The 57,671-nt window shown below is 35.1% G+C and carries 41 protein-coding genes (1 of these 41 running past the window's edge); 33 read left to right on the top strand and 8 right to left on the bottom strand.

All coding sequences use genetic code 11. The annotated features are described in order from the left end of the window. From FS85_RS0107260 to FS85_RS0107250, 3 genes are all read left to right on the top strand, one after another. Positions 1 to 1,973, top strand: the 3' portion of a protein-coding gene (locus tag FS85_RS0107260) for a SusC/RagA family TonB-linked outer membrane protein (protein WP_010135477.1). 1,093 nt of this gene lie to the left of the window's left edge; the window shows 1,973 of its 3,066 coding nt (coding positions 1,094-3,066); its start codon lies beyond the left edge, outside the window; its stop codon occupies positions 1,971 to 1,973. Positions 1,974 to 1,996: 23 nt separating this feature from the next. After that, positions 1,997 to 3,586 carry a RagB/SusD family nutrient uptake outer membrane protein gene (locus FS85_RS0107255; RefSeq protein ID WP_010135476.1) on the top strand — a complete coding sequence of 530 codons (1,590 nt, stop codon included), beginning with the start codon at positions 1,997 to 1,999 and terminating at the stop codon, positions 3,584 to 3,586. 79 nt (positions 3,587 to 3,665) lie between these two features. Further along, complete coding sequence (locus tag FS85_RS0107250; RefSeq protein ID WP_010135475.1) at positions 3,666 to 5,465, top strand: alkaline phosphatase; 1,800 nt, start codon at positions 3,666 to 3,668, stop codon at positions 5,463 to 5,465. 153 nt (positions 5,466 to 5,618) lie between these two features. Here FS85_RS0107250 and FS85_RS0107245 read toward each other — a convergent pair whose 3' ends face one another. From FS85_RS0107245 to FS85_RS0107230, 4 genes are all read right to left on the bottom strand, one after another. Next, positions 5,619 to 6,302 carry a haloacid dehalogenase type II gene (locus FS85_RS0107245; RefSeq protein WP_010135474.1) on the bottom strand — a complete coding sequence of 228 codons (684 nt, stop codon included), beginning with the start codon at positions 6,300 to 6,302 and terminating at the stop codon, positions 5,619 to 5,621. 12 nt (positions 6,303 to 6,314) lie between these two features. Continuing rightward, complete coding sequence (locus FS85_RS0107240) at positions 6,315 to 7,478, bottom strand: MFS transporter (protein ID WP_010135473.1); 1,164 nt, start codon at positions 7,476 to 7,478, stop codon at positions 6,315 to 6,317. 126 nt (positions 7,479 to 7,604) lie between these two features. Beyond that, positions 7,605 to 8,159: a carboxymuconolactone decarboxylase family protein gene (locus FS85_RS0107235; protein ID WP_010135472.1), complete on the bottom strand. Its 555-nt coding sequence runs from the start codon at positions 8,157 to 8,159 to the stop codon at positions 7,605 to 7,607. A 75-nt stretch (positions 8,160 to 8,234) separates the two neighbouring features. After that, positions 8,235 to 8,795, bottom strand: coding sequence for a TetR/AcrR family transcriptional regulator (locus tag FS85_RS0107230; protein WP_010135471.1), 561 nt, complete (start codon positions 8,793 to 8,795; stop codon positions 8,235 to 8,237). 335 nt (positions 8,796 to 9,130) lie between these two features. Here FS85_RS0107230 and FS85_RS0107225 point away from each other — a divergent pair, with 335 nt between their 5' ends. The 14 genes from FS85_RS0107225 (at position 9,131) to FS85_RS0107160 (ending at position 30,712) form a co-directional block, all read left to right on the top strand. Beyond that, positions 9,131 to 11,395 carry an NADP-dependent malic enzyme gene (locus FS85_RS0107225; protein ID WP_010135470.1) on the top strand — a complete coding sequence of 755 codons (2,265 nt, stop codon included), beginning with the start codon at positions 9,131 to 9,133 and terminating at the stop codon, positions 11,393 to 11,395. Positions 11,396 to 11,401: 6 nt separating this feature from the next. Beyond that, a complete protein-coding gene (ruvA, locus tag FS85_RS0107220) occupies positions 11,402 to 11,983 on the top strand; it encodes a Holliday junction branch migration protein RuvA (protein ID WP_010135469.1) in 582 nt (193 codons plus the stop codon). Between the two features lie 42 nt (positions 11,984 to 12,025). Next, positions 12,026 to 19,039 (top strand): T9SS outer membrane translocon Sov/SprA, encoded by a 7,014-nt coding sequence (sov, locus tag FS85_RS0107215; RefSeq protein ID WP_050809627.1) that lies wholly within the window; start codon positions 12,026 to 12,028, stop codon positions 19,037 to 19,039. 18 nt (positions 19,040 to 19,057) lie between these two features. Beyond that, on the top strand, positions 19,058 to 19,438 hold the full coding sequence (gcvH, locus tag FS85_RS0107210) for a glycine cleavage system protein GcvH (RefSeq protein ID WP_010135467.1): 381 nt from the start codon (positions 19,058 to 19,060) through the stop codon (positions 19,436 to 19,438). After that, a complete protein-coding gene (locus FS85_RS16105; protein ID WP_050809626.1) occupies positions 19,404 to 19,793 on the top strand; it encodes a VanZ family protein in 390 nt (129 codons plus the stop codon). Before gcvH ends, FS85_RS16105 begins: the two co-directional genes overlap by 35 nt. Before the next feature lie 50 nt (positions 19,794 to 19,843). Next, positions 19,844 to 20,572 carry an energy transducer TonB gene (locus FS85_RS0107200; protein WP_010135464.1) on the top strand — a complete coding sequence of 243 codons (729 nt, stop codon included), beginning with the start codon at positions 19,844 to 19,846 and terminating at the stop codon, positions 20,570 to 20,572. 309 nt (positions 20,573 to 20,881) lie between these two features. Next, a complete protein-coding gene (gene trhO / locus FS85_RS0107195; protein ID WP_010135463.1) occupies positions 20,882 to 21,913 on the top strand; it encodes an oxygen-dependent tRNA uridine(34) hydroxylase TrhO in 1,032 nt (343 codons plus the stop codon). Between the two features lie 204 nt (positions 21,914 to 22,117). Then, positions 22,118 to 23,671, top strand: a complete 1,554-nt coding sequence (gene ricT, locus FS85_RS15270) for a regulatory iron-sulfur-containing complex subunit RicT (protein WP_010135462.1) — start codon at positions 22,118 to 22,120, stop codon at positions 23,669 to 23,671. Continuing rightward, positions 23,649 to 24,143, top strand: coding sequence for a gliding motility lipoprotein GldH (locus tag FS85_RS0107185; protein WP_010135461.1), 495 nt, complete (start codon positions 23,649 to 23,651; stop codon positions 24,141 to 24,143). Before ricT ends, FS85_RS0107185 begins: the two co-directional genes overlap by 23 nt. Before the next feature lie 11 nt (positions 24,144 to 24,154). Further along, the gene (locus FS85_RS0107180; RefSeq protein ID WP_010135460.1) at positions 24,155 to 26,446 is read left to right on the top strand and encodes a transglycosylase domain-containing protein; all 2,292 of its coding nucleotides are present in this window, start codon (positions 24,155 to 24,157) and stop codon (positions 26,444 to 26,446) included. Positions 26,447 to 26,458: 12 nt separating this feature from the next. Beyond that, on the top strand, positions 26,459 to 27,223 hold the full coding sequence (locus FS85_RS0107175; protein WP_010135459.1) for an exodeoxyribonuclease III: 765 nt from the start codon (positions 26,459 to 26,461) through the stop codon (positions 27,221 to 27,223). Between the two features lie 6 nt (positions 27,224 to 27,229). Beyond that, positions 27,230 to 28,180: an OmpA family protein gene (locus FS85_RS0107170; protein ID WP_010135458.1), complete on the top strand. Its 951-nt coding sequence runs from the start codon at positions 27,230 to 27,232 to the stop codon at positions 28,178 to 28,180. A 1-nt stretch (position 28,181) separates the two neighbouring features. Then, the gene (locus FS85_RS0107165; protein WP_237706951.1) at positions 28,182 to 29,708 is read left to right on the top strand and encodes a LysM peptidoglycan-binding domain-containing protein; all 1,527 of its coding nucleotides are present in this window, start codon (positions 28,182 to 28,184) and stop codon (positions 29,706 to 29,708) included. Beyond that, positions 29,705 to 30,712 carry a DUF4837 family protein gene (locus FS85_RS0107160; protein ID WP_010135456.1) on the top strand — a complete coding sequence of 336 codons (1,008 nt, stop codon included), beginning with the start codon at positions 29,705 to 29,707 and terminating at the stop codon, positions 30,710 to 30,712. The genes FS85_RS0107165 and FS85_RS0107160 overlap by 4 nt, the downstream gene beginning before the upstream one ends. Here FS85_RS0107160 and FS85_RS0107155 read toward each other — a convergent pair. Beyond that, positions 30,705 to 31,643, bottom strand: coding sequence for an ABC transporter ATP-binding protein (locus tag FS85_RS0107155; protein WP_010135454.1), 939 nt, complete (start codon positions 31,641 to 31,643; stop codon positions 30,705 to 30,707). The genes FS85_RS0107160 and FS85_RS0107155 overlap by 8 nt on opposite strands. 97 nt (positions 31,644 to 31,740) lie before the next feature. Here FS85_RS0107155 and FS85_RS0107150 point away from each other — a divergent pair, with 97 nt between their 5' ends. Then, a complete protein-coding gene (locus FS85_RS0107150; protein WP_010135452.1) occupies positions 31,741 to 33,093 on the top strand; it encodes a hypothetical protein in 1,353 nt (450 codons plus the stop codon). 59 nt (positions 33,094 to 33,152) lie between these two features. On the opposite strand, the gene FS85_RS0107145 is transcribed toward FS85_RS0107150, so the two are convergent. Beyond that, entirely contained in the window at positions 33,153 to 33,488 is a 336-nt protein-coding gene (locus FS85_RS0107145; RefSeq protein ID WP_010135451.1) for a single-stranded DNA-binding protein, read from the bottom strand. A gap of 164 nt (positions 33,489 to 33,652) precedes the next feature. Between FS85_RS0107145 and FS85_RS0107140 the strand changes: the two genes are divergently transcribed. Further along, on the top strand, positions 33,653 to 34,012 hold the full coding sequence (locus FS85_RS0107140; protein WP_010135448.1) for a hypothetical protein: 360 nt from the start codon (positions 33,653 to 33,655) through the stop codon (positions 34,010 to 34,012). Here the strand turns inward: FS85_RS0107140 and FS85_RS15265 are convergent. Next, positions 34,009 to 35,361 (bottom strand): serine hydrolase domain-containing protein, encoded by a 1,353-nt coding sequence (locus tag FS85_RS15265; protein WP_033194629.1) that lies wholly within the window; start codon positions 35,359 to 35,361, stop codon positions 34,009 to 34,011. The two genes, FS85_RS0107140 and FS85_RS15265, sit on opposite strands and share 4 nt — an antisense overlap. Positions 35,362 to 35,478: 117 nt before the next feature. Here FS85_RS15265 and FS85_RS0107130 point away from each other — a divergent pair, with 117 nt between their 5' ends. The 5 genes from FS85_RS0107130 (at position 35,479) to katG (ending at position 41,461) form a co-directional block, all read left to right on the top strand. Further along, positions 35,479 to 36,693, top strand: coding sequence for an aminotransferase class V-fold PLP-dependent enzyme (locus tag FS85_RS0107130; protein WP_010135446.1), 1,215 nt, complete (start codon positions 35,479 to 35,481; stop codon positions 36,691 to 36,693). 32 nt (positions 36,694 to 36,725) lie between these two features. After that, positions 36,726 to 37,184 carry a DUF1569 domain-containing protein gene (locus FS85_RS0107125; protein ID WP_010135445.1) on the top strand — a complete coding sequence of 153 codons (459 nt, stop codon included), beginning with the start codon at positions 36,726 to 36,728 and terminating at the stop codon, positions 37,182 to 37,184. Between the two features lie 38 nt (positions 37,185 to 37,222). Continuing rightward, positions 37,223 to 38,146, top strand: a complete 924-nt coding sequence (locus FS85_RS0107120) for a methylenetetrahydrofolate reductase (protein ID WP_010135444.1) — start codon at positions 37,223 to 37,225, stop codon at positions 38,144 to 38,146. A 10-nt stretch (positions 38,147 to 38,156) separates the two neighbouring features. Continuing rightward, positions 38,157 to 39,050, top strand: a complete 894-nt coding sequence (locus FS85_RS0107115; RefSeq protein WP_010135443.1) for a hypothetical protein — start codon at positions 38,157 to 38,159, stop codon at positions 39,048 to 39,050. Positions 39,051 to 39,295: 245 nt separating this feature from the next. Beyond that, positions 39,296 to 41,461 (top strand): catalase/peroxidase HPI, encoded by a 2,166-nt coding sequence (gene katG, locus FS85_RS0107110; protein ID WP_010135442.1) that lies wholly within the window; start codon positions 39,296 to 39,298, stop codon positions 41,459 to 41,461. Between the two features lie 73 nt (positions 41,462 to 41,534). On the opposite strand, the gene FS85_RS0107105 is transcribed toward katG, so the two are convergent. Then, positions 41,535 to 42,533 (bottom strand): aspartate-semialdehyde dehydrogenase, encoded by a 999-nt coding sequence (locus tag FS85_RS0107105; RefSeq protein WP_010135441.1) that lies wholly within the window; start codon positions 42,531 to 42,533, stop codon positions 41,535 to 41,537. A gap of 423 nt (positions 42,534 to 42,956) precedes the next feature. Between FS85_RS0107105 and FS85_RS0107100 the strand changes: the two genes are divergently transcribed. The 9 genes from FS85_RS0107100 to FS85_RS0107060 form a co-directional block, all read left to right on the top strand. Beyond that, positions 42,957 to 43,616, top strand: coding sequence for a succinate dehydrogenase cytochrome b subunit (locus FS85_RS0107100; RefSeq protein ID WP_010135440.1), 660 nt, complete (start codon positions 42,957 to 42,959; stop codon positions 43,614 to 43,616). Positions 43,617 to 43,628: 12 nt separating this feature from the next. Beyond that, positions 43,629 to 45,641 carry a fumarate reductase/succinate dehydrogenase flavoprotein subunit gene (locus FS85_RS0107095; RefSeq protein ID WP_010135438.1) on the top strand — a complete coding sequence of 671 codons (2,013 nt, stop codon included), beginning with the start codon at positions 43,629 to 43,631 and terminating at the stop codon, positions 45,639 to 45,641. Positions 45,642 to 45,655: 14 nt separating this feature from the next. Beyond that, on the top strand, positions 45,656 to 46,396 hold the full coding sequence (locus FS85_RS0107090; protein ID WP_010135437.1) for a succinate dehydrogenase/fumarate reductase iron-sulfur subunit: 741 nt from the start codon (positions 45,656 to 45,658) through the stop codon (positions 46,394 to 46,396). A 109-nt stretch (positions 46,397 to 46,505) separates the two neighbouring features. Next, a complete protein-coding gene (locus tag FS85_RS0107085) occupies positions 46,506 to 47,033 on the top strand; it encodes a GNAT family N-acetyltransferase (protein WP_010135436.1) in 528 nt (175 codons plus the stop codon). Between the two features lie 65 nt (positions 47,034 to 47,098). Next, complete coding sequence (locus FS85_RS0107080; RefSeq protein WP_010135435.1) at positions 47,099 to 50,998, top strand: hybrid sensor histidine kinase/response regulator transcription factor; 3,900 nt, start codon at positions 47,099 to 47,101, stop codon at positions 50,996 to 50,998. 153 nt (positions 50,999 to 51,151) lie between these two features. After that, the gene (locus FS85_RS0107075) at positions 51,152 to 52,210 is read left to right on the top strand and encodes a 6-bladed beta-propeller (RefSeq protein WP_010135434.1); all 1,059 of its coding nucleotides are present in this window, start codon (positions 51,152 to 51,154) and stop codon (positions 52,208 to 52,210) included. A 3-nt stretch (positions 52,211 to 52,213) separates the two neighbouring features. After that, entirely contained in the window at positions 52,214 to 54,526 is a 2,313-nt protein-coding gene (locus tag FS85_RS0107070; protein WP_010135433.1) for a PSD1 and planctomycete cytochrome C domain-containing protein, read from the top strand. 5 nt (positions 54,527 to 54,531) lie between these two features. Then, entirely contained in the window at positions 54,532 to 55,986 is a 1,455-nt protein-coding gene (locus FS85_RS0107065) for a DUF1501 domain-containing protein (RefSeq protein ID WP_010135432.1), read from the top strand. Positions 55,987 to 55,989: 3 nt separating this feature from the next. Next, positions 55,990 to 57,671: c-type cytochrome domain-containing protein (locus FS85_RS0107060; protein WP_010135431.1), on the top strand; the 1,682-nt coding region annotated here is incomplete at its 3' end.

Below are 57,671 nucleotides of genomic sequence, written 5' to 3'. Positions count from 1 at the left end.
CATACGGAACCAATACAGACAATCCGTATTCTGGTACCATTATCAATGCAATTTATATGCCTTCTGCATCGCCAACACGTTACCAAGATGGAAGTTTTGCAGGTGTTGTTCCGGAAGATTTGTCAGATTTTGCTGGTGCATATGGTGATACCTACAATCCGCTTGCATTGTTGCTAAGGCCTACTAAAACTTCACCGAGAACACATGTAAATGTAAATGCATTTTTAGCTTACGATATTTGGGACGGACTTTCTTTTAAGTCGAACTATTCTTTTGCTTACAAGCACAACCAAAGCAAGGAATTTACTCCTAAAGTTCCTGAATTGGGGAGATCTAGCAATCAAAATTCACTATCTCAAAGCACTTATACAGCAAACAAGTGGATTTGGGAAAACCAGTTAAGCTATAAAAAATCTTTTGGAGATCATGATGTAAATGCAACAGTTGTCTATTCTGCTCAAAAAGAAAAAGGAGATTCTTTCTCTATTATAGGATATGATTTTTCTTCGGAAGAAGCGTACAACCAATACATAAGAAATGCAAACGACGTAAGACAGCCTTCTAACAGTCCATTTGAAGAAGGTTTAACTTCTGCCATTGCCAGAGTAATGTACAGCTATGCAAACAAATATTACCTATCTGCAAGTGGTCGTGAAGACACAACTTCTAGATTAAAGGGAAGCAATCAATCAGATTTTTTTCCATCTGTTTCTGCTGGATGGAGAATTTCTAACGAAAACTTTTTTGATGTAAACGCTATTGATGACTTTAAAATTAGAGCATCTTGGGGAGAAATAGGAAATATTAGATCTATTTCAGGATACTACGCTTTTGATGTTCCTATTAGCGCAGGAAACGTTGTAATTGGTGAAGATGCTAAGCCAGACAATATTGGTAGGTATGTAGGAAGAAACGGAAATGCAGATTTAAAATGGGAAACGATTGAGTCTTTAGACCTTGGTTTTGATGTTTCGTTCTTAAACCACAGTTTAAATCTAACCTTTGATTATTTTGAGAAAACAACCAAAGGAATGATTATTCCTGGTTTGTCTGATTTAAACCAAGGAATTAGTCCTGCAAGTGTAAATGGAGGAGAGGTTAAAAATACTGGTTTTGAAATTGCAGCTACCTATCAAAATAAAATAGGAGCTTTGGGATATAAGGTAAACGCCAATGCAACTTCGTTAAAAAATAAATTAGAAAACCTAGACGGATACAATGCTATCAACCAAGTTACGTATAACCATGGAGATAATGTAAGAAGTGTGTTAAGACCTTACCAAACTAAAGTAGGAGGTGAGTTATACACGCCATTTTTAGTACCTTATGTAGGAATTTTCCAAAATCAAGCAGAAATTGATGCTTATACCAAAGATGGAAATTTAATTCAGCCCAACGCAAAACCAGGTGATTTTAAATTTGAAGATACCAACAATGACGGTAAAATTTCAGATGCAGATAGAAAATACTACAAAGCATATCAACCAAAACTTACATATAATTTTGGTTTAAATTTAGACTACAAAGGTTTCGACTTGGGCATGATTTTTCAAGGAGTAGCAGATGTAAAAGCGTTTAATGGTTACAAATACACTACTTACAATGCCTCTTTATCTGGATACAATTTAGACAACCGCGTATTAAACGCATGGACTCCTGAAAATACCAACACCAATATTCCTAGATTGTCAACCAAAGACGACAACCGAAACTTTGGAACAACTTCTAGCTGGTATTTAGAAGATGCATCTTACTTAAGAGTAAAAAACATCACTCTAGGATATTCGTTTAATAAAGCGGTGATGGACAAATTGGCTACAGGTTCGTCTTTAAGATTGTATGTATCAGCCGAAAACTTATTTACCCTAACAGATTATTCAGGATTGGATCCAGAAGTAGGAGGAAAAGGATTGGACATTGCAAAGTATCCTGTAGCTAGAACTCTATCATTAGGATTGTTAATGTCTTTATAATCGTTTAAAAAATTAAAAAAACAATGAAAAATATATATAGAAAATTAGGAGTCATCATGCTAAGTTGTTTAGCGTTAAACAACATTTCTTGTTCCGATGATTTTACAGACTTGCAACCATTAGGAAGTGTTTCTAATGCGAACTACTGGAAAAATGAAACCGATGCTATACAAGCGGCCAATGGTTTATATGGATTGATGCACGATCAAGAAATGTTTGGTAGAGGTTTCTTTTGGTACATAAATGCATCAGATGATATGATTACAGGACGTATTAAAGCAACGGCAGATGTAATTAAAGATTTTAATATAGATGGTAGCGAGGGTAGTTACACTTCTACTTGTTACGAAAAAAGTTACAGAATTATCAGAAGAGCTAATGATATAATTTTAAATGTCCCAGCTATGGACATCGATCAAGAGCTTAAAAATCGAGTTTTGGGAGAAGCCTATTTTATGCGTGGCTTTAGTTACTTTTGGGTAGCACATACGTATGGAGATGATGTAAATGGTGGTGTGCCTATTGTTACAGAAGAAAATATGTTCGACCCTTCGGGTAGTTATACAAGACCTGCAAGTGTTACAGAAAACTATGCAATGATTGTTGAAGATTTGCAAAAAGCTGCAGATTTATTACCACTATTTACAACCTATAGTGCAGAAGACAAAGGAAGAGCACACAAAGATGCTGCTTTGGCTTACATAGCAAAAACCAATTTGTACTGGGCAGCATACGATGCTTCTAGATATGCTGAGGTGGTAAAATATGCAGATTTGGTAACCAACTCCGGTTCAGGTAGAGGGTTGGTAAACACAGGAAATCCATCACAAGATTTTAGAGAATTACACAGTCATCTAAACAATTGGGGAAGTGAATACATTTGGTCTGTAAATTCTGGTGTAAACAATGGAAGTATTTTGTCAGGTGTAATGTTAGAAAACAAAGGCTGGGGTAAATACAACGGTTGGGGTTATTACACACCATCTGAAGGTTTGTACAACGAATTTGAAGTTGGTGATGCTCGTAAAGCAGTAACAATTTTAAGTTTTGGTGACGATTTTACTTTTTTTGGAGAGGACAGAAGGTATTACTCAGAAAACTCTTTGTCTGGTTTCCAGTTCAACAAATACATGTACGAATTCCAGTTTGAAAACCCTATAGGAACTTATTTAAACTCCAATGGAGACAATCCCTCTACCGTTTACAATGTGCCTCTAATGCGTTATGCAGAGGTGTTATTAATGAAAGCAGAAGCATTAATTATGCAAGGACAAAACGGTGATGCTCCTTTAAATTTAGTGAGACAAAGAGCTGGTTTGGAGTCTATTACCAACGCAACGATGGACGATTTAAAACACGAGCGTAGAGTAGAACTGGCGGGAGAATTTGCTAACAGACACTTTGATTTGGTTCGTTGGGGAGATGCAAAACAGACATATGCACAACCAATTTATGGTAGAATTTATACAGATAGATCTAACCCTGATTCTCCATATACTTCAGAAATTGTTTGGCCAGCTAGAAATTTTGATGATACCTATATGAATGTATGGCCTATACCAAGTAAGGTAATACAGTCTTCAGGAATTCCTCAGAACAAAGGTTGGAATTGATAGTTTGTTTTTTAGTAATTAAGTTTTTCACAAATCCAAAAAGGTGCTATTTCGGTAGCACCTTTTTAAAAAATAGTATATGTTTTTAGTTTTCAAAAATAAAGTTTACCTCTTTGTTTTAATGCTTTTTAGCACCTTATGTTTTTCTCAGCACAATCAAGATATAAGAATACAATCTCACAACGATTATTTGCAAAAAACTCCTTTTTGGACTGCTTTTACTAGCGGTTTAAATGTTATAGAGGCTGATGTTTTTTTACAACATGGACAACTTATGGTTGCACATACAGCTTCTGAAATTCACTCTGAGGCTACTTTTGATAAATTGTATTTACAACCTCTTGATCAAATCTCTAGCAAAGCTGAAGATTTGCACAAGGACTTTACTTTACTAATCGATGTAAAATCAGAAGCCATCCAGACTTTAAAAGCCATTCATAAAGAATTAGAAAAATACCCGCAAATAGTAGCTCATCCGCACATCAATTTTGTGATTTCGGGGAACAGACCAGCATCCAATACGTATCATACCTATCCCAAATATATTTCTTTTGATTATCAAGAATTGGATGCCGATTTAGCACCTAGAGATTTAAAAAAAGTAGCTATGGTTAGTACTAGTTTTAAAGACTATTCCGAGTGGAATGGTAAGGGGAGATTAACTCATCAAGATTATAACAAAGTAACCTCAGCAATTAGAAAAGGAAAAAGGTTTGGAAAGCCTTTTCGTTTTTGGGCAACACCAGATTCTAAAACAGCATGGCGAATTTTTATAGAGTTGGGCGTTGATGTTATCAATACCGATCAGCCTCACCGTTGTGCAACCTATGTACGTAGTTTGCAGCACAGAACCATTCATGCAAAAATTGCCTCAAAAGTGTATCAACCTACTTTTGCGTACGACAACGCACAAGAAAAGGTAAAAAACATTATTCTTTTAATTGGTGATGGAAATGGATTGTCTCAAATTTCATCAGCAGCCTTAGCTAATAAAGGAGAGCTAACGCTAACACAGTTAAAAAATATTGGCTTGATAAAAACCCAGTCAGCAGACGATTTTACCACCGATTCTGCAGCAGCAGGAACAGCTCTTGCTACTGGTCAAAAAACGAACAATCGTGCCATTGGTACCGATGTTCATGGAGCAGATTTACAAAACATTACAGAATTATTGCACAACAAAGGTTTTGCTACTGGGGTTATTACTACAGATGAAATTACAGGAGCAACACCGTCTTCTTTTTATGCACATCAGATAGATAGATCGCAAAAAAAGGAAATTGCTCAAGATTTATTAGCAAGCAAACTCGACTTTTTTGCTGCTGGTGGTGCCAAAACATTTTACGATTTACCTATTCACAATACATTTACCTTGTTAGCTAAGGTTGATGAATTGCCTAAAACCAAAGCAGACCGAGTTGGAGTTTTTTTAGCAGAAGGAGGTGTGCCATCTATATTGTCGGACAGAGGGAATGTTTTGGCAGAGGTGACCCAAGGAGCATTACAGTTTTTAAATAACAAACAACAGCCTTTTTTCTTGATGATAGAAGCTGCTCAAATTGACAGCTTTGGTCATGCCAACAACACAGAAGGTATTGTTTTAGAAGGAATTGATTTTGATAGAGCCATCAGCAAAGTCATTCAGTTTGCCGATAATAATCCAGGAACTCTTGTGATTATTACTGCAGACCACGAAACCTCTGGATTTAGCGTTTCTAGCGGAAATGTAGATGAACACAAAATAGAAGGAGGTTTTGTTACCCATGACCATACAGGGAGTATGGTTCCCATTTTTTCTTATGGCCCTCGTGCCAGTACCTTTAGTGGAGTTTATGAAAACAACCAAGTGTTTCATAAAATCTTAGAAGTTTTAGAGTAAATTTTGTTTTAAGTTTGAGTAAAACGGCCTGAGAATTTTCCTTAGGTCGTTTTTTGTCGCATCAGAAAATGTTATTTTTTTGACTGCTTTCTAATAGATGAATAGTACGGGTTTAAGATGTGAATCCGAGTACTAGTATATGCACTCACATCATTAACCCATAGCAATCAATTTTTTTGCAATATCCAATAAGTTTTTTTCATGTATTTCGGGCAAAGGAGCTAGTGGATACAGTTCTTGTTGAGGTCTGGCAATAAAAGCTGCTCTTGCACCTGCCCACAAAGCACCTGCTACATCCCATCCGTGAGCAGCAATAAGCATGCATTCATTAAGAGTTACCCCTTGTTTTTCTGCGGCCCATTGATAGACTTTTTTATGAGGCTTGTAGGTACCCAAAGTTTCTACGCTGAGTTGTGCATCAAAAAAAGAGGAAATTCCTGCGTTTCTAAGCTGAGCATTCATGGCTTTTTCAGAAGAATTGGTCAACGCAACTAATTGGTAGCCGGCACTTTTTAGCAATGCCAAGGCTTCCTCTACTTCAGGATGTGGAGAAAGTTTTTGAAAGTGTTGTATAACTTCTTTTGCTTTTTCTTTGTGTAGAACTATATTATTTTGCGTAGCAACCATTTGTAAAGTAGCTACAGCAATTTGACTAAAATCTGCAAATTGGTTACTAGCGGTGCTCACTAAAGAGTGATGTAATAACATACTAAACCATAAGGGAGCTAGACCTTCTCTTCCGTTAAGGGCTTTGCCAACCGTTATTTTTAGTTCCTTCAAATCTAACAACGATTCGTTCACATCAAAAAATAATACTTTGGGTTTAGAGGGCTTCATGCTACGAATAATTTAAATGATTTTATAATTTCTTTTTTGGTTTAATAGATACAAAAAATAGGTAAACAGCAAACCAATCAGGGCCAATATTACACCTAATAATGAAGGATAGGTGTATCCAAAACCAAATGTTAATATAGCACCACCTAAGAAAGCTCCTAGTGAATTTCCTACATTAAATGCAGCTTGGGAAACTCCTGCCCCCACCATCTCTGATTTTCCTGCAGTTTTAATCATTAAAGTCTGTATGGGAGCCCCCAAAGCCAAAAAACAAGCACCTCCAGTAAAACATAAAATCAAGGCAATGCTAGTGATGTGAGCAAACAAAAACACCAACATTAAGTTGATTGCTATGGCTCCAAACAAAATCATACAAGCTTTGATAGGTGCAACTTTATCTGCCAATCTTCCACCTAAAATATTCCCTACAAACATGCCCAAGCCAATCAAAGTCATAATGCCCATCAAGTAGGTTTTGGGTATGTGGGCTACTTTAGTCATTAACGGAGCAATATAACTCAACCAAGCAAATCCTCCTCCTGTACCTATGGCGGTCATTAAGGTAATAATCCAAGCTTCTTTGGTTTTAAAAAAGGACAATTCTCCTTTGATATCGGTTTGGTTTTTAATAGGTAAATTAGGCAACCAATAATACAAAGATAGCATTGTAATAAGCCCTATAACCGCTACGATACCTAATGTAATTCGCCAGGACAAAGTTTGTCCTAAGACTGTTCCTAAAGGTACCATAATCAAATTGGCTATAGTTAAACCCGCAAACATCATCGATATATTTTTAGCTTCTTCTCCTTTTTTTGCCAATCTACTTGCAATGATGGATCCGACTCCAAAAAAAGCTCCATGAGGCAATCCAGAAAAAAATCGAAGCAAATACATTACATTTTCATTAGGGCTTAATGCCGTTAGAATATGAAAAAAGGTAAAAAGAGACATCAAGCCTAAAACAATTTTTTTTGGTGTAAACCTTCCTGATAAAAATACAATGAGGGGTGCACCTATGACCACACCCAAAGCGTACAAAGAAATAAATCCTCCTGCTTGAGAGATGCTAATGTCAAAATATTCTGCTACGGTGGGCAACAAGCCCATCATCACAAATTCCGTAGTTCCTATAGAAAGTCCTCCTAAAGCTAAGGGAAGTAATTCTTTTTTCATTAAGTGAATGTTTATGTATCACAAAGGTACAGGCTATAAATTGCCTATTTGTTATCATTTTATAAGAAAGCAACAAACCCTACAAAAAATATTTTCTGTAGGGTTTTAATTGTTTGTATTGTTATTTTATGCTTGTTTTTCCCAAGCAAATTTTTGGAATGGAGCATCTATTGGAGTATTGGCAATATGGTTGGTATAATTGCTAATTACCTTTTGAGACAGTCCTAAAATAATTTCTAAGACCTGTTGCTCACCATAACCAACAGCGTAAAATGCTTCCAATTCTTGTTGACTTACATGTCCGCGATTTCTTACAATTTTTAGGGTTAATGTGCGCAAGGCTTCTAATTTTTCATCTGCCAAGGGTGTTTCGTTACGCAACGCTTCTATAATATCATCGTCAACGTTCATAGATTTTGCAATACCTGTATGTGCTGGTACACAGTAATGACATGCGTGTTCTACATTAATGGTTTGCCAAACAACAGTCAATTCGTCTTCGTTAAAAGAAGTCTTTGTAAACAGTTCGTGCAATTTTTGATATCCGTCTAAAATGCTTGGAGCTCCTGCCAACACACCGTGCAATCCAGGAATCATTCCATAAGCTTTTTGTGATTTTTCTATCAGGGGTTTGCTTGCTTCAGGTGCTGAGTCTAAATCGTGAACTTTTAAAGTTGTCATTTTTGTTTAATTTTAAGGGTTATACTATTTATAATTTATAACTAAGCAAATGCTTAGTTATGTTGTAAAAAAAAGTTACAGGTGTAAAAATGTAATTTCTATCATGTTGTTCAATTGTGTTTTGTCAAAAACTTTAGAAGCTAATGAAAGTCCTAATAAATTGTTCATTAAATAATCCGCTTGTTTTTGAACGATTGCTTCCTTTTTTAAGTCGTCTTGTTTTAGATTGCTTACAAACAAATTTCGAATTTCGTTAGCAAACCTTTTTAAGGCTTCTAAAATCTCGACATCTGTAGGTTTTATTTCGTTGATGGAATTGGTTACTAAGCAACCTTTGTAGCTGATTCCTTCTAGAGAAAAATCTAAAAAATCGTAAAAATATTGCTGTATGCCTGCAACTCCATTTTGCGAGTTTGCAAGCTTCGATTTGATTTTGTGCAATTGGCGATTGTAACATTCAATACTTTTTAAAAAAACCCCTTGCTTATTTTTAAAGCTGGCATACATAGAAAACTGGTTGATGCCCATCTCTTTTTCTAACATGCGCACCGAAGTAGCCTCGTAACCATTCTTCCAAAAAAGATGCATTGCTTTTTCGATGACTTCTTGTTCGTTGTATTGTTTTTTTCTTGCCATGGTATATCTACAAAACTAAGCATTAGCTTAGAAATAAGAAAATGAAAAGTAAAACAATTTGGTGTTAAGACATGTAAATATATATTTAGCAAAAACTTTAGTAACTAATTCTTACATCAATTCCATAAATTTTAATCCAGAAGACAGATTTATAAAAACAAAAAGGCTAAAACCTTTAAAATTCCCTAAAAAAATCGCAAGCATCTTTTAGTATTATTCTATATTTTGCATCTGTTTTTCTGATATGTATCTAAAAAATGAAGAATCTTTAAAAAGCAAGCATAAATTTTCAGTCTATATACAAATGCTATCTTTGTCATACCAAAAATCAAATTATGAGCTTAACTAAAAAAGAACTAGAAGCACTGCATTACCACCAGTTTCCGCAACCAGGAAAAATTAAGGTAGTGCCTACCAAAAGATACGCAACACAAAGAGATTTGGCTTTGGCTTATTCGCCTGGTGTAGCCACTCCATGTTTGCAGATAGAAAAAAATCCAGAAGATGCCTATAAATACACTTCTAAAGGAAACTTGGTTGCCGTGATTTCTAATGGAACAGCAGTTTTAGGATTGGGAGATATTGGACCTTTGGCAGGAAAACCTGTTATGGAAGGAAAAGGATTGTTGTTTAAAATTTTTGCAGATATCGATGTATTTGATATTGAAGTAGACACCAAAGACGTTGACAAGTTTATAGAAACGGTTAAGGCAATTGCTCCAACGTTTGGAGGAATCAATCTAGAAGATATTAAAGCTCCTGAAGCTTTTGAAATTGAAAGAAGATTAAAGGAAGAGTTAGATATTCCTGTAATGCACGATGATCAGCATGGTACAGCTATTATTTCTGCTGCTGCTTTAAAAAATGCAGTAGAATTAACAGGAAAAGAAATGGCCGCTATAAGAGTTGTGGTGAACGGAGCTGGAGCAGCTGCTATTTCTTGTACAAAATTGTACAAAGCATTAGGGGTGTTGCCACAAAATATTATCATGTGCGACAGTAAAGGAGTAATCTCTACAAAGCGAGAAGACCTGACAGAACAGAAGAAAGAGTTTGCCGTAACTACGGATTTTACCACTTTAGAAGAAGCTATTAACGAAGCGGATGTGTTTATTGGGTTGTCGGTTGCGGGTGCCTTAACTCCAGATATGTTAAAAACAATGGCTCCCAACCCCATTGTATTTGCCATGGCCAACCCAGTACCAGAAATAGACTACGATTTGGCTGTTGGAACAAGAGATGATGTGATTATGGCAACAGGTAGATCTGATTATCCTAATCAGGTAAACAACGTTTTAGGATTCCCATTTATTTTTAGAGGAGCTTTGGATGTAAGAGCTACAGCAATTAACGAAGAAATGAAAATGGCTGCTGTAAATGCCTTGGCAGATATGGCTAAAAAAAATGTGCCAGAGCAAGTAAACATTGTTTATGGAGAGAAAAACCTTCAATATGGTAGAGAATACATCATACCAAAACCTTTTGACCCAAGATTAATTTACGAATTGCCACCTGCAATTGCCAAAGCTGCAATGGATAGTGGAGTAGCCAAAGCACCTATAACCAATTGGGATGCCTATGTGCACGAATTGATGGAGCGTTCGGGAGCAGGAAGTAAATTTGAACGTATGTTGGTAAGCCGTTCTAGAAAAGATCCAAAACGTGTGGTTTTTCCAGAAGGAGAGCACATGAATGTACTAAAAGCAGCACAAATTGCTAGTGATGAGGGAATAGCTATTCCTATTTTGTTAGGAAATGTAGAGCTTATCAAAGCCCTAAAAGAAGAAATTGGTTTTGAAAAAGAAGTTGAAATTATCGATCCGCAAAGTGATGAGTACACTGACAAAGTAAATGAATATGCAGAAAAATATTGGAAAAAACGCCAACGCAAAGGAATTCGTCTGTTAGATGCTCAAAAACACATGGTAACGCGTAACTATTTTGCGGCCATGATGGTTGATGAAGGAGAAGCAGATGCAATGGTATCAGGGTATTCTAGAAATTATCCATCTACCGTAAAACCTATTTTTGAAACGATTGGTAAAAGAGATGAGGTAAAAAGAATTGCGGCTGCCAATATTATGATTACCGAAAAAGGACCATTAATTTTTACAGATACTACAGTAAATATTGATCCTGATTCTGAAACACTTGCAAACATTGCTGAGCTAACAAGCGGAATGGCTAAAATATTTGCAATAGAACCACATATAGCGTTTTTATCGTACACCAATTTTGGTGGTGTGCCTTCTGCTGGAGTTGCCAAAGTAGAAAAAGCTGTAGAGGTGATTAAAACCCAAAGACCAGATTTAAATGTAGATGGACCAATTCAGGCAGATTTTGCACTGAATCATGATTTGTTAGAAAAAGAATTTTCTTTCTCAGAATTGTGTGGAAAGGAGACAAATACATTTATTTTTCCTAGTTTAGATGCAGCAAACATTTCTTATAAAATGATTAAGGAATTGACTGATGCAACTTCTATTGGACCCTTGTTGATGGGATTAAAAAAACCAGCACATGTGGTACAGTTAGGAGCAAGTGTAGACGAAATTGTAAACATTATTGCGGTTGCAGTCATCGATGCTCAAAACCAATAACCATAAATGATTACACACTTAAGAGGAAAACTTATAGAAAAAAATCCAACCTATGCTATTGTAGAATGCAATGGCGTAGGTTATTTTTTACATATTTCATTAACATCTTTTTCCCAAATCCCAGATTCAGAACTTATTACAATTTATACGCATTTAATCGTTAGAGAAGATGCACATACTTTATATGGGTTTATGTCTATTTTGGAACGAGAAATTTTTAAATTGCTGATTTCAGTTTCGGGCATTGGACCGAGCATTGCAAGAACTGTATTGTCATCTCTTACCACAGACGAGATTCAACATGCATTAGTATCTGAAAATGTATCGGTGATACAGTCTGTTAAAGGGATTGGAGCCAAAACAGCTCAGAAAGTTATTCTTGAGTTAAAAGACAAAGTAGCAAAAACATACGGATTGTCTGCCGAAGTAATTGCAGAAAGTAATAGTGTTAAAGAAGAAGCATTATCAGCATTAGAGGTGTTAGGATATATAAAAAGACAAGCAGAAAAAGTAGTAAATGCTTTATTAAAAGAAACACCAAATGCATCCGTGGAAGAATTGATAAAATTAGCTTTGAAAAAATTATAGTCATAAAGTTTGAATAAGAGTTTTCAAATATTCATTTTGTTTTTGTTCGTTTTAGTTACAGGATACGGACAAGAAAACACCGAGCCTACAAAAAAGGAAACAGACTCTATTCGTAAGCCTCGTTTTTCTTTTGACAACAAGAAGGACGGTACACTTTATTTAAAGAATCCTACAGAGAAAACAACAGAATACGATCCTAGTATTGGTAGGTATATTGTTAGAGAACGTATTGGACAAACTAGTTTTACCTTACCCAAGTACTATACCGAAGAGGAATACAAAAAATATAGATTACAGCAAGATATTCACAATTACTTTAGGAATAAAACAGCGGCTATAGAAGGAAAGAAAAAAGGTTCGGAAGAGGCTCAAAAAGACTTACTACCAACAATGTATGTAAACAGTAAGTTTTTTGAAACTTTATTTGGCGGAACAGAAATTAAATTAGTTCCTAGAGGGTCTTTAACTTTAAATTTTGGGGTTTTGTATCAAAATGTAGAAAATCCTACGATTTCCGAAGAAAATCAAAGAAGCCTTACACCTAATTTCGATCAGCAAATTAGAGCAAGTATTTCTGCAAAAGTAGGAAAGGCATTAACGGCTGAAATTAACTACGATACCCAATCTACTTTTAGTTTTCAAAATCAATTAAAATTAGATTTTGAGTCTAATGAAGACGATTTGATTCAAAAATTAGAAGTAGGAAACATCAACATGGATATTAAAAACAATCTGATTAGCGGATCGCAAAGTTTGTTTGGGATAAAAGCCAAGTTGCAATTTGGAGCTACCACTGTTACTGGAGTTTTTTCTCAACAACAATCTCAGGCAAAAAATATTATGGCCGAAGGAGCATCTGCCTTAACAGAGTTTGAGTTAAGAACTACACAATACGATAATAACAGACACTTTTTTATAGCTCAATATTTTAGAAACACCTACAACGATGCTTTGGCTCAGTTGCCTTTAATTAATTCTAATGTACAAATTACTAAGTTAGAAGTTTGGGTAACCAATAGAAATACCAATACCGAAGAAGTTAGAAACATTGTAGGTTTGGTAGATTTAGGAGAGTCAGGAAAAGACAAATACGACACAAGCAAAAGTAACATTACTAGCAATCAGGTTACTGCAACCAACCCTACGGCAATTAATGTGTTGCCAGATAATAAAGTCAACTCCTTAAATCAATACATCGGAACAGACAAAACGCAACTAAGAAGGGTGCAAGATGTAGACAATACTTTAGCCAGTTTTAACAAAGGAAGCGAATATACCATTCTAGAAAACGCCAGAAAGTTAAGAGCCGATGAGTATACATTTCATACGCAACTAGGATATATATCTTTAAATTCTCGCCTAAACGACGGAGATGTATTAGCCGTTGCATTTGAATATATACAAAACGGACAAGTATACAGAGTAGGAGAATTGTCTACCGATGGTATTGCTAGTAATGAAAATATTGTAGTAAAATTAGTAAGGCCACAACTTATTAACACCCAAGAAAAAGTTTGGGATTTAATGATGAAAAACGTTTACAATATTGGTGCATATAATTTAGATAGAGACGGTTTTAGAATGAGTTTGTTGTATAGAGAAGATGCTACAGGACAAGCTACTAACAACTTACTAAAAGCCAAAGATGATGAAATAAAAAAAAGAACACTCTTAAACATTACTCGCTTAGACCGATTGGATGTAAATAGTAATCAAACCAGAACTTATACAACGGATGGAGGAACAACCTATCAAAAAGGAGATGGTTTTTTTGATTTTATTGAAGGACTCACAGTAAATTCTACCAACGGAACAATCATTTTCCCATCTATAGAGCCGTTTGGACGAGACCTGCAAGCACAATTAACAATTGCAGAAGATCGAAATAAATATCCTTTTAATGAAATGTATACCACTACTGCTTCTGTTGCAGAGAATGATTATCAAAATAAGGATAAATTTTTTGTAACAGGTTTGTACACCTCTAGTGGTGATGACGGAATTCCATTGGGTGCATTTAATGTACCAAGAGGATCTGTTACGGTAACAGCAGGAGGAATTCAGCTGGTAGAAGGAATAGATTATACGGTAGATTATGTGGCAGGACGTGTTAGAATTATCAATCCATCTATAGAGTCATCGGGGCAAGCAATTAATGTTTCTTTAGAAAACAACTCGTTTTTTAATCAACAGCAAAAAACCTTTTTAGGATTGGATGTAGAGCACAAGTTTAGCGATAAGTTTGTCTTAGGAGCAACCTACCTAAACATTAAAGAAAGACCCATTACCAACAAAGTTCAGTTAGGACAGGATCCCATTAACAACTCTATGTACGGAATGAATTTAAGCTACAGCGGAGAAGTTCCTTTTTTAACAGACATGGTAAATTATTTGCCCAATATAGATACAGATGCACCGTCTACCATATCGGTTAGGGGAGACATTGCTTATTTAAAACCAGGAACTCCATCAAGCATAGATATTGGAGGAGAAGCAACCACTTATATAGATGATTTTGAAGGTGCTCAAATTCCCATCAACATAGGAATATCGCAAGATTGGTCTTTGGCCAGTGTTCCCGTTTCTTTTGATGGAAATTCTTTTGGAGCAGAAAGCAGCAATAGTACAGACTCGGGAAAAAAAAGAGCCAAATTGGCGTGGTACAATATCGATCAATTGTTCTATAGCAACTCTTCATTAAAACCAGGAAACATCAATTCAGAAGAGCTGTCTAGAGCAGAAGTAAGACAAGTAGAAAACGGAGAACTATACCCAGAAAGAAATTTAGACGTTACCCAAAGAAATACCATCCGTACTTTTGATATGACGTATTATCCTAACGAACGCGGTCCTTACAACTACCAATCTATTTCGGATGCAACAAACCCTAAAAAAATACAAAATCCAGCCGAGAATTGGGCAGGAATTACACGAGGTTTAATTACCACAGATTTTCAAAGATCTAACATACAATATATAGAGTTTTGGTTGCAAGACCCGTACGAGCACTACAGCATTAACAATAACGAAGCCATTGTAGAAAATCCAAATCCAACGAACCAAAAAGGAAGTTTGTATTTTAATTTAGGAAGCATTTCGGAGGATGTGTTAAAAGATAGTAGAAAATCTTTTGAAAACGGTTTGCCAGAAGACGGAGACCAAAATGCCATAGAAACCACAAACCTGGCAGACATTCCTACAGAAAAATCTTTGTTATATGCCTTTGGTTCGGGTGATGCCGCAAGAAGAAATCAAGATGTAGGTTTGGATGGGATGAATGACGATAGAGAACGAGAAAGATTTCCTGAAGTCGCTGCCTTAGAAGATCCATCATCGGACAACTATCAGTTTTTTAGAGGAAGTAATTTAGATGCTCAAAACGCTTCTATTTTAACCCGATATAAAAACTACAACAATCCACAAGGAAACTCGCCAACTGCTGGACTAAATAACGAAGATTATCCTATTTCAGCAACCAACAATCCGGATGTTGAAGATGCCGATAGAGACCAAACCATGAATACGCTAGATGCATATTGGCAGTATAAAATTGATTTGTCTCAAGCAAATTTAAGCAAAACCACCAACAACTATATAATTGATGAACGCACCACTACCGTAACATTAGACAACGGAAGACAAGAAAGTTTTAAATGGTATTTGTTTAGAGTTCCTATTTCTGATGGAGAAGCTATTGGTAACATAAACAGCTTTCAATCTATTAGATTTATGCGTATGTTCTTAACCGATTTTGAAATTCCCATCAACTTACGTTTTGCAGATTTGCAAATGGTACGAGGAGATTGGAGAATTTACGATCAAATTATAGACAATAACGATTTAATTTATGATAGACCTAACGAAGCCAGTGAAAATATTGTAGAAACAGGAACGGTAAACTTTGAAGAGAATGAAAATCGTGTGCCAATTAACTATACGTTGCCTCCTACAATTACTAGAGAACGTTTGCAAGGAACATCTAACGTATTGCAACAAAACGAGCAATCGTTAACCGTTACAGTTGATAAACTACAAGAAAACCACACTGTTGGGGTTTATAAAAATGTAAATGTAGATATGCGTATGTTTAAACGTTTAAAGATGTTTATACACGCAGAGGAGTTGCAGCTAAACACCATTAGCGATAAAGACTTGGTGGCTATAATAAGGTTAGGATCAGATACAAACGATAACTTTTATCAGATAGAAATTCCGTTAAAAGTTACCAAAGTAAACAACTTAGGAACAAACAATACCTTAAGCCCAACAGCTGTCTGGCCAGAAGAAAATAATTTAGACATTGCGTTAAGCAAATTGGTAAGTGCTAAGTTACAAAGAGATCAAGCTAAATTCTCGGCTTCGGAAATATATACATCAAGTATTGTAACAGATAACACGAATATAATTAGAGTAAAAGGAAATCCAAATTTATCGAATGTAAGAACTGTATTTTTAGGAATTAAAAATGCAGACGTTATTCAAAAATCTGCCGAAGTTTGGTTCAACGAACTTAGAATGGCTGGTTTTGATAATCAAGGAGGATGGGCAACAACAGTGGCTGCCGATGCAACTATTGCAGATTTTGCAAAAGTATCTGCAACAGGAGGATACCAATCAGTAGGTTTTGGAAATATAGACCAAACGGTAAATGAAAGAAGTCAAGAAGAAATAAAAAGTTATAGCGTAAATACAAGCGTAAATGCAGGGCAGCTATTGCCAAAAAAATGGAATGTTAAAATTCCTGTAAACTACACGGTGTCTGAAGAAATAAGAACGCCAAAATTTGATCCTAGATATGAAGATGTAAAAGTAGAAGATGCCAAAAGTCAGGGAGTAGATACCCAAAATATTGAAATAAAAAACAAGCGTAGGGGAATTAGTTTTATCAATGTAAAAAAAGAAAGATCGACAAGCACATTACGAAAACCACAACCTTATGACATTGAAAATTTTAGTGTTTCCTATAGCTATAGCGATGCAATTAATGAAAGCTATGTGGTAGAAAAAGATCTTATGCAAAGTGTAAAAGCATCGGCAAATTATACTTATAAATTTAAACAAATAGAAGTAGAGCCTTTTAAGAAATCTAAGCTTTTTAAAAACAAAAAACTGGCTATTTTAAAAGATTTTAATTTTAATTTGCTACCATCGGACATTAGTATTAATAGCAATATTAACAGGACTTATAACGAGTTTAGAACGCGCGATTTGTTAGAGAATGAAGGAATTGAATTGCCAACGCTAAAGCAACGTAACTTTATGTTTAATTGGGATTATAGAATAGGTTATCAATTGTCTAATGCCATCAACCTAACTTTTAATGCCAACAATAGTTATGTGTATGATGCTTTTGAACGTAATATAAACACAGACGAGCAAGAAGCTGCATTGGATGAGATAGGATTGTATTCTAACTTTTTTGAAATAGGAAGACCCAGTCAATACAGTCAGAATTTAACGGCCACTTATAAATTGCCTATTCATAAGCTTCCGTTTTTAAGTTTTGTAAATGCAGATTATTCGTACACTGGTAATTTTAATTGGCAAGCAGCCTCACCAGATTTTGTAGAACGAGTAGGAAATGCCATTAGCAACGGAAATACACACAACCTTACAGGAAGTTTAAGTTTTTCTAAACTGTATAGTGAAATAGGCTTAAAGAAATTGTTTAGCTCTAAAAACGATCGATTAAAATCTTCTAAAAAGACTTCGGTAAAAGATGTAATTTACGATTTGCTAACCTCTGTAAAACAAGGACGAGTAAGTTATGTACGTAACACCAATAGTACCCTAAACGGATATACACCAGAAATAGGGTTTTTAGGAAGGGATAATTTTGGAGGAGGATATGCTCCAAGTTTGGGATTTGTATTTGGTCAGCAAAAAAATATAGTAAGAAATGCCATTTTAAATGGATGGTTTATTGGTACAGGGGATTCGGTAGATCCTGATGTAACTTACAACAGAATTTACAATCAAAATCAGATTACCACTTTAGATTATAGTCTAACACTAAAGCCAATAAAAGATCTAAACATTCAGTTAACTGCAGACAGAAGTTATAGTCGTAATAGGCAGATGCAAGTTGTAAATCAGCAAGTAGGAGGCGAAGAGGTGTTGTCGCCAACACAACGTAACGATTTTGGAAACTTTAGCATTTCATATTCGCTATTTAAAACTGCAGTAGGAAAACAACCCGAAGCTTTGTTTACTACCTTTTTAGAAAATAGACAAAAAGTGGTAGGAAGCATACACCCCAATTACCAAAGCCTAGTAGACAACGGAGAAGGAACGTTGTCGCAAGCGTTAAATAGTCAAGAAGTTTTAATTCAATCTTTCTTGGCAGCTTATAGCGGTAACGAAGTAGAAAACAAAAGTATTTTTAAAAACATTCCTGTTCCTAATTGGCAGCTAACATACAAAGGCTTAATGCGATTGAAGTTTTTTAAAGAGCGTTTTTCTAACTTTACAGTAACACATGGTTACAACTCGTCTTTTGCAATTAATAATTATTCTACCAATTTAAATTCTGATACAAGCAACCCTTTTCAATCTGATTTAATATACTCTGGAGTTACACTTATTGATGCTTTTTCTCCTTTAATTAAGCTAGATGTAAAACTAAAAAACTCTTTAACCTTTAGAGGAACTGTAAACACAAGCAGAACGCTTTCGCTAAATTTAAACAACATTACCCTGTCAGAAATGGTAGGAAGTGAGTACATTTTTGGACTTGGTTACAGAATTAAAGATGTTAAACTTAGAACACGATTTTTTAGAAAATTAAGAGTCTTGCAAGGAGACATAAATATAAAAGCAGACATTAGCTACAGAACCGATGAGACTTTTGTAAGAAGTGTTGATGCAAGTTCTAATCAGCCAGTAGGAGGACAAAATTTATTAGGAGTTAAAGTTGCAGCAGATTACAATTTAAGTCGTAATTTTACAGCATCATTGTATTACGATCAAAATGTAACCAACTATGCCATTTCTACCCTGTATCCAAATCAATCTATAAACGCAGGAATTAGTTTGGTCTACAATTTAGGAAATTAACAAAACAAACAAACCAATATGAATTTTCCAGAAGAATTAAAGTACACAAAAGATCACGAATGGGTAAAGGTAGAAGGAGACCACTTGGTTATTGGAATTACTGATTTTGCTCAGAGTGAGTTAGGAGACATTGTATATGTAGATGTAGATACCTTAGACGATACAGTAGAAGCCGATGAGGTTTTTGGTTCTGTAGAAGCTGTAAAAACAGTATCGGACTTATTTATGCCGGTAACAGGTGAAGTAATAGAATTTAATGACTTATTAGAAGACGAGCCAGAAGCTGTAAACGAAGACCCTTACGGTAAAGGTTGGATGATTAAAGTAAAACCAGAGAATCTTGAAGATATTCAAAATTTATTAAATGCTGAAGATTATAAAGACTTGGTTGGAGCGTAGTAGTATCTACTTAGCAATTGGTTTTGCTATTTTGATACTAATTTTAAGTTTGGCAAAACTAAACAGCTTTCCAGATATAGGAAATTTTCAAAATTCCGATAAGGTAAAACACATCCTTGCATATTCAGTTTTGTCATTTTTTTGGCTTATATCTTGTCAGTTAGGTAAAATAAACATTAAAATTTTGCATTTAATTTTGATAATTATTGCATATGGTGTGATTATTGAAGTATTACAGATGAGGTTAACTACCTACAGGACTGGCGATTTGCTAGATATTATTGCCAATTCTCTAGGAGTGTTTTTAGGATATTTATTTTTGAAATTAGTTAACCGTATATATTTGCAAGTCTAATTCTAATTTCGTTATTTTAGCGAACTAAAATTCAATTGAACTGAATAAAAATGGAAGTTAAAAAGAATCCCAAATCAAATCTTGAAAATTTTAGTAAGGTTTTCACTTTACTTGGATTGGTTTTGGCTCTTTATATAGTGTACATCGCTATAGAGCACAAAACTTATGACAGGGTTGTAGATGAACTACAAGCAGTGACCTTACAGTCTGAAGAAGTAGAAGATATGGTGATGATGCAAATCAAACCACCATCTACACCACCACCACCACCGCCGCCACCGCCACCACCATCTCCTGAGCAATTTGAAAAAGTAGAAGATGATGTAGAAGTAGAGGAGGTAGTTATCCAATCTACAGAGATTGAGTTAGACGATAAAATTGAAGTTGAAACTATTGAATATAGTGAGGAAGTAGAAGAAGTAGTATACGAAGACATACCGTTTGCTGCTATTCAAAACCCAGCAATTTTTCCTGGATGTGAAAAAGCAAAAGATAAAAAAGCTTGTTTCAGTGAAAAAGTAAACAAACATATTAGTAAAAACTTTGATACAGGTTTGGCAGATGAGTTAGGATTGTCAGGGATTATTAGAATGGCTGCCATCTTTAAAATTGATACCAATGGTAAAGTAACTGAGGTAAGAGTAAGATCTAAAAATCCTGAGTTGTCTAAAGAATTTGAAAGTGCAATTAATAAATTGCCACAAATGGTACCAGCAAGTCAAAACGGAAGAAAAGTAAACCTATTATTCTCTTTACCTTTAGTATTTAGAGTAGAATAGTTTTATACATACTTATAGAAACAAAAAAAGCTACATTTCTTAATGTAGCTTTTTTTGTTTAAAAGTTGATAGCAATCAACTTTTAAACACCTGTATTCAATTCTTTTGGCACGTGCTTTGTTAACTACTATAACAGTTAGTTTAGTTTTTTTAAAATAGTAGTTTTTCATAAGTTTTAGTTTAGATGTTCTCCCTTCAGAGCTTTTCTGTAGGGAGAACTTATTTTATAGAGGTGGATGTACTGCATATCAAAGACAAAAAGTTTACTACCTTTGTATTAAAATAAATGTTTAACTAAATTCATATAGCATGCAACTGTATAATAAGTTAAGCGCAGAAGAACGTGCCCAATTAATAGACCAGGCAGGAAAAGATCGCTTAACCATTTCATTTTACCAATACCATCAAATAGGAAACCCACAAGTATTTAGAGATCACCTTTTTTTAGTTTGGGATCAATTAGAGGTTTTAGGAAGAATCTATGTAGCCAATGAAGGAATTAACGCTCAGTTATCTTTACCAGCAGATAGATTTAATGAATTTAAAGAGCATCTAGATAGTATTTCTTTCTTAAAAGACATTCGACTAAACATTGCGGTAGAACAAGACAACAAATCCTTTTTAAAGTTAAAAGTAAAAGTAAGAGATAAAATAGTAGCCGATGGTTTAAACGACCAAACATTTGATGTAACCAACAAAGGAGTGCATTTAAGTGCTGCAGATTTTAACAAAATGTTAGAAGACCCAAACACCGTTTGTGTAGACATGCGTAATCATTACGAAAGTGAAATTGGTCATTTTGATGGAGCTATTACACCAGATGTAGATACTTTTAGAGATTCGTTAGACATTATTGAAGAAGATCTAAAAGAGCACAAAGAAGATAAAAACTTATTAATGTATTGTACAGGAGGAATCCGATGCGAAAAAGCCAGTGCATATTACAAACACAAGGGATTTAAGAATGTATTCCAGTTAGAAGGAGGAATTATAGAATACACTCGTCAGGTAAAAGAAGAGGGTATTGAAAACAAATTCAAAGGAAAAAACTTTGTTTTCGATCATCGAAAGTCGGAAAGAATTTCTGAAGATGTAATTTCTAATTGTCATCAATGTGGTGCACCATGCGATACTCATGTTAATTGTGCTAATGAAGCATGTCATTTGTTATTTATACAATGCGATGCTTGTAAAGAAAAAATGGATCAGTGTTGTTCTGATGCCTGTAAAGAAATAAATGCTTTGCCTTATGAAGAACAAAAAAAGTTAAGAAAAGGAAAAACCAATAGCAATAAAATCTTTAAAAAAGGACGCTCAGAAGTCTTAAAGTTTAAAAAGTAGACAACTTGTAAAAATTAAACAAACTTCTTTTGGTCAAAGATTTATGCTCGCAGACGAATGATAAGATTCTAGCATAAAAGAATATGTTTTATCCTTTTGTGAAATAATTATATCTTTAAAAAATAAAACAAAATTTAACCGTTTCTAAATGGGTTAAAATAAATTAAGAATCCTTCACGAAAGTGAATTAATACAATAAAATATATGAGCTGTAATAGTTGCTCAACTAAAGATGGAGCTCCAAAAGGTTGCAAGAGCAATGGGAGTTGTGGTACAGGAAGTTGTGATAAATTAACGGTATTTGATTGGTTGTCTAATATGGAGCTGCCAACAGGACAAAAACCTTTTGATATTGTTGAAGTACGTTTTAAAAACGGAAGAAAACATTTTTACAAAAACGAAAAAAATTTTCCTATTAGTATAGGAGATGTTGTAGCTGTAGAAGGAAATCCTGGGCATGATATTGGTACGGTTTCTTTAACAGGAGAATTGGTACGTATTCAGATGCGTAAGAAAAAGATTGATGTTGAAGGAGAACAAGTAAAAAAAATCTATAGAAAAGCCACTCAAAAAGATATCGATATTTGGCAAGAAGCCAGAGCAAAGGAAATAGAAACCCAAAGAAGAGGAAGAGAAATTATTATCCGTTTGGGCTTAAAAATGAAGTTGTCGGATGTAGAATATCAAGGAGATGGAAACAAAGCTACTTTTTATTATACAGCTGACGATCGTGTGGATTTTCGTCAATTGATTCGTGATTTGGCTTCGGCATTTTCTATTCGAGTAGAAATGAAACAAGTAGGACTACGTCAAGAAGCAGCACGTTTAGGAGGTGTTGGTTCTTGCGGAAGAGAATTGTGCTGTTCTACTTGGTTAACAGATTTTAGAAAAGTAAATACTGCAGCAGCAAGATATCAACAACTGTCACTAAATCCATTAAAATTAGCAGGACAGTGCGGAAAATTAAAATGCTGTTTAAACTATGAGTTGGATACATATTTAGATGCTTTAAAAGAATTTCCATCACAGAACGTAACCCTAAAAACAGAAAAAGGATTGGGGATTTTTGTAAAGATGGATATTTTTAAAGAAGTACTTTGGTACACATACAAAGACGATAAAAGCAAGTGGTTTAAGCTCACTTTAGACCAGGTTTTAGAAATAGTAGAAGAAAACAAAAAAGGAAACACTGTAGAAAGTTTAGAAGACTTTGATGCCGAAAATATTGAAGAAACTAAAGTTGATTTTGAAAATGTAGTAGGACAAGATAGTTTAACTCGTTTTGATGAACCCAAAAAACCAAAACGAAGAAGAAACAGAAAATCTAACAGAAACAGAAGTAACAATACCACAAATACAGAGAACAAGCAAGAAGGAAATTCTCCTCAAAAAAGAAATGTAAGAAATACAGAAAAGCCATCTGGAGCAAAACCTACTAGAAAACCCAATAATAGAAGAAAGCCTCAAAACGCACAAAATAGAAATCAACAAACAACAGAGCAAAAACAATCAGCACAAGCACCTAAACAAACGGAAAGTACCAAACCTGTTTCAAAAAACAATAAAAGACCCCAAAGAAGAAATCAGAGAAATAAGCCCAATACCAATGCTGTAGAAAAAATAGCAAACCCAACACAAAATGTGCAAAACAACAAGCAGGGAGTTTCTACTGAAAAAAGTAATACCAACAAACCCAAAAGAAGGAATCCAAGAAGAAAGCCTAACAAACCAAACAATGGAACGACAAAAAGCGAATAAAATCCTTTTTACAATTTGGGTGCTAATTTTGGTTGCTTGCGACCATCCAAAATACGATACCTACAAAACTTTAGGAAACACAGGTTGGCCATTGGATCAGCCTGTTTCTTTTGAAGTAAACTTAGAAGACGTTTCAAAACCACATCATGTTTTTTTAAACGTACGAACCGATAAAGAATATCCTTATAGAAATCTATACCTTATTAGTAAGGTTACTTTTCCTGATGGAATTGCAGTAAAAGATACTTTAGAATATCAAATGACCGATGCTTATGGAAATTGGTTGGGTACAGGACTTACTGATGTAAAAGACAATGCACTTTATTTTTTAGAAAATTATACGTTTCCAGAGCCAGGAAATTATAAATTTCAATTTACTCAAGCCATGAGAAAAAGAGGCGATTTACAAGGATTGCCTGTCTTACAAGGGGTAAGAGATTTTGGTTTACGAATAGAAGAAGTACAAAACTAATCAACATAAAAATGACAAAAAAAACAGAAACAAAACCTAATTATTCTTTGTATTTAAGAATACTTTGGGGCGTTTTTTTATTCTCAGTTTTGGGAATTGCAACCTTGTTTGTAGCTATAAACTACGGAGCTTTTGGAAAATTACCAACGTTTGAAGATTTGGAAAATCCTGAAAAAAACTTTGCTTCAGAAATTATATCAGCAGATGGGATAACTTTAGGAAAATATTACAGAGAAAACCGTACACCTGTAAAGTTTAGAGATTTACCCGATAATTTAGTAAAAGCATTAGTAGCTACCGAAGACGAACGCTTTTACGAACATTCTGGAATAGATTTTTATGCCATTGCCAGGGCGGTTGGAAAATTAGGGCAAAATGGAGGAGGAAGTACCATTACACAGCAGTTGGCTAAGCAATTATTTCACAAAAGAGAAAATGCTTCTATTTTTAAGAAAATAAAACAAAAGCTAAAAGAATGGGTAATTGCTATTAAGCTTGAAAGACAATACACTAAAAACGAAATCATTACCATGTACCTAAATAAATATGACTTTTTGTACAATGCTATTGGTATTCGTTCTGCTTCTAGAATTTATTTTAACAAAGAACCTAAAGATTTAACTTTAGAAGAATCTGCAATTTTGGTGGGAATGGCAAAAAATCCATCGTTATACAATCCTAAAAGGTTTCCCGATAATGCTAAAAAAAGAAGAGATGTAGTTTTAGGACAATTAGAAAGAAATGGTGCAATAGATACCAAACAAAAAGACTCTGTAGCAAGCCTGCCTATTAAAATAACATTTACTCCCGAAGGCCATAGTGATGGACATGCTACTTATTTTAGAGAATATTTAAGAGATTATTTAAAAAGCTGGATCAAAGAGCACCCAAAAGAAGATGGTACGTATTACGATATTTACAGAGATGGACTAAAAATATATGTAACTCTAGATTCTCGTATACAAAAACATGCAGAAGAAGCAGTTACACAACACATGTCTAACTTGCAAAGAATATTTTTTAAGGAACAAAAAAGAAACAGAACGGCTCCGTTTTACGATTTAACTCAATCAGAAATTGATAAAATAATGTGGAGAGCAATGGTGCCTACACAACGATACCAAACCTTAAAAGCGAATGGAGCTAGTAAAAAAGAGATTTTAAAGAATTTTAAAATCAAAAGAAAAATGAAAGTATTTGATTGGAAAAAAGGGGAAAAAGATACGGTATTGTCTCCTTATGATTCTATTAGGTACTACAAAGCACATTTGCGTTCGGGATTATTGGCAGTAGAACCTCAAACAGGACATATAAAAGCATGGGTAGGAGGTATCAATCATAAATATTTTAAATACGATCATGTAAAACAAGGAAAAAGACAAGCAGGTTCTACATTTAAGCCTTTTGTATATGCATCTGCTATCAATCAATTTAGAATTTCTCCTTGTGAAAAATATCCAAACACTCCGTATACCATACCCAAAGGTAAATATGACTTGCTAAAAGATTGGACTCCAAGAAACTCTGGCGATGATTATGGAGGGGAACTTACGTTAAAACAAGCATTGGCAAAATCCATTAACGTAATTACAGCTAGAATGATTGATAGAGTGGGGCCTGAAAATGTAGTGAATTTGGCAAAAAAATCTGGAATTACATCACACATAGACCCATATCCGTCTATTGCATTGGGAACTGTAGATGTTAGTTTGTTTGATATGGTTGGAGCGTATGCCATGTTTGCCAACAAAGGATTTAGAGTACATCAGACCATGGTGATGCGAATAGAAGACAGAAACGGAAGTGTATTGCAACGTTTTATACCCTCTTCAGAAGAGGTGATGAGTGAAGAGGCAGCTTATGCCGTTTTAAGCTTGCTAAAAGGAGTAACAATGGAAGGATCTGGGGTACGCCTTAGAGGTAAGTGGGGTAAATATCCAGAAAATGTTGCTACAGGTTATCCTTATCAATTTACCAATCCTATTGCGGGAAAAACAGGAACTACGCAAAATCAATCGGATGGATGGTTTATGGGGGTCGTTCCTAATTTAGCAGTAGGAGTGTGGACTGGGGGAGAAGAAAGAGCTACGCATTTTGCAGGTATCACCTTTGGTCAAGGGGCAAGTATGTCTCTGCCTACTTGGGCTTTATTTATGAAACGATTGTATGCCGATGAAACCCTTAATATTAGTCAAGAAGATTTTGAGAGACCAGATAATTTTGGTATAGCGATTGATTGTGATAGCTCTAAAGAAAACGAAGAAGAAGTGTTTATTCCTCAGGAGGATGGAACAGGTTTTTAAACTGAAAAGACAATGAAAATAATATCGTACAACGTAAACGGAATTAGGGCAGCCTTAAAAAAAGGTTTTTTAGAATGGTTGGCAGCTGCAAATCCAGATATTTTGTGTTTGCAAGAAACCAAAGCCCATAAAGAACAGCTAGACCTTTCTGTATTCGAAACGCTAGGATATAGGTATCATTATTGGTTTTCTGCCGAAAAAAAAGGATACAGTAGTGTGGCTATTTTATGCAAAGAAGAACCCAACCATGTAGCTTACGGAACAGGAATTCAGCACATGGACATAGAGGGTAGAAATTTACGTGTAGATTACGATACATTTTCGGTGATGAGCTTGTACCTTCCGTCGGGAACCAATGATGCTCGCTTAGGATTTAAACTAAATTATATGGATGAGTTTTTAGACTACGTATCCGAGTTAAGAAAGGAAATTCCCAATCTAATTATTTGTGGCGACTACAATATTTGTCATGAAGAGATAGACATCCATAACCCTAAACAAAACAAAAATACTTCCGGATTTTTACCCGTAGAAAGAGAATGGCTAAGCAAATTTATAGCTAGTGGTTTTGTTGATAGTTTTAGGCACTTTAACAAAGAACCACATCACTATTCTTGGTGGAGCTATAGAGCCAATGCAAGAGCAAATAATAAAGGGTGGAGAATAGATTACCACATGGTTGCCAACCCGATGAAAAATCGTATGCAAAGAGCCTATATTTTGCCCGAAGCCAAACACTCAGATCATTGCCCAATTGTTTTAGAAATAGAAAATTAGAATTGTATGAAAACGTATATTACTGTCTTACTTTCTGCCATAGTACTTAGCAGCTGTGTTACCAAAAAACGTTTTGTAGAATTGTCTAACAAGTACGACAAGTTGTACAAAACAAACGGAGAATTAATTGCCAAAAATGATGAATTATTAAAGGCAAATAATCAGTTGGAGAATGAAATTGAGGAATTGCAAAAGCAAAAGCAAAAAGTTAAAAATCAACTTTCTTTATTAGAACAAGAACTAGAAGCAACTCAAAAAAAGCAAGAAAACTTAAAGGATTCTTATGATTTGTTGGCTTCAAAAAGTTCATCAGAAATTAGTGCAAAAGCCAAAGAAAATCAACAATTATTAAAGGCTTTAGAAGAAAAAGAAGAAAAACTGTTTACAGAAGAAGCCAATTTAAGAAAGTTACAAGCAGCTTTAGAGGCAAGGTCTAAACGAATTGCAGATTTAGAGGCTTTAATAGCTAGTAAAGAACAAGCAATGCAAGCCTTAAAAAAAGCCATTAGCGATGCGTTGATTGGTTTTGAAGGAAAAGGATTAACTGTAGAACACCGTGATGGAAAAATTTATGTGTCTATGGATAATAAATTGCTATTCCGTTCGGGTAAGTGGTCCGTAGAAGCACAAGGAAAATCTGCTGTAGAAGAGCTGGCAAAAGTATTGGTGCAAAATCCAGAAATTGAAGTGTTGATAGAGGGGCATACAGATAATGTACCTTATAGAGGAGCTATAATAGAAGACAACTGGGATTTGTCTGTAAAAAGAGCCACAGCGATTGTAAGAATTTTGGAAAAACAAAATGTTGCTCCTAAACAAATGACAGCAGCAGGAAGAGGAGAATACAAACCTGTTGCAGAAAACACATCACCAGAAGGAAAAGCAAAAAACAGAAGGATAGAAATTATTTTATCACCTAATTTAGATGAGGTAACCAAATTGCTGAATGACCAATAAGATGAAAAAAAACAAAAGGAATAGATTACTTTTTCTAAGGTTGATTTTTGTAGGGACTTGCATGTTTGCTCAAGAAACTCCACATCAAGACACTATACCACACACAACACAAGAACTAGAGATTGATGAATATACGATTGCCAACGATTCTTTAGAAAAAATAGATCAGCAATGGTTACAAAATTTATACAAAAAAGCAGAGGTAGATAGTGTTTTTCCGATGTTTGCAAAAGAAGAAACGTTAGACTTTTCGTTAGAAGAGTTAGCTACAGATACCTTAAAATATCGTTTGGAAAGGCTGAACGAAAAAACGCCTTTTTACATAGAGTACAATAAGGAACTAGAGCGCATTATTAAAAGTTACCTTAAATACAGAAAACGATATTACCCTGCAATGATGGCCAGAGCAGATTACTATTTTCCTTTTTTTGAAGAGCAGTTGGCCAATTACAACATTCCGCTAGAGATGAAGTATTTGGCAATTATAGAATCTGCATTAAGACCAAGAGCAAAATCTCCTGTAGGAGCAACAGGAATGTGGCAATTTATGTATCATACAGGAAAGTTGTACAATCTAAAGGTAAGTTCTTATGTTGATGAACGCCAAGATCCTTTAAAATCTACAAAAGCAGCCTGTCAGTATCTAAGTAAATTACACGATATTTTTGACGATTGGGATTTGGCACTTGCCGCATACAATTCAGGTCCGGGAAATGTATCCAAAGCCATAAGAAGGTCTGGAAACAGAACAAACTACTGGAACATACGTCCTTTTTTACCCAAAGAAACTTCAGACTATTTGCCAGCTTTTTATGCAACTATGTACATTTTTGAATATGCTAAAGAACATGGTATACAAAAAGAAACTCCAAGAATTAGACATTTTGAAGTAGATAGTGTGCAAGTAAAACAAATGATAAGCTTTAAACAAGTAAGCGATATGGTAGGAACTGAGGTAGAACTTTTAGAGTTTTTAAATCCAGCTTACAAGCTAAACATTGTACCTTATGTACAAGGAAGAAATTACAAATTGGCTTTGCCAGTAAAAGATGCTTTAGCATTTGCCAGCAAAGAGCAAGAAATTTACGCCTATGTCGATGCTCAAGACAAAAAAAGAGAAAAGCCGTTGCCAAAGTATTTCGAAATGAGTCAGAGAATTCGTTACAAAGTACAATCGGGTGATTATTTAGGGGCTATTGGCGAAAAGTTTGGGGTTTATGTAAGAGATATCAAACGATGGAACAACTTAAGCTCTAACAATTTAAAAGTAGGACAGCGATTAACCATTTTTCCTAAAAAAATAAACTATACCATTTCCGAACCTAAAAAACAAAATGTAGCTAAAGTCCAGATTCCTAAACAAGGCCCTAAAAGAGAACACACCATAGTAGAAGGAGACAATTTGTGGGATATTGCAAAAAAATACAAGGTTACAGTAACAGCTATAAGATCTTGGAACAATCTTTGGACGAATAACAATCTTAAACTAGGAAAAAAATTGGTCATTTATAAAATGCTAGACAAATGAAAAAAATTATAACCTTACTTAGTATTGTCCTTTTAGTAGCGTGTGGTAGTAAAGACGGTGAAAAAAAACGTGATGCTGCAGATTTAAAAGCCGAATCTAACGGAAGAATAAATCATGTAATTGTAGTAGTAGAACCTTATGATTGGAAAGGAAAGTTAGAAGAGTCTTTTGTAGAGTTAATTTCAGATCCTATTCCAGGATTGCCACAATTAGAATATCAGCTAAATGTTTCTACCATTCCGCACAGTGCTTTTACCAAAATGTTTAAAAACAATAGAAATGTACTAAAACTGGATATAGGGCAACAAGAAAACTTTCGTATTTACACAGACAAATATGCCAGACCTCAAACCATTGTAGAAGTAGCTGCACCCGATAAAAAAGCACTGGTGGCACTAATACAAAAAAGAGGAGCCGAAATTGTTGAAGCATTTAAGGAAGGTGATATCAAATCTACCCAAAAAGAACATGCATCCAATCGATATACTAAAAAAATTGATGCACTAAACAAATTAGGGGTGTCTATGACTATTCCAAATAAATACAGAATGGTAATGGATACTTTGGGATCTTTTCTTTGGATGAGAAGCCATATAGCAGGAGGTGTAGCAGTAGGAGACCAAACCAACGAACTGTTGGTGTACCAAGCTCCTTTGTTTGATGAAAGCAAACCAATTGTAAATCAAATTATAAAAAATAGAGATAGTATTGGTAAGATGTTTATTAGAGGAAACGATGTTGATAAAATGTACATGATTACCGAAGCAGCAAGAACTCCTGTAGTAAAAGAAGTCCGCATTCACGGAAAAAAAGCCTATGAAACTCGTGGAACTTGGGAGGTTTTTGGAGCCTACAATGCAGGTCCTTTTTTAAACTATTCTATTGTTGATGAAAAAAATAACCGAGTTATTGTGGTAGAAGGATTTAATTATGCACCATCGGTAAACAAGCGTGATTTTGTTTTTGAGTTGGAAGCGATTTTAAAAACCACACAACTTAAATAGCAATACAAATATTGCTGTTTTTAGCATAAGCTTTTTGGCTATAAATTAAAACAGATTGTCTTTGCAATAAAACCTCTATAAGATAATGTGTTCCTTTGTAAAAAGAATTTTTTACAATAGCAGTAACCTCAGATTGCTCCACAATTTTTAGTTGCTCAGGATACAATATTGCTTTTCCTTCCCTATCAATGTTTAAAAGTTGGTAGGGAATTTCATTTACTTCATTAAAAAACGAAGCTACATACACCGATTTGGGATGGTGGTACAATTCGGATGGGCTTCCGCTTGCAATTATTTTTTTATTGCGAATAATATGCAAAGTATCTGCAAAAGACAAAGCATCCGTACTGTCATGAGTAGCAACAATACATGTAATTTTTTTAGATTTTAAATACCCAAACAATCTTCTTCTTAAATGGTTTTTTCTAAAATTATCAATATGACTAAAGGGTTCGTCTAACAATAAAATTTTAGGTTCTTTGGCCAAAACACGAGCAATAGCTACTCGCTGTTTCTGTCCACCACTAAGATTTTTTACTTTAACATCTGCAAAATCTAACATATCTACCACTTCTAGTAGTTCTACAACTCTAGCTTTTTTTTGGGCTTTGTAGATGTTAGACAAAAATTCTCCTACATTTTCTGCAACCGTTGTGTAGGGCATTAGACTAAAATCTTGTGCCAAGTACTTCATAAATGGATGACCGGGAATTAGATGAAATTTTGGGCCTAAAAGTTTTTCATTGTTATAAAAAACCTGTCCATGTTTTAAATCCATCAAACCATAAATTATTTCTAAAAGAGTACTTTTTCCGCAACCACTTTCACCCAATAGTGCAACATATTCGCCATCCTTTACATTAAAAGAAATGTTCTGCAATACAGGTTTAGAAGCTTGATAAGCATAAGAAATATGGTCTAGTTTAAGCATAAAATAAGAGATTGAACAACAAATATAAATAACTAAAAAGCTTAAGTATTGATAAAATAAATATTAATTTTCCAAAAAACTAAAACGATACAAACTCATGAAAAAAACAATTTTTTGGTTAGGATTGCTTTTTGTAGGCTTTCATACAGCCTTTGCTCAAACAAATTACGAAAGCTCTTTTAAGGATGAAAATGTTATCTCAGGAAACGTAGGTTTTACTACTATAGGAGAACAAACCTTTGTTGGATTTAGATTGCAACCAGAATTTTCTTTTGGAAAAATAGGATTGGGTTTAGATGTGCCCTTATTATTTGATATTGAAAACGGTAATTTAAGAACAGAGGAGTTTTCTAATGGTGTGGGAGTGTTAAGGATGATTAGATATTTGCGTTATGGAGTTAAAAAAGAAGACCCTGTATATGTAAAATTAGGTGATATGACTGGTGAAAGACTTGGCTATGGAGCGATTTTAGGAAATTACACCAACGCTGTTTCTTTTGAGAGAAGAAAAGTAGGAATTAGTGCCGATTTACTTTTTGAAAAAAAGATAGGTTTGGAGTTTTTATACAGTGATTTAAATTTTGATGGAAGTTTAAAGTTACTAGCTGTCCGACCCTATTACAAACCTTTTGGTGCCTTAGAGATTCCTATTGTAAACACAATTGAATTTGGGTTAAGCATGGTGGTAGATAAAGATGATTTTGAAGAAACAACTGATACGGGTACAACCAATCACACTCAATTTACTAGAGATGGAAATAAAGCATACGGAGTAGACGTAGGAGCAATTTTATTAAAAAATATGTTTTTAGAACTTACGGCAGATATCCAATATGCAAAGCTGCTAAAAAACGATGCACTAGCAGCACATATTTCTAACACAGTTCCTACAGCAAATTACGATACTGGTCAAGGATATGCAATTGGTTTAGAAGGAGGCTTTAACTTTATCGCAAATGTTCTTCATGTAAATGCTAGAATAGAAAGACAATGGTATGGAGATAACTACATTCCCCAGTTTTTTAATTTTGCTTACGAGATTAACAAAGATGCTAGGTTACAAGAGTTAGTTCCTGCAGAAAATTCACAAGGAATTTATGCTCGTTTAGGAAGCGAAATCTTAGATTTAGTAAAAGTAAAAGGGGAGCTGTTACTACCCGACGATTTAGAAAATAGCAATCGAGGAGCCATTGTAGGACTTAGTTTACAAACCAAAGAAATAGCCAATTTTAGAGTAAGAGGAACGTATGTAAAATCTCAATTAACCAATTTGGATGATGCTTTTAAGTTTAATGGAAATGCTCTTGCCAATGCTTTGGTTACCTACAGGCTAAATCAATTTATGGAAGCAGGTGTAGATTATCAGTGGACCTATGCCCAAAAAGATGATGGAACTTTTGGTACTGTAAATCAGGTTAGGCCTTATATTGGTTTTAGTATGAAATTTTAAAACTTACACAAACACCTAACATACGTATGTTAGGTGTTTGTGAGTTGTAAAAAAAGCTATTATTTAGATCCCAACATAAGTAATTCGTGTACTCTAATTTTTGTAGTATAGCGTTTGTTACCATCCTTATCTTCCCAAGCTTCTGTGGTTAATTTTCCTTCTAAGGCAATTTCACTTCCTTTGTCTAAATATTTTTCTGCTATTTCTGCATTTTTGTTCCAACAAACAATGTTGTGCCATTCTGTTTCAGTAACTCGTTCCCCGTCTTTATTGTAATACACCTCTTTAGTTGCTAATGAGAAGCTAGCCAATTTTTTGTCTTTTCCAAAAGTTTTGATTGATGGATTTCCTCCTAAATGTCCGATTAACTGTACTTTGTTTCTTAAATTGTTCATAACGTATAATTTTTAAATGATGAAAACTGTTGTCGACTTTCGACAGGACAAAATTGCAAACGAACTTTTGTTGTAATCGGTATCTAATTGTTTGTTTGCGGATGTAACTGTTTGTAGTCGTTTGCAAACGATAAAAAAATAGTATCTTTAATCAAATTAGAAAGATGGAAGAAAAAAGTTGTTTAGAGTGTGGAGAGCGTATTGTTGGTAGATCTGATAAAAAATTTTGCAATGATTATTGCAGAAATGCCTACAACAACAAGTTAAATGTTGGAGACAAAAATTTGGTTAGAAATACCAACAATGCATTAAAGAAAAACTATAAAATTTTATGTGAATTAAATCCGACAGGGAAAACAAAGCTTAACAAAACAGTTTTGTTGCAAAAAGGGTTTAACTTTCAGTTGTTTACATCCATTTATACCACCAAAACTGGCAATCAGTATTTTTACTGTTACAACCAAGGATATTTATTATTAGAAAATGATTTTGTACTGTTGGTAAAAAACAATCAAGATTTTTAATGAATGGTGGCACAAATTTGACTGACCATTTTATCAAAAAGAGGATAAAAACCAACACGACCCAATTCTGTAACTCCAAACCTAACAATCACTAGTTCTTTAGACGGAATTACAAAAATTCTCTGCCCTTGATATCCATCGGCATAATAACAATCTCTAGGAACGTTGGGCATGTAGCCCCCTGTATTTAACCACCATTGTCCACCATATTCTCCTTTAGAGTTCGGACTAGGGGTGGTTACGTAGTCTACCCATTTTGGACTTAAGATTTGCTCGTTATTCCAACATCCTTTTTGTAAAAATAGCTGACCAAATTTAGCCCAATCTCTAGTAGTTGCCCAACTATATGAAGAAGCAACATAATTACCTACTACATCTGTTTCAAGAATCATAGAATGCATTCCAATTTTATCGATATAAGTTTTGTACGGAAAATCTAAATATTCTTGATGAGTTTTAAATTGCTTTCTTAAAAGGGCACTAAGAACATTGCTGTTGCCAGATTGGTAGTAAAACGTAGTTCCAGGAGTAGCTACCAAAGGTTGTTTAATGGCTCTTTGCGTACAATCAGAATCTTTAAAAAGCATTTTGGTAACATCGCAAACTTTACCATAATTTTCCTCCCATTTCATACCGCTTTCCATTTGTAAAAAATGATTGGTGTTAAGTTGCTGCTGTTCTTTGCTAGTCCATTCTGGAAAAGCTGTTATAGGTTGGTAAATATCGTAACCAGATTGTTCTAAAACACCAAAAGATGTACTTAGCAAAGTTTTGGTGATGGACCAACCTTGTAAAAGAGAGTTTTTAGAAAAACCTGCTGCATATTTTTCGGCAATAATTTTTCCTTTATACAGCACTAGAATAGATCTGGTATTTTTAATTCCGTCAGGATGGTTTTCTACAAAAGAATTGGTTACAACACTATCTAATTCTGAGTAGTTGATGTTAGAAAAAACCGTATCAATTGCAGCAAGATGACCATAGGGGTAAGGTAAATTAATGTGTTTTTGTTTTCGGTTGGGTTGATTGTTATGTAGCTTTTTTTTATCATCACTAACCAAAGCCACACCTACTCCTTGCCTGTATACAGCCTTGCTTTTAGACATACCAAATACACTGGCAGTAACAGTTTTGTTAAGTTCATCGATTTCGGTTTTTGCCAAGCTAATCAAAAAAGAACTGTTGTCTTCATTTTCGGTAAGAGTAGGATCTTGCTTGGCTAAAAAATAGCAACTGGCCATGTTCTTGGCTGCAAAACCGGAGATAAGTTTTAGCTTAGAAATGTTAAAAGCAACAATTGCAATCACAACACACAAAAGGCCAATGCATACAAACTTTATAATTTTCATAGGAGTAAATTCGGTCAAAAAAGATACTAATTTTAATCATACTAAGTAAAAGACTTAAAGGAAAGTTTTTCTCAATCTAGCAAGAAAGAAGTACCTTTGTTACAAATAAAATATTCCATGATTGACATTGATAAAATAAGAGCAGATTTTCCTATTTTAAAACAACTAGTAAACGGAAAACCTTTGGTTTATTTTGACAATGGAGCTACCAGTCAAAAGCCACAAGTGGTGATAGATGCTATTACCAACTACTATTCAAACATTAACTCTAACGTACACCGAGGAGTACATACGCTAAGTCAGCTAGCTACCGATGCTTTTGAAGAAACTAGAAAAAAGATAAAAGCTCATTTCAATCCTGCTCACGAACACGAAATTATTTTTACTCGTGGTACTACCGAAGGAATTAACTTAGTTGCCACAGCAGTTACACCTTTTATAAAGAAAACAGATGAGATTATCATTTCTGGATTAGAACACCACTCTAACATTGTGCCTTGGCAATTATTGTGCGAACGTACAGGAGCAAAGCTAAAGGTAATTCCGATAAATGATAAGGGAGAGTTAGAAATGGATGTTTTTGAGGAATTGATATCCAATCAAACAAAAATTGTAGCAGTTAACCATATTTCTAATGCCTTGGGAACCATCAATCCTGTAGAAGAAATTATTGAAAAAGCCCATAAAGTAGGTGCTTGGGTGTTAATTGATGGAGCACAATCTTGTCCGCATATGAGAGTAGACTTGCAAGCCTTAGATTGTGATTTTTTTACTTGTTCTGCACATAAAATGTTAGGACCAACAGGGATAGGATTTTTATACGGAAAAGAAGATATTTTAAATGCATTGCCACCTTATCACGGAGGAGGAGAAATGATTAAAGAATGTAATTTTGAAAAAACAACCTATGCCGAATTGCCACATAAATTTGAAGCAGGAACCCCAAACATTGCAGATGTAATTGCTTTTGGAACCGCTATAGATTATATAAACAAGATTGGTTTAGAGCATATTGAAGCCTATGAGCACGATTTGCTAAACTACGCAACCCAAGCATTGTTAAACGTACCAGGGTTAAAAATTTATGGTACATCAGCCAAAAAAGCAAGTGTTATTTCATTCAATATTGCAGATTTGCATCCGTATGATGTGGGAAGTATTGTAGATAAATTAGGAGTCGCTGTAAGAACAGGACACCACTGTACTCAACCTATTATGGATCGGTTTGCTATTCCAGGTACCTTAAGGGCTTCTTTTGCTTTTTACAATACAAAACAAGAGGTAGATGTATTGGTAAATGCTTTACAAAAAGCGGTAATGATGTTGTCATAAACCCTATATTTACATCCAAAAAATCACTTTTTATGCCGTATCCAAGTATTTTTGAAGTAGCTACTTTGGCAGAAAATAAAAAGCGTTTAGACCAGTTAACGCCAAAAACATCACCCTTGTGGGGCAAGATGAGTTCGGCACAAATGTTAGCACATCTAAATAAAACGTATGATACTTCTAGAGGAAAAATTAGGATTGAAATGGATCCTTTTATGCATTTTTTTATCAAAACTTTTTTAAAGAAAACCATTGTAGGAAACAAACCATATCCTAAAAATGCAAAAACAAATCCTTATTACTTGGTAACAGAAATTAAGGATTTTGAAGAAGAAAAATCCAAATTGCTACAAAACATGCAGTGGGCTTTTGAAAAAGGTTCTGATTATTTTGAAGGAAGACTAACCCGTTCTTTTGGGCACTTAACGGCCAAGGAATGGAGCAATCTATTTCAAAAACATTTAGACCACCATTTTCAGCAATTTGGAGTGTAATCAATAAAAAAATAAGTCACATTTTGTGCTAAATATACATGAATTCTAAAACGTTAAAACACAAAATAAAAGCCAAAAAAGGAGGTTATCTTTTTTACGGATTAACTCCTCCTAAGCTAGCCACCGATCCTGAAAAACTTGAAGGAATTGCAGCCAGACAAATAGAAAGAATTAAAAGTTTAGATATTGATGGTTTGGTGTTGTACGACATACAGGATGAAACCTCTAGAAACAACAATCCAAGACCTTTTCCTTTTATGTCTACTTGGGCTCCAGATACGTATGCCAATAGTTATTTAAAAGATTTAGAGGTTCCCAAAATTATTTACAAAAGCGTAGGTAAGTTTACAGAAAATAGCCTAAAAGACTGGTTGGTTAAAAACGAAGACATCTTTGATGTGACAGTATTTGTTGGAGCTCCCTCTAGAGAGCAGCAAGTAAATTTAACACTGCAAGAAGCATATCGCATAAAAAAAGCATCAAACTCTAGTATGTTGTTAGGTGGGGTTACCATACCCGAAAGGCATTTTGCCAAAGGCGATGAGCATCAACGAATTTTAAACAAAGCTCAAAGCGGATGTTCCTTTTTTATTTCGCAATGTGTTTACAATTTAGACAATGCCAAAGATGTATTGTCTGATTATTATTTTTATACGCAAGAACATCAATTAGAACCGTTGCCAATTATTTTTACGCTCACTCCTATAGGTTCGTTAAAAACATTAGAATTTACCAAATGGTTGGGAATTGATATTCAACGATGGCTAGAAAACGAACTTAAGGTTTCTGAAGATATTTTAGCAACATCGATTAATATTTGCAAATTTATTGCAAACGATTTGATTGCTTTTGCCAAAGAAAAAGACATGCCAATTGGTTTTAATATAGAGTCTGTTGCTATTCGTAAAGCAGAAATTGAAGCCTCTATAGCCTTAGTAAAATCGGTTAAGGAAATGATGTAATACGAATTCTATGAAAACAAAACTCCAACGATTATCAAGCTTTTATTTGATTGCCTTTTGTAGCTTTTTTGGAGTTTCTTGCTCGTTAGATACGGATTTCAAGTCAAAAGAATTTATAGGAGATTATCAGATAGAATCTCAGGCAGTTTTAGAAGATTTTGCCAACCATCATTTTGTTGGTGTTAAAGGCAATTTGTACATTTTTAATTGCGAAGATTTAATGCCCTTAGCAGACCTAACGTATGTTGATGGAAAACTAGAAATACGAAACAATAAGGTTGAACTAGAAAACTTAAAAGGGTTAGAAAATGTAACTCGTATTGGGGGCGATTTAAATATTTATCAAAATAAAGGAATTAAGTCGCTTACAGGTTTAGATCAACTTATAGATTTAGGTGGCAATATTGCTATTTACGAAAACAGTAGGCTAGAACGTTTCAATAATTTAGATAAAATAAATCGTGTTACAGGTTTTGTAAACATATACTCCAATCCCAACCTTGTGGAAATTAATGGGCTTAACCAAGTGTCGGAAATAATAAGTCATGTTGATGTTAACAATAACAGAAATTTAGTACAGTTAAATGGCTTTAAAAGCATAGCCAGAATAGGGAACACACTAACGATAAAGGATAACCAAGCATTAACAGAACTCAACGGTTTTAATTATTTAATCTCTGTAGTAAGTAAATTGATTATTGAGCAGAATAGAAATTTACAATCCATTTCTTCCTTAAAAGATTTAACTTCTGTAGGTTCTTTATCTATAAAAGAAAACAATCTATTAGAAGATTTTTGTACGCTACGGTTGGTAAATTTTGGAGACAGTTATGTGGTAAGTGGTAATGCCTACAATCCAACAAAAGAACAAATTCTTTACCAAGAAACCTGTCGTAAAAACTAAACTTATTTAATCTAAAAAAGTTTTTGGTATTTATTTTTATTAAAGCTTTTTTAGTCTTGCTTTCTATAGGGTAGAACATTATGTTTTACTACACTTTCCATCATTTTTAAAACGTGTGCATCTAACAATATATATAGTGGTATAATAAAAAGTTATTAAGATTTTAAATTATAAAGTTTTAAACTATATAAATTCGTTGTAATTTTAGAAAGGAGTATAATAGAATATAATCTTAAAAAATACCAATGGAAACACACAAAAAAGGAAAATGTCCTGTAATGCATGGGGCAAATACTGAATCACAAAAAAGTGTAACAAGCTGGTGGCCAAATACATTAAATTTAGATATTTTGCACCAACATGATACCAAAACAAATCCTTTAGGAGACAATTTTAAATATGCAGAAGCTTTTAAGTCTTTAGATCTAGAAGCATTAAAAAAAGATTTAAAAGAATTAATGGTAGATAGCCAAGACTGGTGGCCAGCAGATTGGGGGCACTATGGCGGATTGATGATTCGTATGGCTTGGCATGCAGCAGGAACTTACAGGGTAGAAGATGGTAGAGGAGGTTCTAATACAGGAAATCAACGTTTTGCTCCTTTAAATAGCTGGCCAGATAATGCAAACTTAGATAAGGCCAGAAGGTTGCTTTGGCCCATCAAGAAAAAATATGGAAACAACATATCTTGGGCAGATCTAATAATTTTGGCAGGAAATATGGCTTATGAATCTATGGGGTTTAAAACTTACGGATTTGCAGGAGGAAGAGAAGATATTTGGCATCCAGAAAAAGATATTTATTGGGGTTCTGAAAAAGAGTGGTTGGCAAAATCAGGAAGTGAAGGCAGTCGTTATTCAGGAGAAAGGGAATTAGAAAACCCATTGGCAGCAGTAATGATGGGGCTAATTTATGTAAATCCAGAAGGGGTTGATGGAAACCCAGATCCGTTAAAAACAGCTCACGATATTCGAGTTACTTTTAAGAGAATGGCTATGAATGACGAAGAAACAGTTGCTTTAACTGCAGGAGGGCATACTGTAGGAAAAGCACACGGAAATGGCGATGCATCAGCATTAGGCGAAAGTCCCGAAGGAGCTGCTGTACATGAACAAGGTTTTGGTTGGTCAAATCCTAAAGGAAATGCAGAGAATACAGTTACTAGTGGAATAGAAGGAGCTTGGACCACGACACCTGATCGATGGAATCATACATATTTTCATTTGTTATTAGATTACGAATGGGAGCTTAAAAAGAGCCCTGCCGGGGCTTGGCAATGGGAACCCATCAATATAAAAGAAGAGGACATGCCAGTTGATGCACACATAAAAGGGGTTAAAAGAAATCCTATTATGACAGATGCTGATATGGCCATGAAAATGGATCCTGAATACCGCAAAATATCTGAAAGGTTTCACAAAGATCCTGCATATTTTGAAGAAACTTTTGCCAAGGCTTGGTTCAAACTTACCCACCGAGATTTAGGACCAAAAAGTAGGTATTTGGGAAAAGATGTTCCTAAGGGAGATTTGCTTTGGCAAGACCCAATTCCTAAAGCAAAGATAGACTTAACCACAGAGGATATTCAACAATTAAAAATACAAATATTAGAAAGTGGTTTGTCCGCTACCGAACTAATAACTACAGCATGGGATAGTGCCAGAACTTTCAGAAAATCAGACTATAGAGGAGGTGCCAATGGAGCACGTATTCGCTTAGATCCACAAAAGAACTGGGAAGGCAATGAGCCTAAAAGATTAGAAAAAGTACTGCAAGCATTATTACAAATTAAAAATGAATTTGCAAAAGAAGTAAGCATGGCAGATTTAATAGTGTTGGGAGGAACAGCTGCTATTGAACAAGCAGTACAAAAAGCAGGATTTTCTATTGATGTTCCTTTTACATCTGGGCGTGGAGATGCTACAGATAAGCAAACCGATCATGAATCTTTTGATGTTTTAGAACCTTTGCATGATGGATTTAGAAACTGGGTAAAGAAAGACTATAATGTGCCACCCGAAGAACTATTGTTAGATAGAGCACAGTTGATGGGGTTAACAGCTCCAGAAATGACTTTACTTGTAGGTGGTATGAGGGTGCTTGGGACAAACTATGGAGCTAGCAAACACGGAGTGTTTACAGAGAACGAAGGTGCTTTGACCAATGATTTTTTTGTGAACTTAACCGATATGAGTTACCGTTGGATTCCGAAAAGTAAAACACTGTATGCTATTGTAGATCGTGCAACAGGACAGGAAAAATGGACTGCAACAAGGGTTGATTTAGTGTTTGGTTCTAACTCTATACTTCGTTCATATGCCGAAGTATATGCTCAGGATGACTGTAAAGAAAAGTTTGTGCAAGATTTTATAAACACTTGGGTAAAAGTAATGAATGCAGATTTGTTTTAATCAAAACGATTGAAACTAAAAGAGGCTGTTCTACATTAGAACAGCCTCTTTTTTGTATAAAATAATAAAAGAGTTATGCTTTTAAAATTCCTTTTTCTACCAAGTATTCCGCAATTTGAACGGTGTTGGTAGCAGCTCCTTTTCTTAAGTTGTCTGCAACTACCCACATGTTTAAAGTGTTTGGTAAAGATTCGTCTCTACGAATACGTCCTACAAATACTTCGTCTTTATCGTTTGCTAAAGCGGGCATCGGATAGATGTTATTAGCCAAATCATCTTGAACAATTACACCAGGAGTAGCTTCTAAAATGGCTCTAACTTCAGCCAAATCAAAATCGTTTACAAACTCCACATTTACAGATTCTGAATGTCCTCCAGCAGTTGGAATACGAACTGCAGTAGCTGTTACGGCAAAAGAATCGTCACCTAAGATTTTCTTTGGTTCTTTTACTAGTTTCATTTCTTCTTTAGTGTATCCGTTTTCCATAAATACATCACAGTGAGGAATTGCGTTACGGTTAATTTGGTAGTTGTAAGCCATTTCTCCGTCTAAAATTCCGTTTTGTTCGTTTTCTAACTGTCTTACCGCAGCTACACCTGTACCCGAAACAGATTGGTAGGTAGAAACAATTAAACGTTTCATTTTGTATTTTTTATGTAAAGGAGCCAAAGCCATTACTAATTGAATCGTAGAACAGTTAGGATTGGCAATAATTTTGTCCTCGGTAGTTAAAACATCACCATTAATTTCTGGTACTACTAATTTTTTAGTAGGATCCATTCTCCATGCCGAAGAGTTGTCTACTACTGTAGTTCCTACTTCTGCAAATTTAGGAGCCCATGCCAAAGAAGTATCACCCCCTGCAGAAAATAAGGCTACATCTGGAGCTAATTTAACAGCATCCTCTAAAGTTACAATTGTGTATTCTTTACCTTGATATTCAATTTTTTTTCCTGCAGATCTTTCCGATGCTACTGGGATTAATTCTGTAACTGGGAAATTTCTTTCAGCCAATACTCTTAACATTACGGTTCCTACCATTCCGGTAGCTCCTACAACTGCTACTTTCATACTTTAATATTTTATTAGTCTCTAGTTTTTTTATTTTCAGACTGCAAAGATGGCAAAAAACCATGTTTCTATTTTTATAAAAGACTGAAAACTATACAATTTGTTAAAATTTTATCTGATTTACCAAATTGACAAAATATTTAAACTGCAAGAGCTAGGGTAAGCTTTTGCTTTTTAGATTGTTGTGATAAAATACCATTGGCTATATAAAATTTTAAAAAGTATGAAAAGAGGATTCATAATTTTATTGATTTGTGAATTTTACTTGTTTAATTTTTCAATCAATCATACAGATTTGATAAATCTTTAAATTTTACCTTTTAATCTTTCTAAATAGCGGTTCAAAATGACTAAAATCATAAGATAATTCCCCAAATCACTTAAATTTGTTTTCGGTTATTAACTAAATCAATTTTTAAACAAATGAGTGGAGTTTTATCTTCTTCGATAGGAAGAAAAGTAGCTATGGCTGCTTCTGCTTTCTTTTTAATGTTTTTCTTGTTACAACATTTTGTAATAAACATTACTTCTATTTTTAGTCCCGAAACGTTTAATGAACTATCGCACTTTATGGGTACCAACCCAGCAGTACAATTTGTTTTGCAACCTGTATTAATATTTGGGGTAGTTTTTCACTTTGTAATGGGGTTTATTTTAGAAGCACGTAACAAAAAAGCAAGCGTTAAGTATGTAAAAAATAACGGTGCTGCCAACTCTACTTGGGTAAGTAGAAACATGATTTATTCTGGATTGGTAATTTTGGCTTTTATAGTGTTGCACTTTATTGATTTTTGGATTCCTGAGATGAAATACAAATACATCGATTTTTTACCTGAAAGTCCAAACAGATACTATGAAGAATTGGTTCATAAATTCCATTCACCAATAAGAACAGGTGCTTATGTAGCTTCTTTTGCTTTTTTAGCATTGCACTTGTTGCATGGGTTTAAATCTGCATTTCAATCAAGCGGAATGAGTGCCAAGCGTGCTGCTAAATTAGAGACCGTATCAAAAATTTATGCAATTGGTATTCCTGTTGGGTTTATCGTTATTGCTTTGTTCCACCATTTCAATCAACACTAATACATTATAACTATGGCATTAGATTCTAAAGTACCACAAGGTCCTATCGCTGAGAAATGGACTAATTATAAAAATCACATCAACTTAGTAAACCCTGCAAATAAACGTAATATAGATATTATTGTTGTGGGTACAGGTTTGGCAGGTGGTTCTGCTGCTGCAACTTTGGCTGAGTTAGGATATAACGTAAAAGCATTTGCTTATCAAGACTCACCTCGTAGAGCACACTCTATTGCTGCTCAAGGAGGTATTAACGCTGCTAAAAACTACCAAGGAGATGGTGATTCTACTTACAGATTGTTTTACGATACTGTAAAAGGAGGAGATTACCGTGCTCGTGAAGCAAACGTTTACCGTTTGGCTGAGGTTTCTGCAAATATTATTGACCAGTGTGTTGCACAAGGGGTTCCTTTTGCTCGTGATTATGGAGGATTGTTAGATAACCGTTCTTTTGGAGGAGTATTAGTATCTCGTACTTTTTACGCAAAAGGACAAACAGGACAACAATTGTTGTTAGGAGCTTATTCTGCAATGAACCGTCAAATTGGTCGTGGAAAAATTCAAATGTACAACCGCCATGAAATGATGGATGTAGTACTGGTAGATGGAAAAGCAAGAGGAATTATAACACGTAACTTGGTTACCGGAGAAATAGAAAGGCATTCTGCACACGCAGTTGTAATTGCTTCGGGGGGGTATGGTAATGTATTCTTCTTATCTACCAACGCTATGGGATCTAACGTGTCTGCAGCTTGGAAAATTCATAAAAAGGGAGCATACTTTGCAAACCCTTGTTATACACAAATTCACCCAACATGTATTCCCGTTTCGGGAGATCATCAATCTAAATTAACATTGATGTCAGAATCTTTACGTAACGATGGACGTATTTGGGTGCCTGCTAAGTTAGAAGATGCGCAAGCGATTAGAGAAGGAAAAAAGAAACCTACTGATTTATCAGAAGAAGAAAGAGATTATTACTTAGAAAGAAGATACCCTGCATTTGGTAACTTGGTACCACGTGATGTTGCATCGCGTGCAGCTAAAGAACGTTGTGATGCCGGATTTGGAGTAAACGCAACAGGAGAAGCAGTATACTTAGACTTTGCTGCTGCTATTGAACGTTACGGAAAAGAGCAAGCATTGGTAAAAGGTTTAAATACTGAGGATGCTGCTTTAGTAGATAAACTAGGAAAAGAAATCGTAAAAGCAAAGTACGGTAACTTATTCCAAATGTATGATAAGATTGTTGATGAAGATCCATACAATACTCCAATGATGATTTATCCTGCAGTACACTACACTATGGGAGGTGTTTGGGTTGATTACAATTTAATGACCACCATTCCTGGATGTTACTGTATTGGAGAGGCTAACTTCTCTGATCACGGAGCGAACCGTTTAGGAGCTTCTGCTTTAATGCAAGGTTTGGCTGATGGATATTTTGTGTTACCATATACAATAGGTGATTATTTATCTGATGATATTAGAACAGGTAAAATTTCAACAGATACTCCTGAATTTGATCAAGCAGAGAAAGAGGTAAAAGAAAAATTAGATTTCTTTGTTAACAATAAAGGGTCAAAATCTGTAGACCACTTCCACAAACGTTTAGGAAAAATTATGTGGAACAAAGTAGGAATGGCTCGTAACGAACAAGGTTTAAAAGAGGCTATGGCCGAAATTAAAGAGCTACGTGAAGAGTTCTGGAAGGATGTAAAAGTTCCTGGAGCTGCAGATACTTATAACGAAGAATTAGCAAAAGCAGGGCGTGTGGCCGATTTCTTAGAGTTAGGAGAATTATTTGCTAAAGATGCTTTGGTAAGAGAAGAATCTTGTGGAGGACATTTCCGTGAAGAATCTGCCGAAACCGAAGGACCACAAAAAGGAGAAGCAAAACGTGACGATGAAAACTTTGCTTTTGTTTCGGCTTGGGAATACAAAGGAGAACCTGCTGATGCAGTGTTGCACAAAGAACAATTAGAGTTTAACGATATCGAGCTAAAAACGAGATCATACAAATAAGAAAGGCCATGAATATGAATTTAAAACTAAAAATCTGGCGACAAAACGGAGCCAACGATGAAGGTAAAATGGTAGACTACAGTATTAGTGATGTGTCACCAGATATGTCTTTCTTAGAAATGTTAGACGTATTAAATGAACAAATTATAAGCGAAGGAGGCGAGCCTGTAGCTTTCGATCACGATTGTCGTGAAGGAATCTGCGGAATGTGTTCTTTGTACATAAACGGAGAAGCCCACGGACCAGACAGAGGAATTACTACCTGTCAGTTACACATGCGTAAGTTTAAGGACGGAGATACTATTTACATAGAGCCTTTCCGTGCCAAAGCGTTCCCTGTAATTAAAGATTTAGTAGTAGATCGTTCTTCTTTTGATAGAATTCAACATGCAGGAGGATTTATTTCTGTAAATACTTCAGGGAATACTCAAGATGCCAATGCTATACCAATCTCTAAACATGCAGCAGACGAGGCAATGGATGCTGCAACTTGTATAGGATGTGGAGCTTGTGTGGCTACCTGTAAAAACTCATCAGCTATGTTGTTTGTAGGTGCAAAAGTATCTCAGTATGCATTGTTACCACAAGGGCAAGTAGAGGCCGCAGACCGTGTTAAAAATATGGTGGCTCAGATGGATTTAGAAGGCTTTGGGAATTGTACCAACACAGGAGCTTGTGAGGTTGAATGTCCAAAAGGAATTTCTTTAGACAATATTGCACGTATGAACCGTGAATTCTTAAAAGCAAATATTTAAGAAAGTAACAGTAATATAACATTAAAGTAAACCCTTTCCTTTAACTTGGAAAGGGTTTTTTAAATAGAACTAGAATAAAATTTGCTATAGAAAATTGAAAAAAAATTAAATGAAAGAATATTTAAAACAAGCTACAGAACAGGATGTACCTGTTATTTGGGAAATTTTGCAAGAAGCCATAGCCAAACGTAAAAGTGAAGGCAGCTCTCAGTGGCAAGATGGTTACCCAAATCTTGATGTAATTGCTAGTGATATTAAAAAGAAGGCTGCCTATGTTTTAATAGCACAAGATGAAATTGTGGGCTATGTGTCTTTGCTAGTAAACGGAGAGCCTGAATACGACAATTTGATAGGAGGTGATTGGCTAACCGGAGGTGATTATTTGGTGTTTCATAGAGTAGCCATTGCTAAAAATCATCTTGGAAAAGGTTACGCAAAAAAAATGATGGAGTTGATAGAGGCTTTTGCCAAAGAACTACAAGTAGACAGCATAAAAGCCGATACCAATCATGACAATTTTCCTATGCTGTCTATATTTAAAAAGAGAGGTTATGTGTATTGTGGTCAGGTATATTTTAGAAATAGTCCGCGTAATGCTTACCAAAAAGTAGTGATTTCCGAAAAGATAAAAGAGTAATTTAGACTGGTTTTGAGAATGTAATTTTTCAACTATATTTACGTTCCATCACCATGTCTATAAAAATGAAAAAACATCTTCTCTTTTTAGTTTGTCTTTTTTTGTTTTGTGCTGATGGATTTTCGCAAGTTTTTACCAAAAATTACAAAATTACCCAATACCAATTGCCCATAGATACATATGCTGGTGATTTGCTACAAGACCAATATGGTTTTGTTTGGATTGCCACAACCAATGGGCTTTGGCGATACGACGGTGGAAGTTTTAAAAACTATCTAAAAAATGAACTAGATCCTACCAGTATTACAGACAATCACATTTCATGTTTGTTTGAAGATACAAAGGGCGATTTGTGGATTGGTACCTATGGGGGGGGCTTACTAAAATACATTAGGGAATGCGATTGCTTTGAGCGTTTTGTTCACAACGATGACAATCCTAAAAGTTTAAGTTTTAATGAAATAAAGGTAATTTATGAAACCTCGGACGGTCAGTTTTTTATCGGTACTGATGGTGGGGGGCTTAATTTGATGGATAGAAAAAATAAAAGCTTTTATTCCTTTAAACATCAACCACAAAATCCGCAAAGCCTTAGTCACAACAATGTGCTTGAGCTACAAGAGTTAGAGCCTGGAAAACTATTAATTGGAACCTGGAGAGGCCTAAATTTATTAAATTATAAAACCCGTAAAATCCACCGATGGATTGATGCAAAAAATAAAACAGATCATTCTTTTTTTATCATCAACAAAATCCCTAGATTAAAAAAATCCCCTTCTTGGAAAATTCTAGACCATCAGCAGCATAGCTTCGTTAAGCTAAATATAGACCATGATACTTCAGGAAATACTTGGGCTGTTAATTGGAAATACGTTTCAATTTATTCTGATTTTCCAAATCAAGAAGAGCGTATTTCATTAGACTATTGGTTTCAAAAAGAATATTTTTTACACGGTGTATTTAAAAGTAGCACGAAAGATGAAATGTGGGTACTATCTAACAAAGGGACTTTTTTTAGATTTCAAAAAAAAGAACGTGTGTTTGATAGGTATTTAAGCAATCAAAAACCCAATAACCTTTTGCAAACCCAACGTTTTATATGGATGAATTGTGCTAATGAAGTTATCCTTTTTGACAAACAAAAGCATACAGAAGTCAAACGTTTTAAAACTCCATACAAAGATCTACAAATTTCAAATACACCTCAATCAGATCGAGTAAGTGCTGTGGATACCAAGTTTTTCTACAGGTATCAAGAAAATGGTACCCTTATAGAAAAACAAGAACGAAAAAAATCGAACCATACCCGAAGTTTTTTGCACACAACCACAAACCAGCTTTGGATGGGCGAAATTTTAGGGGTGCAACAGTATCAAGCAGTTCCGTTTAAACAACAACATTATTTTCAGTGCAATTGGGACGATCCAGATGGAGTGGGATATTTTCATCGCTGTGTGGATGTTTTTGAAGATAGTAGAGGGAATATTTGGCTAGGAACTACTGGAGATGGATTGAAAAAATACCAAGCAAAAACACAAAAATTCAAGCATTTTAGACATAAAATAGGAGATGTTCATACAATTAGCAACAATTTTGTAGATATTATTTATGAAGATTTAAATGCCCATTTATGGGTAGGAACTCAGTCAGGCTTGTCTAAAATTTCTTTAGAAAACGAGCAAGTATTGCCTTTTGAGATAGAAGCACTTAAAGATAAAATTATTCAAGCCATACAGCAAGACCAAGAAGGCAATTTTTGGGTAGGAACCACCAATGGATTGGTAAAGTTTAATGAAAAAACGCAAGAGGTAAGGGTGTTAAATACAGAAGATGGTTTGTTATCCAATAGAATGACGGGAGGAAGTTTGCTGTTGGATGATGGGAGTTTGGTTTTTGGTACAGACAAAGGACTAATGCGTTTTGATCCTAAAAAAATAAAAGCAAGTAACAAAAAACCTCATGTGTATTTGTCAAAACTATGGGTTAACAATTTTTTAGTCAAGCCTAACCCAACCAATAAGTACATTCAAAAAAACATAGAGGTTGCAGAAACTCTGCACTTAGACTATACAGATAGCAAATTTGAAATTGCCTTTCAGGCCATTCATTTTAGTAACAACAAACGTTGCAAATATGCTTACAAATTAGAAGGATATGATGACAAGTGGACCTACACTCATGCACTTAATTCCAAAGCTACTTATACCAATATTCCTCCAGGAAAATATACTTTTTTAGTCAAAGCTTCTAACGAAGATCAGGTGTGGAACAATCAAGAAAAAAGTTTAATGATTATTGTAGCCCCTCCTTTTTGGGATTTATGGTGGGTGCGTACGGCTGGATTTATTACACTTATTGTTTTGATTTTTGGTATATTCCGTTGGTTCATACACCGCGAAAAAGCCAAGTCTAAATTTGAATTAGAAAAAGAGAGGCTCAAACAATTTGATGAAATTTCTCAAATGAAATTACGTTTTTTTACCAATATTTCTCATGAATTGCGTACGCCTTTGACATTGATTACTGCACCGCTTCATAAATTTTCGGATAAGGGTATTATTCCAAATACTAAAGTGCTTAAAATGATGTACCGAAATAGCATCCGTTTGTTAGAACTTATCAATCAAATCTTAGATTTTAGAAAATTTGAAAATAAGCAACAGGTAAACATTACTGAGGTCAAGTCTTTAGAACTGTTTCAAAATATTTACGATGCCTATGTATATTGGGCCAAAGAAAAACACATTCAATTACAAAAGGATATCGAAAAAATGCCTACATCATCACTTTATTTAGATGTAGATGTGGTTCAAAAAATTACTTCAAACCTCATTTCAAACGCAGTAAAATATACTCCAGATTATGGTAAAGTAATGTTGCGAGTAAGCTTTCAGGCAAGTTCTGAGCCTTTAGAAACAACTTCTCAAAACTATAATTTAATCATAGAGGTAATAGACAACGGTAAAGGGATTGACAAAGAATATCAGCAAAAAATATTTGAACGCTATTTTCAGTTAGATAAAGATTCTGCAGCGTTAAATAGTTCAGGGATCGGTTTATCTTTATGTGCCGATTTGGTGGCTTTGCACAAAGGAACCATAGCTTTACAAAGCGAACCCAATAAAGGAGCACATTTTACAGTAATTCTTCCATTACACAAGCCTAAAAATCAAGAAACCACATCACTTGCTATAACAGATGAGCTACTAGAAACCAACAATAAAGAGCTATTGCTGTTGGTTGAAGATAATGAAGATATTAGAGCCTATTTAGAAAACGAACTCAACCAAACCTATACGGTAATTACAGCTAAAGATGGTAAAGAAGGCTTAACTAAGGCAGTTGTACATATTCCTGATTTGATTATTAGTGATATTATGATGCCAATGGTTGATGGGATACAACTTACTCAACAACTTAAAGCCAACGAACTTACCTCGCACATTCCCGTGATATTTTTAACAGCTAAAACAGGAGTAGAAAACAAATTGGCAGGATTACACTCTGGGGGGCATGATTATATTCAAAAACCTTTTCATATCTCTGAAGTACAACTTAAAATAAAAAATATACTCAAAACCCGTAGAGAACTCATTCAAAAGAAACAGCAGACAACCGTACAAGAATCACAAGACCAAAAGCAAGATCAGTTTTTAATATCCTTAAATGAATGCTTGCATAAGCATTTAGAAAACACATCTTTTGGAGTTGAAAGTCTCTGTTTAGAAATGGGAATCAGCCGTTCGCAATTGTATCGAAAACTTCAATCTCTAACGGGGAAATCTATCATTGAATACATGAATTTTTACAAATTATCGGCAGCTATGGAGATGCTGAAAAAAGGAAACACTAGTGTGAAAAATGTGGCATTTTCGGTTGGCTTTGATGATAGTAGATATTTTAGCAGGGTGTTTAAAAATCACTTTGGTCATGCACCTTCTTATTATTTAAAGAAAAATAACTAATAGTTTGGTGTATTGCTAAAAACGAGTTAAAACCTTGTTTTTGTTGATTAAAATTCAGTTTTTGTGTAAAATATGCACCAGTTTACACAATTAATCCACATGTTTTTTTACAATCATCAATAAGTTTGTAGAGCAACAATGAGGACTACAAACATGAAAAACACACGAAGAGAATTTCTAAAAAATTCAGCTTTAGTTGGAGCAGGATTGAGCCTAACACCTTCTTATGGTTTTACCATTATCAATAAACCTAATTTATCAAAAAATAGCATTGGCCACGGAGATTTTAAATACCGAGTTCACAAGGAATGGGGAAATCTAAATCCACAAACCACGCCTGTAAAAAATTGCCACGAAATGGTAATGGATTCTAAAGGTCGTTTGATTATGGTAACCGATCATGTGCAAAACAATATTATAGTGTATGACAAGTCTGGAAAATTATTGACTTCTTGGACACACCAAATGAAAAGTGGACATGGCTTGTCTATTTTTAATGAAGGAGGTGAAGATGTTTTGTTTATTACCGATAACAATCAACGAATTATTAAAACGACTATAGATGGTAAGGTGTTGATGGAGTTACCCAACCCCAAAAAAATAGGATTGTACCAAGAAAGAGAACGTTACAGACCTACAGAAACTGCAGTGGCTCCCAACGGAGATATTTATGTAGCCGACGGTTATGGTTCTGACTATATTTTGCAGTTTGATAAAAACGGAGAATTTATCCGAAAGTTTGGAGGAAAAGGACATCAAGACGAAAAACTAAACAATGCACATGGAGTAGCTATTGATGATAGAGACCCCAACAATATTACTTTGTTGTGTACCTCTAGGGTGCACAATTCTTTTAAGCGTTTTACGCTAGACGGTCAGTATTTAGAAACCATTTTTTTACCTGGTGCGTATGTGTGCCGTCCAGTAATTGATGGCGAAAACTTGTATTCGGGTGCTTGTTGGTCTCGATTGAAATATCTAGAACGAGTGCCCAATTCAGGTTTTGTAACCATTTTAGACAAAAACAATAAAGTGGTTTCTAACCCTGGCGGAACCAAACCAAAATACAAGCATGGCGAATTGCAATTGATGTTGCAAGAAACTCCTTTGTTTCATCACTGTCACGATGTATGTATAGACGAAGACAAAAACATATATGTCTGTCAGTGGAATGCCAACAAATCGTATCCAATCAAATTAGAAAGAGTTTAAGAGATGAAACAGTTTACAAGCATTATAGCTATTTTATGTCTTTTGGTTTCGTGTAAGGAACAGGGAGACTATAATAAAATGGCAGAAAAAAAAGTGCCTAAAGTAGTGGATTACAATTTTGATGTACGTCCAATTTTATCGGATAAATGCTTTAGTTGTCACGGTCCCGATGTAAAAAAGCGTTTCAAAGGACTGCGTTTAGATACGCAGGAAGGAGCTTACAAGGCGCTAAAAGAAGATCCATCAGCTCATGGAATTGTGCCCAAAAAACCTATGGAGTCTGAAGTGTACTTGAGAATCGTAACGAAAGACACCACACAATTAATGCCTCCAAAATCATCCAATTTGCAATTGAGTGATTATGAGAAAAAAATCATCAAAAAATGGATAGAACAAGGAGCTGCTTATGATACCCATTGGGCGTTTAAAAAGGTAGAAAAACCAGACTTGCCAACATTAGAAACTAGCGAATGGGTAGCGAATGAAATTGATTATTTCATAGCAGAAAAACTAGCCGAAAATGATTTAATGCCCAATCCAAAGGCAGACAAAGAACGCTTGCTAAAACGCGTTGCTTTTGATATTACAGGTTTGCCTCCAACCATAGCTATGCAAGAACGTTTTTTAAGAGATACGTCTAAAAATGCATTCGAAAAAATAGTAGATGAGTTGTTGGCTAGCAAACATTATGGCGAGAAAATGGCTGCAACCTGGATGGACGTTGCTCGTTATGCAGATTCACACGGGTTTCAAGACGATCAGTTACGTACCCAATGGCCTTGGAGAGATTGGGTTATACATGCTTTTAATGAAAATTACAGTTATCAAAAATTTGTGACTTACCAATTGGCTGGAGATATGCTAGACAAAGACAATGTAGAAGCTTTGTTGGCATCTGGTTTTAATAGAAATCACAAAATCAATCAAGAGGGCGGAATTATACGAGAAGAAACACGTATAGAAAATGTAACCGACCGTACCAATACATTTGGGAAAGCATTTTTAGGGATGACTTTTGAATGTGCCAAGTGTCACGATCATAAATACGATCCTATTTCTCAAAAAGAGTATTTTCAAACTTTTGCGTTTTTTGACCGAGTTCCTTTTAGAGAAAACAACGAATACGCAGCTGCCAAACTCTTTGCTGAGCCTCCTAAGATTTTAATCACCGATTCTTTGGTAACAAAGACATTACCGTTTATCAACAAAACTCCCAATGTAAAGGTAGAATCGATGGTGATGAAAGATATTCCGAATATTAGAAAAACTCATATACTTAACAGAGGTGCCTATGATGCTAAGGGAGAAGTGGTAGAAAGTGCAACCCCATCAGCCATTATGCCTTTTGATACTTTGCAATACAAACCCAATCGTTTGGGCTTAACACAATGGTTGTTTGATGAGAACAATCCGTTGACAAGTCGTGTATATGTAAACCGAATTTGGCAAGAATTATTTGGGAAAGGAATTGTAAATACCTCAGGTGATTTTGGAATGCAAGGAGAATTACCTAGTCACGCTGCTTTACTTAACTGGTTGTCTGCAGATTTTATGGAACACGATTGGGACATTAAATACTTGATTAAAAAAATGGTCATGTCGGCTACCTATCAACAATCCTCTGTCATTACACAAGAACATCTATCGGTAGATCCAGATAATAATTTGCTGGCCAGAGCCAGTAGAAACCGATTTACAACCGAAATGGTAAGAGACCATGCTTTGGCAACTAGTGGTTTGCTAAATAAGGATATTGGAGGTAGAAGTGTACGTGTGTATCAGCCAGACGGCTTGTGGGAGGCTTCTACTGCAGGACGTGGACATTTAACGGAATACATACAAGACAAAGGAGAACTATTATACAAAAGAGGTTTGTACATTTTTGTAAAAAGAACTTCTATGCCTCCTGTACAAATGGTGTATGACGGAACTTCAAGAGAACAATGTGAAGTGAGAAGGTTATCCACTTCTACACCTTTGCAGGCACTCATTAATCTAAACGATCCAACAATCTTAGAGGCTGCTCGGGTGTTGTCTGAAAAGATGACAGAGGAAAAAGGAACCATTTCCGAAAAAATAGCCAAAGCTTTTAGAACAATTTTGTGTAGAAAAATAAAACCCGAAGAAAAGGAGCTTTTGGTAAACTATTATCAAGAACAACAAGAATATTTTAATGCACATCCTCAAGAAGCCTCTGAATTTATAAATGTAGGAGAACATCCATTAAGCAAAAACACTCAGTCTGTTAAGGTTGCTACATTGATGCAAGTGATTCACACCTTATACAACATGGAAGAAACCATTGTAAAAAGTTAAACATTATGGAAAAAGAACAATTTGAACATAGATTGAACATCAATAGAAGACATTTTTTATCCAAAGCAGCCCTAGGTATGGGGGGAGTAGCATTAGGTTCTTTACTAATGCCCGATTTGTTAAAAAGAAAACAACAGGTTTCGGACGAATTGCCTTTAGGTTTAACGCATTTTGCTCCCAAAGCCAAACGTATTATCTTTTTAATGCAAAACGGAGCTCCTTCGCAATTAGAAACGTTTGATTACAAACCTAAGCTAGAACAAATGTTTGGACAAGATTTGCCAGAATCTATAAGAGGTGGGCAACGATTGACCGGAATGACTGCCAATCAGAAAAATTTTCCTTTAGTGGGGTCACATTTTAAGTTTAACAGATACGGACAAAACGGGACTTATGTGAGTGAATTGCTACCACACATAGCTAGTATAACGGATGATTTATGTATCGTAAAAAGTATGCATACAGAAGCCATTAATCACGATCCAGCATTAACTTTCTTACAAACGGGTTCTCAAGTAGGGTCTCGTCCTAGTATGGGGTCTTGGTTGAGTTATGGTTTAGGGAGTGAAAATAAAAATCTACCCTCTTTTTGTGTGTTATTGTCAAAAGGTAGGGGGAATGGACAAGGAGTCTATTCCAAATTATGGTCCAACGGATTTTTAGACAGCACACACCAAGGAGTACAGTTAAGTGCTAGTGAAGATCCTATTTTGTACCTAAACAATCCCAAAGGGATGGATAGGACGAATAGAAGAAAAATGTTAGACCATTTGAGTGAATTGAATCACATGAATTACAAAGAGTTTGGTGATCCAGAAATTCATGCAAAAATTCAACAATACGAGCTAGCCTACCGCATGCAAACAGCTGTTCCAGAAGTTACCGATATTTCTAAAGAACCTGAGAGTATAAAAGAATTGTACGGATCTGATTGTACTATTCCAGGAACCTACGCTGCCAACTGTTTGTTGGCTAGAAAGCTGTCTGAATCGGGAGTGCGTTTTGTGCAGTTGTACCACCAAGGATGGGACCAACACAACAATTTGGTTGGCGGTATAAAGGGGCAGTCCAAAGATGTCGATCAAGCATCTGCTGCTTTAATTACCGATCTGAAACAGCGAGGCTTGTTAGACGAAACCTTAGTGATTTGGGGAGGAGAGTTTGGTAGAACCAATTACTGCCAAGGTAAATTGACTCCTAAAAATTACGGAAGAGATCATCATCCTAGGTGTTTTAGTATGTTTATGGCCGGTGGAGGTATCAAAGCAGGAACGGTTTATGGAAAAACCGATGAATTGGGGTATAATGTAATTGAAAACCCAGTTCATATTCATGATTTGCACGCAACCATCATGTATTTAATGGGATTAGACCATGAAAAATTGACCTACAAACACTTGGGAAGAAGATTCCGTTTGACTGATGTAGCAGGACATGTTGTTAAAGATATTATTGCATAGACCATGAAAAAAATAACTGAATATTTAGTGCAATCCTTGTTTTTGTTGCACATTTTTTTGGCTTTTTTACTGATTTTTGAAAGTCATTTGCAAGTGCCTTTCTGGATCCAACCCTTAGGAAGGATGCATCCGTTGGTGTTGCACTTTCCGGTAGCATTTATTGTTCTATTGGCTTTGATGAATTTGATAAAAAGCAGTTTAGATAAAGAAACATACAAGGAATTGCACTATCGTTTGTTGGTATTTACGGCTTTTACGACGGTGGTGGCCACCTTGATGGGATTTTTACTTTCGTTAGAAGGGTATGAATCTAGTTTGATGCAATTACACAAATGGTTAGGAATTGCCCTAAGTTTTTATTTGTATGGATTGGTGTATATCTATAACAAAAAAGTCTATGTACCGTTGTTGTACGGAGGTGTGTTGATGGTGATTTTGGTAGGGCATTTTGGAGCTGGGTTAACCCATGGAAATTCATTTATAACAGAGCCTTTACAAACAAAAGAAATAGCTCTTGAAAATCAATCTATTTACAAAATACACATACAACCTATTTTAGATGCCAAATGTGTAAGTTGTCACAATACAGACAAACCCAAGGGTGGATTGGACATGAGTTCCATAGTAGCAATTAATAAAGGAGGAAAACACGGAGGTTTGTGGGTAGCTCATCAACCAGAAAAAAGTTTGTTTTTAGAACGAGTCCATTTGCCTTTAGAACATAAAAAACACATGGCTCCTGATGGAAAACCTCAGTTAAGTAAAGAAGAAATTCAGCTCCTTACGGTGTGGATTCAGCAAGGGGCAAATGACACCGTTCATCTTGCTACGTTAGAAGATGCAAATCCGTTGAAAAAGTTGATTAGCACCAAATGGATAAAAAAAGAAAATGAACCCGTGTATGAATTTGACTACGCAGCTACGGAAACTCTTGAACAACTACAAGGGTCGCCCTACATCAGTATACAGCCAAAATCTGCTAGTTCTCCTGCGCTAGATGCAACCATTTTAGGCGGAAGTGCTTATCATGCTGAAAATTTAAAAAGTTTGTTGGCAGTCAAAGAGCAAATAGTGTCTTTAAACCTATCAAACTTGGCAGTTACAGATGCCGACATGCAATTGGTAAAAGAATTTGTGAACTTAGAAAAGTTGTGGTTGAATTTTACAGACATCACCAGTAAGGGACTCATGGAAATAGTGAGTTTGGAACATTTAAAAATGCTATCGGCTGCAGGAACAGCTTTGGATAATGAAAGTATCGAATCCTTTAAAAAAATAGCGGAATTAGCAACTCTTTGTGTTTGGGATACCCCAATAGATAAAGAAAAATTAGCTGCTGAATTGCCTACTGTTCGTTTGGAAAAAGGAATTAAAGAGAGTAGTAAAAAAAGTGTATTGCCTCCACCTGTGGTAAAGGGGAGGGCCAATGTGCTAAACACAGGAGATGTGTTGCACTTAACACATTTGGATCCAGAAGCTATTGTAAAGTATAGCTTTAACACCAAAGTAACAGACAGTGCAATGGTATACAAAAAAGGGATTCCTATAGATTTTAAAGGGAAAGATGAGTTGGTTATCAAAGCAAGGGCTTGTAAAAAAGGAAAACAGCCCAGTAAAGAAATTGCATACAAATTGCATAGAAAAGGGTTTATACCAGTAAGTTTAGAAACCAAATTCCATAATTA

Origin of the sequence: Ochrovirga pacifica (genome assembly GCF_000220525.1) — a bacterium.
Classification (GTDB): Bacteria; Bacteroidota; Bacteroidia; order Flavobacteriales; family Flavobacteriaceae; genus Ochrovirga; species Ochrovirga pacifica.
This window is presented reverse-complemented; position numbering and strand designations above follow the sequence as displayed.

Excerpts from the sequence above, each read along its gene's own strand:
- FS85_RS0107255 (WP_010135476.1), top strand. The coding sequence starts at position 1,997 with ATGAAAAATATATATAGAAAATTAGGAGTCATCATGCTAAGTTGTTTA.
- FS85_RS0107250 (WP_010135475.1), top strand. The coding sequence starts at position 3,666 with ATGTTTTTAGTTTTCAAAAATAAAGTTTACCTCTTTGTTTTAATGCTT.
- FS85_RS0107245 (WP_010135474.1), bottom strand. The coding sequence starts at position 6,302 with ATGAAGCCCTCTAAACCCAAAGTATTATTTTTTGATGTGAACGAATCG.
- FS85_RS0107240 (WP_010135473.1), bottom strand. The coding sequence starts at position 7,478 with ATGAAAAAAGAATTACTTCCCTTAGCTTTAGGAGGACTTTCTATAGGA.
- FS85_RS0107235 (WP_010135472.1), bottom strand. The coding sequence starts at position 8,159 with ATGACAACTTTAAAAGTTCACGATTTAGACTCAGCACCTGAAGCAAGC.
- FS85_RS0107230 (WP_010135471.1), bottom strand. The coding sequence starts at position 8,795 with ATGGCAAGAAAAAAACAATACAACGAACAAGAAGTCATCGAAAAAGCA.
- FS85_RS0107225 (WP_010135470.1), top strand. The coding sequence starts at position 9,131 with ATGAGCTTAACTAAAAAAGAACTAGAAGCACTGCATTACCACCAGTTT.
- ruvA (WP_010135469.1), top strand. The coding sequence starts at position 11,402 with ATGATTACACACTTAAGAGGAAAACTTATAGAAAAAAATCCAACCTAT.
- gcvH (WP_010135467.1), top strand. The coding sequence starts at position 19,058 with ATGAATTTTCCAGAAGAATTAAAGTACACAAAAGATCACGAATGGGTA.
- FS85_RS16105 (WP_050809626.1), top strand. The coding sequence starts at position 19,404 with ATGCTGAAGATTATAAAGACTTGGTTGGAGCGTAGTAGTATCTACTTA.
- FS85_RS0107200 (WP_010135464.1), top strand. The coding sequence starts at position 19,844 with ATGGAAGTTAAAAAGAATCCCAAATCAAATCTTGAAAATTTTAGTAAG.
- trhO (WP_010135463.1), top strand. The coding sequence starts at position 20,882 with ATGCAACTGTATAATAAGTTAAGCGCAGAAGAACGTGCCCAATTAATA.
- ricT (WP_010135462.1), top strand. The coding sequence starts at position 22,118 with ATGAGCTGTAATAGTTGCTCAACTAAAGATGGAGCTCCAAAAGGTTGC.
- FS85_RS0107185 (WP_010135461.1), top strand. The coding sequence starts at position 23,649 with ATGGAACGACAAAAAGCGAATAAAATCCTTTTTACAATTTGGGTGCTA.
- FS85_RS0107180 (WP_010135460.1), top strand. The coding sequence starts at position 24,155 with ATGACAAAAAAAACAGAAACAAAACCTAATTATTCTTTGTATTTAAGA.
- FS85_RS0107175 (WP_010135459.1), top strand. The coding sequence starts at position 26,459 with ATGAAAATAATATCGTACAACGTAAACGGAATTAGGGCAGCCTTAAAA.
- FS85_RS0107170 (WP_010135458.1), top strand. The coding sequence starts at position 27,230 with ATGAAAACGTATATTACTGTCTTACTTTCTGCCATAGTACTTAGCAGC.
- FS85_RS0107165 (WP_237706951.1), top strand. The coding sequence starts at position 28,182 with ATGAAAAAAAACAAAAGGAATAGATTACTTTTTCTAAGGTTGATTTTT.
- FS85_RS0107160 (WP_010135456.1), top strand. The coding sequence starts at position 29,705 with ATGAAAAAAATTATAACCTTACTTAGTATTGTCCTTTTAGTAGCGTGT.
- FS85_RS0107155 (WP_010135454.1), bottom strand. The coding sequence starts at position 31,643 with ATGCTTAAACTAGACCATATTTCTTATGCTTATCAAGCTTCTAAACCT.
- FS85_RS0107150 (WP_010135452.1), top strand. The coding sequence starts at position 31,741 with ATGAAAAAAACAATTTTTTGGTTAGGATTGCTTTTTGTAGGCTTTCAT.
- FS85_RS0107145 (WP_010135451.1), bottom strand. The coding sequence starts at position 33,488 with ATGAACAATTTAAGAAACAAAGTACAGTTAATCGGACATTTAGGAGGA.
- FS85_RS0107140 (WP_010135448.1), top strand. The coding sequence starts at position 33,653 with ATGGAAGAAAAAAGTTGTTTAGAGTGTGGAGAGCGTATTGTTGGTAGA.
- FS85_RS15265 (WP_033194629.1), bottom strand. The coding sequence starts at position 35,361 with ATGAAAATTATAAAGTTTGTATGCATTGGCCTTTTGTGTGTTGTGATT.
- FS85_RS0107130 (WP_010135446.1), top strand. The coding sequence starts at position 35,479 with ATGATTGACATTGATAAAATAAGAGCAGATTTTCCTATTTTAAAACAA.
- FS85_RS0107125 (WP_010135445.1), top strand. The coding sequence starts at position 36,726 with ATGCCGTATCCAAGTATTTTTGAAGTAGCTACTTTGGCAGAAAATAAA.
- FS85_RS0107120 (WP_010135444.1), top strand. The coding sequence starts at position 37,223 with ATGAATTCTAAAACGTTAAAACACAAAATAAAAGCCAAAAAAGGAGGT.
- FS85_RS0107115 (WP_010135443.1), top strand. The coding sequence starts at position 38,157 with ATGAAAACAAAACTCCAACGATTATCAAGCTTTTATTTGATTGCCTTT.
- katG (WP_010135442.1), top strand. The coding sequence starts at position 39,296 with ATGGAAACACACAAAAAAGGAAAATGTCCTGTAATGCATGGGGCAAAT.
- FS85_RS0107105 (WP_010135441.1), bottom strand. The coding sequence starts at position 42,533 with ATGAAAGTAGCAGTTGTAGGAGCTACCGGAATGGTAGGAACCGTAATG.
- FS85_RS0107100 (WP_010135440.1), top strand. The coding sequence starts at position 42,957 with ATGAGTGGAGTTTTATCTTCTTCGATAGGAAGAAAAGTAGCTATGGCT.
- FS85_RS0107095 (WP_010135438.1), top strand. The coding sequence starts at position 43,629 with ATGGCATTAGATTCTAAAGTACCACAAGGTCCTATCGCTGAGAAATGG.
- FS85_RS0107090 (WP_010135437.1), top strand. The coding sequence starts at position 45,656 with ATGAATTTAAAACTAAAAATCTGGCGACAAAACGGAGCCAACGATGAA.
- FS85_RS0107085 (WP_010135436.1), top strand. The coding sequence starts at position 46,506 with ATGAAAGAATATTTAAAACAAGCTACAGAACAGGATGTACCTGTTATT.
- FS85_RS0107080 (WP_010135435.1), top strand. The coding sequence starts at position 47,099 with ATGAAAAAACATCTTCTCTTTTTAGTTTGTCTTTTTTTGTTTTGTGCT.
- FS85_RS0107075 (WP_010135434.1), top strand. The coding sequence starts at position 51,152 with ATGAAAAACACACGAAGAGAATTTCTAAAAAATTCAGCTTTAGTTGGA.
- FS85_RS0107070 (WP_010135433.1), top strand. The coding sequence starts at position 52,214 with ATGAAACAGTTTACAAGCATTATAGCTATTTTATGTCTTTTGGTTTCG.
- FS85_RS0107065 (WP_010135432.1), top strand. The coding sequence starts at position 54,532 with ATGGAAAAAGAACAATTTGAACATAGATTGAACATCAATAGAAGACAT.